At 67.6% G+C, this 44380-nt stretch carries 38 protein-coding genes and 1 tRNA gene; 23 read left to right on the top strand and 16 right to left on the bottom strand.

The features are described from left to right. Window positions 1–59: 59 nt before the first annotated feature. Window positions 60–2006, bottom strand: a complete 1947-nt coding sequence (gene acs, locus QH195_RS04520; RefSeq protein ID WP_280434417.1) for an acetate--CoA ligase — start codon at window positions 2004–2006, stop codon at window positions 60–62. A gap of 387 nt (window positions 2007–2393) precedes the next feature. Between acs and QH195_RS04515 the strand changes: the two genes are divergently transcribed. The 5 genes from QH195_RS04515 to QH195_RS04495 all read left to right on the top strand — a co-directional run bounded on the left by QH195_RS04515 (window position 2394) and on the right by QH195_RS04495 (window position 8441). After that, window positions 2394–3968: a peptide ABC transporter substrate-binding protein gene (locus QH195_RS04515; protein WP_432278437.1), complete on the top strand. Its 1575-nt coding sequence runs from the start codon at window positions 2394–2396 to the stop codon at window positions 3966–3968. 31 nt (window positions 3969–3999) lie between these two features. Continuing rightward, window positions 4000–4926, top strand: coding sequence for an ABC transporter permease (locus QH195_RS04510; protein ID WP_280420720.1), 927 nt, complete (start codon window positions 4000–4002; stop codon window positions 4924–4926). Between the two features lie 14 nt (window positions 4927–4940). Continuing rightward, a complete protein-coding gene (locus QH195_RS04505; protein WP_280434416.1) occupies window positions 4941–5894 on the top strand; it encodes an ABC transporter permease in 954 nt (317 codons plus the stop codon). Between the two features lie 79 nt (window positions 5895–5973). Next, complete coding sequence (locus QH195_RS04500; RefSeq protein ID WP_280434415.1) at window positions 5974–7635, top strand: ABC transporter ATP-binding protein; 1662 nt, start codon at window positions 5974–5976, stop codon at window positions 7633–7635. Window positions 7636–7694: 59 nt separating this feature from the next. Then, window positions 7695–8441, top strand: coding sequence for an oxidoreductase (locus QH195_RS04495; RefSeq protein ID WP_280434414.1), 747 nt, complete (start codon window positions 7695–7697; stop codon window positions 8439–8441). Between the two features lie 477 nt (window positions 8442–8918). Here the strand turns inward: QH195_RS04495 and QH195_RS04490 are convergent, their stop codons facing one another. After that, window positions 8919–9749: an HAD family hydrolase gene (locus tag QH195_RS04490; protein ID WP_280434413.1), complete on the bottom strand. Its 831-nt coding sequence runs from the start codon at window positions 9747–9749 to the stop codon at window positions 8919–8921. 364 nt (window positions 9750–10113) lie between these two features. Between QH195_RS04490 and ssd the strand changes: the two genes are divergently transcribed. From ssd to QH195_RS04455, 7 genes are all read left to right on the top strand, one after another. Then, on the top strand, window positions 10114–11220 hold the full coding sequence (gene ssd / locus QH195_RS04485) for a septum site-determining protein Ssd (protein ID WP_280434412.1): 1107 nt from the start codon (window positions 10114–10116) through the stop codon (window positions 11218–11220). Then, window positions 11217–12416 carry a TadA family conjugal transfer-associated ATPase gene (locus QH195_RS04480; RefSeq protein ID WP_280434411.1) on the top strand — a complete coding sequence of 400 codons (1200 nt, stop codon included), beginning with the start codon at window positions 11217–11219 and terminating at the stop codon, window positions 12414–12416. The genes ssd and QH195_RS04480 overlap by 4 nt, the downstream gene beginning before the upstream one ends. Window positions 12417–12574: 158 nt before the next feature. Then, on the top strand, window positions 12575–13231 hold the full coding sequence (locus QH195_RS04475; RefSeq protein WP_280490149.1) for a hypothetical protein: 657 nt from the start codon (window positions 12575–12577) through the stop codon (window positions 13229–13231). 103 nt (window positions 13232–13334) lie between these two features. Then, window positions 13335–13934, top strand: a complete 600-nt coding sequence (locus tag QH195_RS04470) for a type II secretion system F family protein (protein ID WP_280434409.1) — start codon at window positions 13335–13337, stop codon at window positions 13932–13934. 71 nt (window positions 13935–14005) lie between these two features. Then, complete coding sequence (locus QH195_RS04465) at window positions 14006–14245, top strand: DUF4244 domain-containing protein (protein ID WP_280434408.1); 240 nt, start codon at window positions 14006–14008, stop codon at window positions 14243–14245. A 100-nt stretch (window positions 14246–14345) separates the two neighbouring features. Next, window positions 14346–14660 carry a TadE family type IV pilus minor pilin gene (locus QH195_RS04460; protein WP_280434407.1) on the top strand — a complete coding sequence of 105 codons (315 nt, stop codon included), beginning with the start codon at window positions 14346–14348 and terminating at the stop codon, window positions 14658–14660. Then, complete coding sequence (locus QH195_RS04455; protein WP_348536855.1) at window positions 14657–15124, top strand: Rv3654c family TadE-like protein; 468 nt, start codon at window positions 14657–14659, stop codon at window positions 15122–15124. The genes QH195_RS04460 and QH195_RS04455 overlap by 4 nt, the downstream gene beginning before the upstream one ends. A 243-nt stretch (window positions 15125–15367) precedes the next feature. Here QH195_RS04455 and QH195_RS04450 read toward each other — a convergent pair whose 3' ends face one another. Beyond that, complete coding sequence (locus QH195_RS04450; protein ID WP_280434406.1) at window positions 15368–17731, bottom strand: DEAD/DEAH box helicase; 2364 nt, start codon at window positions 17729–17731, stop codon at window positions 15368–15370. A gap of 432 nt (window positions 17732–18163) precedes the next feature. Between QH195_RS04450 and QH195_RS04445 the strand changes: the two genes are divergently transcribed. From QH195_RS04445 to QH195_RS04425, 5 genes are all read left to right on the top strand, one after another. Then, the gene (locus QH195_RS04445) at window positions 18164–18370 is read left to right on the top strand and encodes a cold-shock protein (RefSeq protein ID WP_011206895.1); all 207 of its coding nucleotides are present in this window, start codon (window positions 18164–18166) and stop codon (window positions 18368–18370) included. A gap of 553 nt (window positions 18371–18923) precedes the next feature. Further along, entirely contained in the window at window positions 18924–21830 is a 2907-nt protein-coding gene (topA, locus tag QH195_RS04440; protein WP_280434405.1) for a type I DNA topoisomerase, read from the top strand. A 55-nt stretch (window positions 21831–21885) separates the two neighbouring features. Then, window positions 21886–22392, top strand: a complete 507-nt coding sequence (locus tag QH195_RS04435) for a DUF664 domain-containing protein (RefSeq protein ID WP_195055716.1) — start codon at window positions 21886–21888, stop codon at window positions 22390–22392. A gap of 249 nt (window positions 22393–22641) precedes the next feature. Continuing rightward, complete coding sequence (locus tag QH195_RS04430) at window positions 22642–23832, top strand: DNA polymerase III subunit delta' (protein ID WP_195055715.1); 1191 nt, start codon at window positions 22642–22644, stop codon at window positions 23830–23832. 57 nt (window positions 23833–23889) lie between these two features. Beyond that, a tRNA-Thr gene (locus QH195_RS04425) sits at window positions 23890–23965 on the top strand. A 35-nt stretch (window positions 23966–24000) separates the two neighbouring features. Here QH195_RS04425 and QH195_RS04420 read toward each other — a convergent pair. Then, the gene (locus QH195_RS04420) at window positions 24001–25200 is read right to left on the bottom strand and encodes an MFS transporter (RefSeq protein WP_280434404.1); all 1200 of its coding nucleotides are present in this window, start codon (window positions 25198–25200) and stop codon (window positions 24001–24003) included. 49 nt (window positions 25201–25249) lie between these two features. Here QH195_RS04420 and QH195_RS04415 point away from each other — a divergent pair, with 49 nt between their 5' ends. Further along, the gene (locus QH195_RS04415) at window positions 25250–25762 is read left to right on the top strand and encodes a nuclear transport factor 2 family protein (protein ID WP_280434403.1); all 513 of its coding nucleotides are present in this window, start codon (window positions 25250–25252) and stop codon (window positions 25760–25762) included. A gap of 43 nt (window positions 25763–25805) precedes the next feature. Here the strand turns inward: QH195_RS04415 and QH195_RS04410 are convergent, their stop codons facing one another. From QH195_RS04410 to QH195_RS04395, 4 genes are all read right to left on the bottom strand, one after another. Then, the gene (locus QH195_RS04410; protein ID WP_280434402.1) at window positions 25806–25958 is read right to left on the bottom strand and encodes a hypothetical protein; all 153 of its coding nucleotides are present in this window, start codon (window positions 25956–25958) and stop codon (window positions 25806–25808) included. An 80-nt stretch (window positions 25959–26038) separates the two neighbouring features. Further along, entirely contained in the window at window positions 26039–26872 is an 834-nt protein-coding gene (locus QH195_RS04405) for a hypothetical protein (protein WP_195055713.1), read from the bottom strand. 209 nt (window positions 26873–27081) lie between these two features. Next, a complete protein-coding gene (locus QH195_RS04400; protein WP_280434401.1) occupies window positions 27082–28374 on the bottom strand; it encodes a lipase family protein in 1293 nt (430 codons plus the stop codon). Window positions 28375–28771: 397 nt separating this feature from the next. Continuing rightward, window positions 28772–29398 (bottom strand): TetR/AcrR family transcriptional regulator, encoded by a 627-nt coding sequence (locus tag QH195_RS04395; RefSeq protein WP_280420703.1) that lies wholly within the window; start codon window positions 29396–29398, stop codon window positions 28772–28774. A gap of 65 nt (window positions 29399–29463) precedes the next feature. Here QH195_RS04395 and QH195_RS04390 point away from each other — a divergent pair, with 65 nt between their 5' ends. Continuing rightward, window positions 29464–29898: a DUF4267 domain-containing protein gene (locus tag QH195_RS04390; RefSeq protein ID WP_228812651.1), complete on the top strand. Its 435-nt coding sequence runs from the start codon at window positions 29464–29466 to the stop codon at window positions 29896–29898. A gap of 41 nt (window positions 29899–29939) precedes the next feature. Further along, window positions 29940–30413 (top strand): DUF1772 domain-containing protein, encoded by a 474-nt coding sequence (locus QH195_RS04385; protein ID WP_195055711.1) that lies wholly within the window; start codon window positions 29940–29942, stop codon window positions 30411–30413. A gap of 60 nt (window positions 30414–30473) precedes the next feature. Here the strand turns inward: QH195_RS04385 and QH195_RS04380 are convergent, their stop codons facing one another. The 4 genes from QH195_RS04380 to QH195_RS04365 all read right to left on the bottom strand — a co-directional run bounded on the left by QH195_RS04380 (window position 30474) and on the right by QH195_RS04365 (window position 35144). Further along, window positions 30474–31529, bottom strand: coding sequence for an NAD(P)H-dependent amine dehydrogenase family protein (locus tag QH195_RS04380; RefSeq protein ID WP_195055710.1), 1056 nt, complete (start codon window positions 31527–31529; stop codon window positions 30474–30476). Window positions 31530–31630: 101 nt separating this feature from the next. Next, the gene (locus tag QH195_RS04375; RefSeq protein WP_195055709.1) at window positions 31631–32878 is read right to left on the bottom strand and encodes an alpha/beta hydrolase family protein; all 1248 of its coding nucleotides are present in this window, start codon (window positions 32876–32878) and stop codon (window positions 31631–31633) included. Window positions 32879–32961: 83 nt separating this feature from the next. Next, on the bottom strand, window positions 32962–33882 hold the full coding sequence (locus tag QH195_RS04370; protein ID WP_195055708.1) for an NADP-dependent oxidoreductase: 921 nt from the start codon (window positions 33880–33882) through the stop codon (window positions 32962–32964). A gap of 209 nt (window positions 33883–34091) precedes the next feature. Beyond that, window positions 34092–35144: an alpha/beta fold hydrolase gene (locus QH195_RS04365; protein WP_280420697.1), complete on the bottom strand. Its 1053-nt coding sequence runs from the start codon at window positions 35142–35144 to the stop codon at window positions 34092–34094. Between the two features lie 242 nt (window positions 35145–35386). Between QH195_RS04365 and QH195_RS04360 the strand changes: the two genes are divergently transcribed. Continuing rightward, complete coding sequence (locus tag QH195_RS04360; RefSeq protein WP_348536856.1) at window positions 35387–35872, top strand: DUF2752 domain-containing protein; 486 nt, start codon at window positions 35387–35389, stop codon at window positions 35870–35872. A gap of 91 nt (window positions 35873–35963) precedes the next feature. Beyond that, window positions 35964–36152 carry a hypothetical protein gene (locus tag QH195_RS04355; protein ID WP_195055705.1) on the top strand — a complete coding sequence of 63 codons (189 nt, stop codon included), beginning with the start codon at window positions 35964–35966 and terminating at the stop codon, window positions 36150–36152. Here QH195_RS04355 and QH195_RS04350 read toward each other — a convergent pair. From QH195_RS04350 to QH195_RS04335, 4 genes are all read right to left on the bottom strand, one after another. After that, on the bottom strand, window positions 36137–37480 hold the full coding sequence (locus tag QH195_RS04350) for a M1 family metallopeptidase (RefSeq protein ID WP_195055704.1): 1344 nt from the start codon (window positions 37478–37480) through the stop codon (window positions 36137–36139). The genes QH195_RS04355 and QH195_RS04350 overlap by 16 nt on opposite strands. After that, window positions 37480–41397 carry a Pls/PosA family non-ribosomal peptide synthetase gene (locus tag QH195_RS04345; protein WP_280434400.1) on the bottom strand — a complete coding sequence of 1306 codons (3918 nt, stop codon included), beginning with the start codon at window positions 41395–41397 and terminating at the stop codon, window positions 37480–37482. The genes QH195_RS04350 and QH195_RS04345 overlap by 1 nt, the downstream gene beginning before the upstream one ends. Window positions 41398–42006: 609 nt before the next feature. Next, window positions 42007–42567, bottom strand: a complete 561-nt coding sequence (locus tag QH195_RS04340) for a flavin reductase family protein (RefSeq protein ID WP_432278436.1) — start codon at window positions 42565–42567, stop codon at window positions 42007–42009. Window positions 42568–42636: 69 nt separating this feature from the next. Beyond that, a complete protein-coding gene (locus QH195_RS04335; RefSeq protein ID WP_280434399.1) occupies window positions 42637–43110 on the bottom strand; it encodes a YbaK/EbsC family protein in 474 nt (157 codons plus the stop codon). 124 nt (window positions 43111–43234) lie between these two features. Between QH195_RS04335 and QH195_RS04330 the strand changes: the two genes are divergently transcribed. Further along, window positions 43235–44056 (top strand): crotonase/enoyl-CoA hydratase family protein, encoded by an 822-nt coding sequence (locus QH195_RS04330; protein ID WP_280434398.1) that lies wholly within the window; start codon window positions 43235–43237, stop codon window positions 44054–44056. Window positions 44057–44380: the final 324 nt, after the last annotated feature.

Genomic DNA, 44380 nt, shown 5'->3' with positions numbered 1-44380 from the left:
AGCAACGGGTGGGGGGGGGGGGCCGGGTATGCTTCCGCTGCCCCGGGCCCGAAGCCGACCTACTCGGAACGTCCCGCGCGAATGTTCTCGAACACCTGCGGGTCGACCAGGGTCGAGGTATCGCCGAGTTCGCGGCCCTCGGCCACATCGCGCAGCAACCGGCGCATGATCTTGCCGCTGCGGGTCTTGGGCAGCTCCGGCACCACGTGGATTTCCCGGGGGCGGGCGATCGGGCTGATCTCGCGCGCTACCTCGGCCTTGAGTTCGTCCACCATGGCAGCGCCGGTATCGGTGGCGTCGGCGGACAGGATCACGAAGGCCACGATGCCTTGACCGGTGGTTTCGTCGGTGGCGCCGACCACCGCCGCCTCCGCCACTCCGGAATGGCCGACGAGGGCGGATTCGACCTCGGCGGTGGAGATGCGGTGCCCGGACACGTTCATCACGTCGTCGACCCGGCCGAGCACCCAGAGATCACCGTTGACGTCGAGTTTCGCTCCGTCACCGGCGAAGTACCAGCCCTGTTCGGCAAATCGCTCCCAGTAGGTGGCGCGGTAGCGTTCCATATCGCCCCAGATACCGCGCAGCATGGCCGGCCACGGCTGATCCAGGACCAGATAGCCGTTGGCTTCGGTTTCGCCGCGGCGCACCGTATTGCCTTCCTCGTCCACCACGGTGGCCGAGATACCGGGTAGCGGGGTCATCGCCGCGCCCGGTTTGGTGGCGGTGATACCGGGCAACGGGGAGATCATGATGGCGCCGGTTTCGGTCTGCCACCAGGTGTCGACGATCGGCGCGGCACCGCCGCCGATCACATCGCGGTACCAGCGCCAGGCCTCCGGGTTGATCGGTTCGCCGACCGAGCCCAGCACGCGGATCGAGGACAGATCGTGGGCGTCCGGGATCTGCCGCCCCCACTTCATGAAGGTACGGACCAGGGTGGGCGCGGTGTAGTAGATCGTCACCCCGTACTTCTCGATGATCTGCCAGTGCCGGTGCTCGTCGGGGAAGTTCGGGGTGCCCTCGTAGAGCACCTGGGTGGCGCCGTTGGCGAGCGGACCGTAGACGATGTAGCTGTGCCCGGTCACCCAGCCGACATCGGCGGTGCACCAGTAGATATCGGTTTCCGGTTTGTGGTCGAACACCACGCGGTGGGTGTAGCTGGTCTGGGTCAGGTACCCGCCGCTGGTGTGCAGGATGCCCTTGGGCTTACCCGTGGTTCCCGAGGTGTACAGGATGAACAGCGGATGCTCGGAATCGAAGGCCTCGGCTTCGTGCGCCGGCTCCGCCCCGGCGACGGTCTCGTGCCACCACAGGTCGCGTCCCTCGGTCCAGGCGACCTCGATGCCGACCCGGCGCACCACCAGTACATGTTCCACGCTGGAGGGAACGTCACCGTGCGCGAACAGCGCTTCGTCGACCGCCTCTTTCAGCGGCGCCGGATTACCCCGGCGCCATTGGCCGTCGGTGGTGATGACCAGGCGTGCCTCGGCATCGTCGATCCGCTGCCGGAGCGCGGTCGGGGAGAACCCGGCGAAAACCAGGGAATGCGTCAGACCCAGGCGGGCGCAGGCCAGCATCGCCACGATGGTCTCGGGGATCATCGGCATGTAGATGGCGACCCGGTCGCCCGCCGTCAGACCGAGCGAGGTCAGGTAATTGGCCGCCCGGCCGACCTCGGCGAGCAGATCCGCGTAGGTGATCGTGCGGGAATCGCCGGGTTCGCCCTCCCAGTGCAGCGCGACCTTGTCGCCGCGCCCTTCGAGAACGTGGCGGTCCACGCAGTTGTAGGCGACGTTCAGGCGCCCGCCGACGAACCATTTCGCCACCGGGGCCCCGCTCCAGTCGAGCACCTGGTTCCAGCGCTGATGCCAGTGGAGGTGGTCGGCCTGCTCTGCCCAGAACCCCTCGCGATCCTGCGCGGCGCGCTCGTAGATACCCGCATCCACATTCGCCGCGGCAGCGAACTCCGCGCTCGGCGGGTAGGCGTCCGGCGTTTCGGTCATCTGAGTCACTTCCTTCGCGTTACCTGCACCATGAGGGCTATCTGTGACCCTAAACTCTCCCGGGTCCGGCCGCGCGTATCCCTGGACGAAAGGCCGTCGACATGGGATGAACGGCTGCCGGGAGCGGATGAGCGGTCGTCCGCGATCCGGCGTGAAGTTCGCGAAGCCGCGCGTGACGGAGCATGTGCCGATATCCTCAGACAACTCTGCGAGGTATCGGTCGTGGCTGTGTCCCGTCTTTCGGCGCCCGAGCCGGATACGCCGCGGCGTGGTGGCGAATGCGCAGCGGCCTCGATCTCGCGGCGCGGTGGATACCGAGCGGAGCAGACGAACGAGCGGGGAGTTTGGGTGCGGGGAGCGTCGTGGTCGTGGCGAGCGATCGGCCTGGTGTTGGTAGTGGCCGCTGTGGCGGTCCTGCCCGCTTGCACGGTGACGCCGGCGCTGGGTGATTCCATCGCCGTCAACGGCTCGGAGCCACAGAATCCGCTGGTGCCGTCGAATACGAACGAGAACGGCGGGGGACGGATCGTCGATCGACTGTTCGCGGGACTACGCCGGATCGCCGCCGACGGCAGCTTGCACGACGAGGTCGCCGAATCCATCGAGACCACCGATCAGCAGCACTACCGGATTCGCCTGGAACCCGGATGGACCTTCAGCGACGGCTCACCGGTAACCGCGCACTCTTTCGTGGACGCCTGGAACTACGGCGCCCTGGTCACCAACGCACAGTTGCAGAGCTATACCTATGAGCCGATCCTCGGCTTCGAGGATGTGCAGGCCGATCCGCCACGGGCGCGGACCATGTCGGGTCTGCGGGTGCTCGACGATCTCACTTTCACCGTCGATCTGAAGGCACCGACGATCGATTTCCGGACGAGGCTGGCCTATGCCCCTTACTACCCGCTGCCCGACGCGGCCTTCGCGGATATGGAGGCCTTCGGGCAACGTCCGTTCGGCAACGGACCCTACCGTTTCGCGGGTCCGGATGCCTGGCAGCACGATGTGAAACTCGAGCTGGTGCCGAACGAGTCGTACCGGGGCGGACGACCGGCCCGGAACCAGGGCCTGACCTTCGTTTTCTACTCCGATATCGATGCCGCCTACGCCGATCTGCTGGCCGGCAATCTGGATGTGCTCGATTCGGTCCCCACCAGCGCGCTGACCGTCGTCCACGCCGACCTGGGGGAGCGCGCCGTCGCCGCGGCGACCGCCAAGAACCAGTGGATCGGTACCCAACCGGGCCTTCCGCATTTCGCCGGTGCGGAGGGCCGGCTGCGCCGCCACGCGATATCACGGGCGATCGACCGGCAGGCCATCGGCGACAAGATCTTCCGCGGTACCCGCGCACCCGCGCGGGATTACACCTCCAGCGTGCTACCGGGTTTCGACGGCGACCTGCCGGGGTCGGAGGTTCTCGAATTCGATCCGGACGAGGCGCGCCGGCTGTGGGCGCGGGCGAACGAGATCTCGCCGTGGAGCGGCCGTTTCGAAATCGCCTACAACGCTGACGGCGACCACCAGTCCTGGGTCGACGCGGTCGCGAACAGTATCAAGAACACCCTCGGTATCGAGGCGGTCGGGGCCGCATACCCGACGTTCAAACAGCTACGCGACCAGATCACCACACGGACCGTCGGCAAGGCTTTCCGCTCGGGCTGGCAGGGTGACTATCCGACCATGCTCCAGTTCCTCGAGCCGTCGTTCCTGAGCCACTCCGAAACCAACGATTTCGACTACCACAACCCCGAATTCGACGCCCTGATCGCGGCGGCCGAAGCTGCGGCGACCGAGCCCGAATCGTGGGCGCTGGTCGCCCGGGCCCAGACGGTTCTCCTGCACGACCTGCCCAGCATCCCGATCTTCGACTACGTGAACTCGTCCGGGTACTCCGACCGGGTCCGCGGGGTCACCTTCGGGTGGAACGGGATGGCGGATTTCGAGAACCTCGAGTTGATATGACGCCCGGACCCGAGCGGCGTGAGGAGTGCGTATGGCCTGGTACGTAGTACGGCGCCTGCTGCAGATGGTTCCGGTGTTCTTCGGCGCCACCCTGCTCGTCTACTTCCTGATCTACAAGATCTCCGGAGGTTCGGTGGCGGCGCTGGCCGGCGACCGCACCCTCACGCCCGCCCTGGAAGAGCAACTGCGCGCGCGGTACCACCTGGATCGCTCCTTCTTCGTGCAGTACTTCTATTACCTGAAAGGCATCTTCACCTTCGATCTCGGCACCTCGTTCTCCGGGCGCTCGGTGAAAGACGAACTGGCGCGAGCCTTTCCGATCACCTTCCGGCTCGCATTCCTGGCGTTGGTGTTCGAAGCAGTACTCGGGGTGCTGTTCGGTGTCCTGGCCGGGTTACGCAAAGGCAAGGTGTTCGATTCGGCCATGCTGGTGGTGAGCCTGGTGGTCATCGCGATACCCGTTTTCGTCCTCGGTTTCCTCGCGCAGTTCCTGCTGGGCGTGAAATGGGGGATCGCGCCGGTCACGGTCGGCGCGGATACGAGCTGGGGTCGCCTGGTGGTGCCGGCGCTGGTACTCGGGTCGCTGTCGTTCGCCTACGTCCTGCGCTTGACCCGCAACGCGGTCGCCGACAACCGTGACGCCGACTATGTGCGAACGGCGACTGCCAAGGGACTGCCCCGCCGCCGTGTCGTACCAGTGCACATCCTCCGGAACTCCCTCATCCCGGTGGTCACCTTCCTGGGTGCCGACCTCGGTGCCCTCATGGGCGGCGCGATCGTCACCGAGGGCATCTTCAACATCCCCGGCGTCGGCGGCACTCTCTATCAGGCGGTGGTGCGCGGTGAAGCGCCGACCGTGGTCTCGTTCGTCACCGTGCTGATCGTGGTGTTCCTGCTCGCCAACCTCCTGGTGGACTTGCTCTACGCGGTACTCGACCCCCGGATCCGTTATGCGTGAACAGGAGCGCAACAATGTCGGATGAGTTGGCCGGCCGGTCCGACCGGCAACGCTGGGTCGCCGAACCGGACGTGGTGACCGTGGAGACCGCCGATCAGGTCCGGGTCGTGGGCGCACCACGCGGGTTCTGGGGTCAGGCCTGGCAGAATCTACGCCGGAATCCGCTGTTCTGGATCGCGGTGGCGCTCATCCTGCTCGTGGTGGTCGTGGCGGCGTTCCCCGGACTGTTCACCGACCAGGATCCGCGTTACTGCCTGGTGGACAACAGTCTGCTGCCGCCGAGTTCGGCGCACTGGTTCGGATTCGACCTGCAGGGTTGTGATATCTACGCGCGCACCGTCTACGGGGCTCGCGCATCCATTCTCACCGGAGTCGGGGCGGCAACGTTGTTCGTCCTGATCGGAGCCACGCTGGGGGCGTTGGCCGGCTATTACGGCGGCGTGCTCGATTCGATCATCTCCAGGATTTCGGAGATCGTCTACGCCATCCCGCTCATGCTCGCCGCCATCGTTCTCATGCAGCTGTCCACCGAGCGCACCATCTGGCTGGTGATCGTCACCTTGGCGGGCTTCACCTGGCCACAGGCGGCGCGTATCGCCCGCGGTTCGGTGATCGCGGCGAAGAACAGCGAATACGTCCTGGCCGCGCGGGCTCTGGGCGTATCCCGGCTGGGTATCCTCGTCCGCCATGTCCTGCCCAATTCGGTGGGTCCGGTCATCGTGGTGACCGCGATCTGGCTGGGTGTTTTCATCGTCACCGAAGCGACACTGTCGTTCCTGGGCGTCGGCCTGCCACCGACCGAGGTCTCCTGGGGCGCCGATATCGCGACCGGCCAGCAGCAGCTGCGCGGCGGTTCGCTGATTCTGTTCTACCCCGCCACCGCCTTGGCGCTGACGGTGCTCAGCTTCATCATGCTCGGTGACGCTCTCGGCGATGCCATCGATCCGAAAACACGGCGGGCACGGTGAACGGCGGGGACCAGCGAAATCGGCCGGCCGGAGCCAGGCGCGGCGCATCGCGTACCCGGACCCGAGACAGGATGCGATCATGACCGGTGCCACCGACGACCGCCCGCTGCTGGAGGTCCGGGATCTGCACATATCCTTCGGGGCAGGCGACGACCGTGTCGAGGCGGTGCGCGGGGTCGATCTCAGCGTCTACCCCGGTGAAACCGTGGCGATCGTAGGGGAGAGCGGATCCGGTAAATCGACCACCGCGCACGCGGTTCTCGGTCTGCTGCCGCCCGGCGGCCGTGTCACCGGCGGCAGTATCCGCTTCGCCGGTGCGGAGCTGGCCGGCGCGGCAGAATCCCGGCTGGTGGCCCTGCGCGGTACCGAGATCGGTTTCGTACCGCAGGATCCGATGTCGAATCTCGACCCGGTGTACACGATCGGCTTCCAGATCCGGGAGACCCTGGCCGCCAACGGAGTGGCCCGCGGCCGGGCCGCCCGAGAACGAACAGTCGAATTGCTGCGCGCCGCCGGCATACCCGACCCGGAGCACCGCGCCGGCCAGTATCCGCACGAACTGTCCGGTGGGCTGCGGCAGCGCGCGCTCATCGCGATGGCGCTGTCCGCGCGACCGGCGCTGTTGATAGCCGACGAACCCACCTCGGCACTGGACGTCACCGTGCAGCGCCGGATTCTCGACCATATCGGCAGTCTCACCGGCGAATTCGGCACTGCCATGCTGCTCATCACCCATGATCTGGGATTGGCTGCCGAACGGGCGGAGCACCTGGTCGTGCTGTACCGAGGTCGCGTCGTCGAATCCGGTCCCGCGCTCGACCTACTCCGCGATCCGCGCCATGACTACACCCGGAAACTGGTCGATTCGGCCCCCTCGCTGGCCGCCGGGCGGCGGGTCGAACGTATCCGCCTCGCCGAGCCCGAACAGGATCGCGCGGGCAGCAAAGACCCGATTCTGATCACGAACGGGCTGACCAAACGGTACCGGGTGCGCGGCACGGCCCCATGGCGTTCCCGGGAGAGCACGGCAGTGGAAAACGTCTCGTTCCGCCTGGACCGCGAAACCACCACCGCGCTGGTCGGGGAATCCGGTTCCGGAAAATCCACGGTCGCCCAGCTCGTCCTCGGGCTGCTCGAACCCAGCTCGGGTTCGGTGGTTTTCGACGGTACCGATATCGCCGCGCTGCCCCGCCGCGAACAGACCCGGTTCCGCCGCCGGGTGCAGCCGATCTTCCAGAATCCCTACGCTTCGCTCGACCCGATGTACTCGATTCACCGGTGTATCGCCGAACCGCTGTGGACCCACAACCTAGGTACACGCGCCGAACGCGATGCCCGAGTCCGCGAACTGCTGGACCAGGTCGCCCTCCCGGCCGGTATGGCGTCCCGCTATCCGAACGAACTGTCCGGCGGGCAGCGCCAACGTGTGGCCATCGCCCGAGCGCTGGCCCTCGAACCGGAGCTGCTGGTCTGCGACGAGGCAGTCTCGGCACTCGATGTGCTGGTCCAGGCCAATATCCTGGACCTTCTCGACCGATTGCAGCGCGAACTGGGCCTCACCTATCTGTTCATCACCCACGATCTGGCGGTGGTCCGCCAGATCGCGGACGATGTTCTGGTGATGCACCAGGGACGGATCGTCGAGGCGGCGCGCACCGAGCAGATCTTCGAATCGCCCGCCGAGGACTACACCCGCAGCCTGCTCGCGGCCATCCCGGGTCGCGACCTGCCCGTGAGGTAACCGGGAACCACGCGGGCCTCGCGCCCGTCCTGCCCCTGCGCCGCGTAGCCTGCTACCCCGTGACCGATCCGCTCGCGCCCCTCATCGAACTGCCCGGCGTCCGGGCCGCCGCCGACAAGGCCCGCGACGCATTGGCCGAGGTACACCGGCACAAAACCAATCGCCGGGGCTGGCCGACCACCGCGGCCGAGGCCGCGGTGCGCGCCGCACGATCCTCGGCGGCACTCGACGGCGGCAGTACCGAACTCCCCGCCGACGGCGCGGTGGCCGATCCGATCCTGGCCGGCGCGCTGCGTATCGGCCAGGCACTGGAAGGCGACGCGCTGCGCAACCTGGTGGGAATCTGGGAGCGAGCGCCATTGCAAGCGTTGGCCCGGCTGCACCTGCTGGCCGCTGCCGACCTGGTCGACGACGAGGGCGAGCTGGGTCGGCCACGCGGCCACGGAGGCGTGGCCGAACGGTTGGACGTCCTGGCGCAGACTTTGCTGGCCACTGCGGCGCCTGCTCCGGTGACGGCGGCGGTGGTGCACGGTGAGCTGTTGACCTTGAAACCGTTCGGAACCGCGGACGGCCTGGTCGCCCGGGCGGCATCGCGGCTGGTCACCGTGTCCAGTGGACTGGATCCGCACGCGCTGGGTATTCCGGAGGTTTTCTTGTTGCGGCGCCGGCAGGCCTACCTGGACGCGGCGGCGGGTTTCGGTGCCGGTACCGCCACCGGAGTCGGCGGCTGGGTGGTCTTCTGTTGCGGGGCACTCGAAGACGGCGCCCGGGAAGCGATGTCGATCGCTGAGGCGGCAGCCGGCTGAGTGCCGGTTTTCGCGGATTGTCTCGCCGTAGGCCCGGGACGCGGCGGCTTACCTGCACATTAAAGCGGGCGGCGTGGTCCTTGGACCTCACCGCCCGCGAGCACGGACTACCCGGTTACCATGCGTGCTGAAATGGGTTGTGTTCTCCGGCCTCGGCGTTCCTCCGGGCTCCGCAGCAGCTCATCCCCGCAGCTATGCGAGGCCATCGCCGGCAACGAACCGGATTTCGCAGGCCCACAACACTCCTGCCCTTGTCGCGGCGAGCTCCGCGTGGGTGCCTGGTGTCCGTGCTGGGAAGGGTGGTCGGGAGGCGGAGCCTTCTCTTCCGGCTACGCCTTGGCCTTCCGTCCTTCCGTGCCTCCATTTCTACACTGTGAGCGCACTCACAGCAAGGCTTCGCGAAACATCACCGAACATTCGCCGAACGGTCACGCGAAATTGGAGTCATATGCTATAAGGCCAGGTAGAGGCCAATCTTCAGCGGCGACGTAGAAGTCGATAGGTGAGTGCGCCGGCCGCCAGCGCGCTGAGCCCGACCGCGATTCCGGTTGTCGTTTTCGATGGGGCGCGAAACCGCGACCACAGTGAAACCGGATTGGAGAACGTGAGGATCGGCCACCCCCGGGCCGTCGCCTCTCGGCGCAGATTCCGGTCGGGATTCACTGCGGTCGGATGGCCGACCGCGGAAAGCATCGGCAGATCGGTGATCGAATCGGAATACGCATAACACCGAGTCAGGTCGTATCCCTCTGTTGCGGAGAGCTTTTCCATCGCGGTGACCTTGCCCTCCCCGTAGCAGTAGAAATCGACGGCACCGGTGTACTTGCCGTCGACGGCCTCCATCCGAGTGGCGGCCGTATGCGTTGCGCCGAGCGCCTCGGCGATCGGCGCCACCACTTCCTCCCCGGAAGCGGAGACGATCACCACATCGTGGCCGCGAATCCGGTGATCGGCGATCAGATCGACCGCCTCCGCGTAGATCAGCGGATCCACCAGCTCGTGCAAGGTCTCGGCCACGATCGACTGGATCTGGGCGACATCCCAACCGGCGACCATATTCGTCAGGTTGGCGCGCATCCGCTCCATCTGATCGTGGTCGGCGCCCGAGAGCAGGAAAATGAAATGGGCATAGCTGCTCTCCAGTACCGCACGCCGGTTGATCAGCCCCTCGGCGAAGAAAGGTTTGCTGAACACGTAGGTGCTGGAGCGGGCTATCACAGTCTTGTCCAGGTCGAAGAACGCGGCGATACGGCCGTTCGTGCCGTGGCGATCGCCGGTAAGCGGTGTCGAATCAGCGGAGTCCGTCACGGGTTCAGGATAGGCATCCGTCTCTGGCGTGTCGGCGCCGCCGGGCGGTTCCGGCGGCCCTGACCTGTGGTTTCTCCCGGTGCCCGATAGCGGGTGTGAAGCGGCGAACTTCTTTGTCGCGGGGCTTGCGTTCCCGTCGGGGATTGGGTGTAGTATGGCTGTCACCTGGACATGTTCCAGGCGCGTTCAGCCCGACCCCCCGGGGCTGAACCCCGACGGCCCCAGCCTCCTCCCCCCCCGGCTGGGGCCGTCCTCTATTTCGGGGACGGCCGCGATCTCGCAGAGTTGTCCACAGCTCGCGAGTTGTCCACAATCGCCGCCACGGCCCGGTTCCGGCGGTGTTCCCTGAGCCACGCTTGCTTGTATGAACCACGACACGACCACCGCGGAGAGCGCCGAACCCGCTGTGCTGGTGGTCATCCGGGATCACCGGCTCCGCGAGGAAGCCCGCCGGGTCGCCGCGGCGGCGGGTCGGCTCATCGAGGAAGCCGACCCACCGGTAGCCAGGCATGCCTGGTCGGTGGCGCCACTCGTCGTGCTGGACACCCGGGCGGCGATGGAATGCGCCGCGGTTGCGCCGCCGCGGCGCAACGGAGTGGTCACAGTCACCGATGGCGAACCCGAACTGGGTGATTGGCAGGCGGCGGCGGTGATCGGCGCCGAGCGTGTGGTCGCGCTGCCCACCGCGGCGGTCGGACTCATCGAGAAGTTCGCCGAATACGCCGAACACCGTGCCGAGGGAGGAGCCGTCATCGCCCTGGCCGGCGCGGGTGGCGGCGCCGGTGCCTCCACCCTGGCCGCGGCGGTCGCATTGCGATCGGCCACCTCCCGGTTCCGGCCGCATACCGTGCTCGTCGACGGCGTGCCACACGGCGGTGGCCTGGATCTGCTGCTCGGTATCGAGGGTGCACCCGGTCTGCGCTGGCCCGATCTGGTCATCGACGACGGCCGGGTGGCCGCCGCCGAGTTGCACAGCGCCCTACCCGTCGCCGGTGCCGGCCTGTCGGTGCTGTCCTGCGGCCGCGGTGCCGGCCGGGTAAATCCCATCGGCGCCGCCGCCGTACACGCGGTGCTCGAAGCAGCTCGTGGAGCAGGCGATCTCGTCGTCTGCGATATCTCCAGCGAACGAGGTCCGCACGTAGACCGGATACTGGACGCCGCGGATCTGGTGGTGCTCGTCGTACCCGCCCGGTTACGAGCGGTGGCAGCGGCCGAAGCCGTCGCGCGGTGGATCGCCGACCGGAATCCGAATCAAGGACTGGTGGTCCGTGGGCCGGCCCCGGGCAATCTCCGCGGTCACGAGATCGCCGGCGTCCTCGAGCTGCCCCTCCTGGCAGCGGTGCGTGCACAGCCCGGCCTCGGTGCCCGCCTCGAACGGGGCGGCCTGCGGTTACCGCGAGGCCCACTGCGCACGGCCTGCGATGCGGTTCTGGCGGTACTGAGTCCCCCGCACGAACGGAGACGGGAATGAACACCGGCACCGAAGACACCGTCGTCACGGCCGAACTTCTGGACCGGGTGCGTCGGCGCCTGGCCGGCGAATCCGCCGAACCCGAACCAGCGCGGGTCGCCGCGGCCATCCGGGCGGAAGCGGGCGGCATGCTGGGGGATACCGATCTCCTGCGCGCCTTGCGGCTGCTGCAAACCGAACTCACCGGCGCCGGCGTACTCGAACCACTGCTGCACGATCCGGCGGTCGCCGATGTGCTGGTAACGGCGCCCGACGCGGTGTGGGTCGATCGTGGGCACGGGGTCGAGAAGACCTCGATAACCTTCCCCGACGAGGCCGCGGTGCGGCGCCTGGCTCAGCGGCTGGCCCTCTCGGCGGGCCGCCGCCTGGACGACGCGCAGCCCTGGGTGGACGGTCGGCTATCCGGCCGGGAACTCGTGCTGGGCAACAATTTCGGTGTCCGCCTGCACGCCGTGCTGTCTCCCGTCGCGCTCGGTGGCACCTGCCTATCGCTGCGGGTCCTGCGTCCGGCCACCCAGGGCCTGGACGCCCTGTCCCGGGCCGGGACCGTTTCGGCCGAAGCGAAAACCCTGCTGCGCGAGATCATCCGGGCCAGGCTCGCATTTCTGGTAGTGGGTGGTACGGGTGCCGGGAAGACCACGCTGCTGTCGGCGCTGCTCGCCGAGGTGGACGCGGGGGAGCGAATCGTCTGTGTGGAGGACGCCGCCGAACTCGCGCCGCCGCATCCGCACGTGGTCCGGCTGGTGGCCCGCCCGGCGAATATCGAAGGCGCCGGCGAGATCACCCTCCGTGATCTGGTGCGCCAGGCGCTTCGGATGCGGCCCGACCGCATCGTGGTCGGGGAGGTGCGCGGAGTGGAGGTCGTGGACCTGCTCACCGCCCTCAACACCGGACACGACGGCGGTGCGGGAACCGTTCATGCCAACTCGCCATATGAGGTTCCGGCCCGGCTCGAGGCGCTCGCCGGTTCGGGCGGTATGGATCGCCCTGCCCTGCACAGTCAGCTGGCCGCCGCGGTCCAGGTCGTCCTGCACGTACAGCGGCGCACCGACGGTTCGCGCATACTCCGGGAAATCGGCGTGGTGCGGCGGGACAGCCACGGTTGGGTCGAGATCTGCCCGGCCTGGCGCCTCGGCGGGCCGGGTCCCGGAGCGGAGTCGCTGGCCAGGCTGCTCGCAGAACGGCTGGGCGGATGATCCCCGCAGAACCGGGTGCCTCGGTAATCGCGGCACTCGGTTGTCTCGGGCTGGCCGTACTCATCCTTCCGGCACCGGCCACCCGGCGACGGTACACGCTCGTGTTCGCACCACGACCGCGTCACCGAATATCCTCGGCCCGAACTCTGCACTCCATCGTGGGTCTGAGCTGCGTGGTGGCGCTGGTCCTGGGCAGTGGGGCACTCGTCACCGCAGTCCTCGTCGGGGCCACCGTTACGGTGCGGATGCGCCGAGCACGCCGGTCCGGGCGGCATCGCACCGAATGCGGGTTCCTGCTCGACGGTCTGGCGGCCGTGATCGCGGAACTACATGTGGGCGCACATCCCAGCGCTGCCGCCGCCGTCGCTGCCCGCGAGACCTCCGGTGTCGCGGCAGCGGCGTTCGCGGTGGGCGCGGCACGCAGCCGGCTGGGTGGATCCGGCGCCGATGGATTGCTCTGTCCCGGAACGGTGATCGCGACCGAACTGACCAGGGTCGCAGATGCTTGGCGGGTGGCCGAACGCCACGGCCTGGCCTTGGCCGAACTGCTGGCGGCGGCCCGCGCCGATCTGGCGGCCCGTGCCAAATTCCGCAGCCGGACGGAGGCGGCGCTTGCCGGCGCCCGGGCCACGGCCGCCATTCTGGCGATACTTCCGGTACTCGGCATCGGTTTGGGCCAGCTGATGGGGGCCGATCCGGTCCGCGTTCTCCTGTTCTCGGGAATCGGCACCTATCTTCTGCCGATCGGCGCGGGTCTGGCGTGTGCCGGATTGCTGTGGGCCGATGAGATCACCCACCGGGTGGCATCGCGATGAGCCCATCCGAATGCCGTGATTGCCGCCCGAATCGGAGGTTGTGGTGTCGATCGGAGCCCGACCGGTGTCCGGGTAGTCGGCTCTTCCTACGCGGGGGCCACCGATGACTACGGGCCCGGAATGGTCCTGCCTGTTGCTGGCCGTGTCTTTTCTACTGGTTCCGGCCCGGGCACCGGTGATCGCGCGGCTGTGTGGCGGTCCGATAGCGGGACGGACGCCGCTACCCGATGCGCGGGGTCCGGCCGATCCGGTGGCGACCGCGACCCTCTTCGATCTGCTGGCGGCCTGTTTACGTGCCGGCTTGCCGACCGATGCCGCGGTCCGCGCGGTGGTGCCAACGTGCCCTGTCCGGCTGGCGGCACCGCTACAGCATGCCGCCGACCTGCTCGCCATGGGTGCCGACCCGGCCACTGCATGGGCACCGGTCGTGCCGGAAGCCGCGGCGGCACCGGAATTCGAAGCCCTGGCCAGGTTGGCGCGGCGGTCTGCTCGATCCGGGTCTTCGCTGGCGGCAGCAGTGAGCGAACTGGCCGAGGAGCACAGGGCACTCGTCGAAGAAGCTGCGACCGCGCGCGCCGAGCGAGCCGGTGTGCTGATCGGCGGCCCGCTGGGCCTGTGCTTCCTGCCGGCGTTCGTCTGCCTGGGCATCGTTCCGGTGATCGTGGGCCTGGCAGGTCGGGTGCTGGGCGGTGCGTTGCTGTGATCGCGCCCGAAGGATACCGAGATGTACCTGCGTACGGACCGGCCGTACGGGGTCGAGAGAAGGGGATACAGATGTGGACAGTGATCGGATCCGGGGTGGTGGTGCGTCGGTTGCGGGCGGCCGGTGCGGAGTTCAATACCCGTCTCCTGCAGGCCGCGGTCGCCGATGACGGGATGAGCACCGTGGAATATGCGATCGGCACGATCGCCGCGGCGGCGTTCGGTGCCGTGCTGTACACGGTGGTTACCGGCGAGAGCATCCCCGACGCTCTTACCGGGATCATCGAAAAGGCCTTGAACACCAGTGTCTAGCGCGCGGACCGAATCTCACCGGCGTCGCCCCCGGCGGCCAGGCCCCAGGGCTACCGGCAGTGCTCGGGCACCGGCGGCGCTGCGCGACGACGCCGGTTCGGTGACTGTCGAGGCGGCGATCGCACTCGGGGCACTTGCCGCCGCGGTGGCACTGTGCGTGGGTGCGGTTTTCGCCGCGGTCACCCAGGTGCGCTGTGTCGACGCCGCCCGGGAGGCTGCACGGCTCGCCGCCCGGGGCGATCGGGCGGCTGCCGAGTCCACCGCACGGCAGGTCGCTCCGGACGGTGCGGATATCTCGGTGCGCTACGAGGCCGATCGCGTGGTCGCGGTGGTGACCGCGGACGTCCCGCTGCTACCCGCACTCGAACTGCATGCCGAGTCGGTGGCCGCATGGGAGCCGGGGGAAGGCATATGAGATCTGAACCCATGGCTGTGCCGATCCTGTTCGGCTGGTGCTCGCGCCCGGCCGATGCGAAGGACCGGGGTGCCGTTGCGTGCGTGTCCGAGCGCCCGAACTCCGTGCGGCTTCACCAGGACGACGGGTCGGCAACGGTGACAGCATGCCTCGCCCTCGCCGCGTTGCTCGTGCTCACTGTGCTCGTCATGCATGTGGGCGGGGTGATCGCGACCCGGCACCGGGCGCAGGCCGCGGCCGATCTCGCGGCACTGGCCGCCGCCGCGGAACTACCGGAAGGAGCCGATGCGGGATGCGCCACGGCCGAAGAGTTCGGCAGGCGCATGACGGCCGGACTCATCCGATGTGAGGTCGCCGGATGGGACGTACAGATCGAGGTCATAGAAAAGGTACCGGTGGGTCCGTTCGGGTCGCAGAGTATACGAGCGATTGCCCGGGCGGGACCGGTCGAAGAAGGTGGGTGATCGGCATTCGGTGACATTTGTTAACGACGAATACCGCATTCGCTTAGGTAGGGCAATTAATGGCCCGCTACCGGAAATAGGAGTTTGTTATTGAATTGATTCGAATGCATTGTCGACAGCTACCGAACGGTTACAGGGCAACAATCCAGTTAACATGATCAACTTCCTCTTAAATCCGATGGGCAAGTGGACAGGTTGCTGGGGGCGCCGTGCAGAGCGAACGTGCTGACCAGTGTGTACGGGTCATGCAAAACTGGACGCGCGTCCGGACTCGGCCGACTCGGTCAGAATCGCCGTCAACAACCTGATTGCTCCGGCCTTGTCGAGCGGGTCGTTCCCGTTTCCGCATTTGGGTGACTGCACACACGATGGGCATCCGGAGCGGCAGGAACACGATTCGACGGCGGCCAGTGTTGCGCCCAGCCACTGGCGCAGCAGGGCGTAGCCGCGTTCGGCGAAACCGGCGCCACCGGCCTGCCCGTCGTAGACGAAGACCGTGGGGAGGCCGGTATCGGCATGCTGGGCGGTGGACACACCGCCGATATCCCACCGGTCACACGTCGCGACCAGCGGCAACAGTCCGATAGCCGCGTGTTCGGCAGCGTGTAATGAGCCGGGCACATCGGCGGGTGCGATACCGGCGCGTGCCAGCAGGTCCGGGGTCAACGTGTAGAGCACCGCGGTCGTGGGCAACTGCTGCGGTGGCAGGTCGAGTTCGACCAGGTCGAGCACCTCGCCGGTGACCGCGGTGCGCAGGTAGCCGATCACCTGGCTGTGTACCGTAACCGTCGCCAATGCTGCTGTGACCTGCCCGAATGTACGGCTCTCCCGGATCGAATCAATGGTGAGGGAGGTGATCTGCCGGGCGCTGGTGGTCCAGCCCGGGGTCTCTTCGCGCACGAACGCGATGCCCCCGTCGAGGTCGAGTTCGTCGACCACGTAGGTCTCACCCTGGTGTAGATGTACTGCTCCCCGGTGCAGGGTGGCCGGCGCACGCGCCACGTCCGCGGTGCCGAGGAACCGCCCGGTCTCGCCGACCACGATCGCGACCTGGGAGCCGATACCGCCACGGACATCGACCGAATCGTGCGGTGGTTCGGCGGCGGTGTAGAACCAGCGGTGACCGCCGTTGGATCGCCGTCGGCGAATCAGCCCCTTACCTGCGAGTTCGGCCACTATGCGGTGGTCGGCGAGGCGCTGTACCTCGGCATCGTCGAGTGGCAGTTCCATGGCCGCGCACAGCAGCTGCGGGCCGAGCACATAGGGGTTGGCGGGATCGATGATCGTGGCCTCCACCGGACGGTCCAGCAGGGCTTCCGGGTGGTGGACGAGGTAGGTGTCCAGCGGATCGTCGCGGGCCACCAGTACCGCCAGCGCCCCCTGGGTCCGCCGTCCGGCCCGGCCGATCTGCTGTCGGAACGAGGCCACCGTGCCGGGGAAACCCGCGAGGACCACTGCGTCCAGGCCCGCGATATCCACGCCGAGTTCCAGGGCATTGGTGGTCGCGGCGGCCAGCAGCGATCCGTCGGCGAGACCGGCCTCGAGGGCCCGGCGGTCTTCGGGCAGGTATCCGCCACGGTAGGCGGCGATACGTTCGGCCAGTTCAGGGGCGATTTCCGCCAGTCGCTGCCGGGTGTGCAGGGCGATCAGCTCGGCGGACCGCCGAGACCGGGCGAAGGTCAGCGTGCGAGCCCCTTCGAGTACCAGGTCGGCGGTGATCCGGGCCGCCTCGGTGGTTGCGCCCAGTCGTACGGGTGCGCCGTTCTCGCCCTGTATCGAGGTGAGCAATGGCGGCTCCCAGAAGGCGACGGTGCGCGGTCCCCGTGGCGACCCGTCCTCGGTCACCGCGGCGCAGTCCGCGCCGATCAAGCGCGTTGCGGCGGCGCCGGGATCGGCAGCGGTCGCGGAGCAGAGCACGAAGACCGGATCCGCCCCGTAATGGGCAGCCAACCGGCGTAGCCGCCGCAGTACCAGGGCCACGTGGGAACCGAAGACCCCCCGGTAGGCGTGGCATTCGTCGACGATCACGTAGCGCAGCCGGCGGAACAGCCGGGCCCAGCGCGGATGGGAACGCAGTAGTCCGAGGTGCAGCATGTCGGGGTTGGTGAACACCCATCTCGCCTCCGCCCGCACCAGCTGCCGGATCTCCGTCGGCGTATCGCCGTCGTAGGCGGCCACCGGGATATGTCGCAAGGCTTTGTGCCGCGTGAGTTCGCCGACCATTCGCAACTGATCGGCCCCCAGAGCTTTGGTCGGCGCGATATACAGCGCCGTGGCACGCGGGTCGTCGTGTAACGCGGTGAGCACCGGAAGTTGGTAGCCCAGCGATTTACCGGAGGCGGTCCCGGTGGATACGACCACATTCTGCCCGCTGTGGGCGAGTTCGGCGGTGGCGGTCTGATGGCTCCACGGCGCCGCGATACCTTCCTCGCGTAGCGCGTCGACCACTGCAGGCGCCGCCCAGATCGGCCATTCGGCGGTCCGGGCGGTGCGGCCGGGGACCTCCGCGATATGAGTCAGCCGCGAATCGGTATCCCCGCCTCCACCCAGGACACGATTCAGCAACGATCGCCCGTAGCTCGCCTCGGATCGGACCTCGTGGGTCATGGCGACATACCTTCTGCGCGCCCGGGCGATGTGAAACATCGCCGTCCGCCCCTCGCTGCCTGCGGATTCGATACCCAATAGCGATCTGGGTCACAGCCGGGTACGCGGTCCGTTCGCTGGTTATCGGTAGGCAAACATACCGGAGGTTCAGATTCCGCCGGGCTATCCCTTATCGCCGCATTCGCGAGATCATTTTTTTTGCAAATTGTCGGTAACTCCGCTGTTGAATTTCCCAAAGACATGGTTCACTGGGTCTCGGTCGCAAGCTTCTGTGTTCGAGGGAACGGATGCAAAGTCCAAACCTTGGCAGGATCGATGTTGCGAACCGCTTACGAAGGCCCCGCGGGAGTCCAGAGTACAGGGGTTCGGAACAGGCCCGGTGGACGAAACTCAGTTGTCCGCCGTTCCGAGTAAGAAAAGAGAAGGAACAGAATGGCACAGGGAACTGTGAAGTGGTTCAACGCGGAGAAGGGCTTCGGCTTCATCGCGCCCGAAGACGGCTCTGCGGACGTCTTCGTCCACTACTCCGAAATCCAGGGTTCGGGGTTCCGTACCCTCGAGGAAAATCAGAAGGTCGAGTTCGAGGTTGGTCAGGGCACCAAGGGCCCGCAGGCCACCGGAGTTCGTGCGCTCAGCTGAGCGAGTACATCTCCCAGTTCGTCCCTCGATCCCGTAACGGGAGCGAGGGACGAACTATATGTGCAGTATGTGTACTCCCGCGGTTGTGAGCCCCGCGCGTCTCGACGCGCCCGCCCGAGTCGCGCACTCCACGCGCCTCCGGGTTGTCCTCCCGGCCGTGCGGCAACCGGACGCCTCGGTAACCACCGTGCACTTTCCGGTCATCCGCGATCGCGCTCCGGCGAACGGTGTCGCGTCCTACTTCTTGCGAGCCGCCGGCTCGTCTCGGCCGAATTGCGCCACGCGCGGACGGGCGGTCGATTACCGCCTCCGCGCACCGCTCACCTCGACAAGGCACGGCCTCGTGACCTACCGTGCGTGCTGTGGTGGCCCCGCGCCCTGCATACTGAACGGCATCGACGCGCCATCGCCCGATGGTCGCAACCGCTCGACCACGCGCAGCGTCAAGGTATAAACGTGTCTGGTGGTGATGTTCGCCGTCACCATCTGTTCATCCAGCCGCGTCCTGCGCCCCAGCAGCGTCCAGCGGGTCGAGAAGGAAAGGGATTCGCCGGTGGCAACACGAGACCGTAGCGCAGCCGAGGCGGGTCGTCCCGTGCGTCGTCTCGTGATCGTCGAGTCCCCGACAAAGGCTCGGAAAATCGCGCCCTACCTGGGCCGGAACTATACGGTCGAGGCCTCGGTGGGACATATCCGCGATCTGCCACGCGGCGCCGCCGACGTGCCGGCCAAATACAAGGGGCAGGACTGGGCCCGGCTCGGGGTGGACGTCAACAACGACTTCGAACCCATCTATGTGGTGAGCCCTGACAAGAAGGGTAAGGTCACCGAACTCAAGGGCCTGCTGGCCGACGCCGACGAGCTGTATCTCGCCACCGACCCCGACCGTGAGGGCGAGGCGATCGCCTGGCATCTGCTGGAGACGCTGAAGCCGAAGGTCCCGGTCCGGCGGATGGTGTTCCACGAGATCACCGAACCGGCCATCCGGGCCGCCGCCGCCGATACCCGGGACCTGGACAACGACCTGGTCGACGCGCAGGAAACCCGGCGCATCCTGGACCGGCTGTACGGCTACGAGGTCAGCCCGGTGCTGTGGAAGAAGGTCATGCCGCGGCTGTCGGCGGGCCGGGTGCAGTCCGTCGCGACCCGGGTGATCGTGCAGCGGGAACGCGAGCGGATGGCGTTCCGGTCCGCCGAGTACTGGGATATCGCGGCGAAGCTGGACGCGGGCGGGGAATCCGATACCGCCAACCCTCGGGTTTTCTCCGCGCGGCTGGTCGACGTCGACGGCGCCCGCGTCGCCACCGGCCGGGATTTCGGCTCCGACGGGCAGCTCAAGGCCGATTCCCGTGCGCTGGTGCTCGACGAGGCACGGGCACGGCGGCTGGCCGAGGCCCTGCACGGCACCGATCTGGTGGTGACCTCGGCCGAATCCAAGCCGTACACCCGCAAACCGTATGCGCCGTTCATGACCTCGACCCTGCAGCAGGAAGCCGGCCGCAAACTGCGTTTCACATCGGAACGCACCATGCGCACCGCACAGCGGCTGTACGAGAACGGCTACATCACCTATATGCGTACCGACTCGACGACACTGTCGGAGTCGGCGATCAATGCCGCCCGCACCCAGGCGACCCAGCTCTACGGCGCGGAGTTCGTGCACCCGACCGCGCGGCAGTACACCCGCAAGGTCAAGAACGCGCAGGAAGCACACGAGGCGATCCGCCCCGCGGGTGATACCTTCGCCACACCCGGCCAGTTGCATGCCCGGCTGGACAATGACGAGTTCCGGCTCTACGAGCTGATCTGGCAGCGCACCGTCGCCTCGCAGATGGCCGATGCCAAGGGCACCACCCTCACCCTGCGGATCACCGGCACGGCCGGCACCGGCGAGGAATGTGTGTTCTCCGCTTCGGGGCGCACCATTACCTTCCCCGGATTCCTGAAGGCTTATGTGGAGAGTGTCGACGAAGAGGCCGGTGGCCAATCCGACGACGCGGAAACCCGGCTGCCGCAGCTGGCGGAGGGCGAGGGCGTAACGGCGGTCGAGTTGAACCCCGACGGGCACAGCACCAATCCGCCCGCGCGATACACCGAGGCATCGCTGATCAAAACTCTCGAGGAACTGGGTATCGGGCGCCCGTCCACCTACTCCTCGATCATCAAGACCATTCTCGACCGCGGCTATATCTACAAGCGCGGCAGCGCACTGGTGCCGTCCTGGGTGGCGTTCTCGGTGACGGGACTGCTGGAGTCGCATTTCGGCCGGCTGGTCGACTTCGATTTCACTGCCGCCATGGAAGACGATCTCGACGCGATCGCCACCGGCCGGGCCCAGCGCGGAAACTGGTTGTCCAGCTTCTACTTCGGTGGGGACGACGGCGCCGAGGGGTCGGTCGCGCGGGCCGGCGGGCTCAAGAAGATGGTCGGGGAACGGCTCGACGATATCGATGCCCGCGAGATCAATTCGATCAAACTCTTCACCGACGACGCGGGCCGCGATGTGGTGGTGCGGGTCGGCCGGTACGGGCCGTACCTGGAGCGTATGGTCACCGACCCCGACAAGCCCGATGCGGAACCGACCTCGCAACGTGCCAACCTGCCCGACGATCTACCGCCGGACGAGCTGACCCCCGACGTCGCGGAGAAACTGTTCGCGACCCCACAGGAGGGGCGTGCACTCGGTGTCGATCCGGTTAACGGGCACGAAATCGTCGTGAAGGAAGGACGTTTCGGTCCCTACGTGACCGAGATCCTGCCCGAACCTCCGGAGGACGAGGCAGCCAAGAAGACCACGAAGAAGAACAACGGGCCGAAACCGCGCACCGGGTCGCTGCTGAAATCCATGGACCCGGCGACGGTTACCCTCGACGACGCTCTCAAGCTGCTCTCGCTGCCACGAGTGGTCGGTACGGATCCGGCATCCGGTGAGGAGATCACCGCGCAGAACGGGCGATACGGCCCGTACCTCAAGAAGGGGACCGATTCGCGGTCTCTGGCCACCGAGGACCAGATCTTCACGGTAACCCTGGACGACGCCCTCAAGTTATATGCCGAACCCAAACGCCGAGGTAGACAGGCTGCGGCCGCTGCGCCGCTGCGGGAACTCGGCAACGATTCGGCCACTGGTAAACCCATGGTGATCAAGGACGGGCGGTTCGGACCCTACGTCACCGACGGGGAGACCAACGCCAGCCTGCGTAAGGGCGACGAGGTGGAATCGATCACCGACGAACGGGCCTCGGAACTGCTGGCCGACCGCCGCGCGCGGGGTCCGGTGAAGAAGACCGCCAAGAAGACCGCGAAGAAGGCTCCGGCAAAGAAAGCCGCGGCGAAGAAGACCACCACCGCGGCGAAGAAGTCGACCACCGCGAAGAAGACGCCGGCGAAGAAGTCGACGGCCAAGAAGGCGCCCGCAAAGCAGGCCGCGAGCCGCGCCACAGCCGAGAGCGACAAATAGAACTGTCGTACCCGAGCCGTAATCTGACGCGCGACCCCGATCCGAAGGAGCGCCGATGGCCGGCCGCCGAGAGCACGACGACCTCATCCAACTGCTCGATGAACAGCGCGAGATGTTTCGCATCACCCTGCGGGGGATCAGCGAAGAGCAAGCGAGGCAGCGCACCACCGCCAGCGAACTCACCCTGGGCGGGCTGCTGCATCACCTGGTCAGTTGTGAACGGCTGTGGACAAAAGTGCTCGTGGACCGCGACGAGAACGCGGAACAGAAACTGGAAGACTTCGAAGGCCAATACAGCATCGGCGACGAGGAGACAGTCGCCGGTTTGCTCGCGGAGTGGGAGATCGTCGCGGCGAACACCGCGGAACTCATTCGTTCGGCAGGCGACCTCGACGCCTCCATTCCCACCCCGACCAACCCCTGGGTGCCCGGTCGGGTGTGGTGGTCGGCGCGCTTTCTGATCCTGCATATCCTGCGTGAGATCGCCCACCACAGCGGGCACGCCGATATCATCCGCGAACAGTTGGACGGTGCGAACACGACCGCTCAGCGTGCTGGGTAGGCCGGTCCCTTCTCTGCTCCGGCCGCGCGTTTCGCAGTCGGCTCGGCCTCGCAACTGGGGGTGGGCATGTCGGAGTACCGCTGCCTGCGACACCGGCCGAGTGCCCGGCGACAAGTCGATCAGGGCGCGATCGGGGCAAGTTCCCGTGCCCGCATCGATCGGCGTACGTGTTGTTCGCGACCGGATGTGCATGGATTGTTCGAGGCCATCCGATGAGCAAGGCCCGGCGATTCCATTAGGGTGTCGGACGTGACGGGCGTCTTCGATCGGCTGGTGGGGCAGGAGACGGTGGCGGCCGAACTGACCGCCGCTGCGGTGGCGGGCCGCTCCGGCACCGCGGATTCGGCGATGACACATTCGTGGCTGTTCACGGGCCCGCCGGGTTCGGGACGATCCGTGGCTGCGTTGTGCTTCGCCGCGGCACTGCAATGTACCGACCCCGATCGGCCCGGTTGTGGCCATTGCCACGCCTGCACCACCACGATGGCCGGAACGCACGGTGATGTGCGGCGGGTGATCCCCGAGGGCTTGAGCATCTCCACCAAGGAGATGCGCGGAATCGTGCAGATCGCCGCCCGCCGGCCCAGCACCGGCCGCTGGCAGGTGGTGGTGATCGAAGACGCCGACCGTCTCACCGAAGCCGCGGGCAACGTCCTGCTCAAGGTGGTCGAGGAACCGCCCGAGCGGACTGTCTTCCTACTGTGTGCCCCCTCGGTGGACCCCGAAGACATCTCGGTGACGCTGCGCTCTCGCTGTCGGCATATCCACCTGGTCACTCCGTCGGCTCCTGCCATCGCCCAGGTGCTGCGCGACCACGACGGCCTGGACGCGAAAACCGCCGAATGGGCGGCCGCGGTGAGTGGCGGCCACATCGGCCGCGCCCGCCGCCTCGCCACCGACGACGAAGCCCGCGCCCGCCGCCGCCGCGCGCTCGACCTGGTCGCCGCGGTCTTTCGTGGCAACGCCTACCTCGCGGCCGATGAATTGGTGAAGGCCGCCGACGACGAGGCGAAGGAGCTCAGTGCCGATCGCGACGAACGCGAACGCGACGAACTCGCCACCGCCCTGGGCGCCGGTGGCACCGGTAAAGGCGCGGCCGGCGCCACCCGTGGTTCCGCGGGCGTCCTGAAGGACCTGGAGAAGCGCCAGAAATCCCGCGCCACCCGCACCGGCCGCGACGCCCTCGACCGCGCCCTCCTCGATATAGCCGGCCTCTACCGCGACGCCCTGGCCGTGAGCTTCGGCGATGCCACCGGCCTCACCATGACCCACCCCGATATGGCCGACCGCGCCCGCGACCTCGCCACCCGCATCCGCCCCGAGGGCCTGCTCCGCTCGATCGACGCCGTCCTGGCCTGCCGCGAAGCCCTGGACGTCAACGTCAAACCCCGTTTCGCTCTCGCCGCAATGGCCGCCACTCTCCTCGCCCAAACGTCCTGACCACGCGTTTTCGCGTTCCCCGGCCGGAGACGATAGACTCGCGACGCCGAACGGCACGCCGCCTTAGCTCAGTCGGTAGAGCGCTTCACTCGTAATGAAAAGGTCGGGGGTTCGATTCCCCCAGGCGGCTCCACACTTTTCCGTAGGTACAGGGTCAGTTCGTACCGCTCAACGGTGCTGATGCCGGTTGCCGAAGCCGGTGATCATCGCGGCGGCTCCGATCGCTGCCGCGGCGATCGACGCGGTGGCCGGCCACCCGAACCACTCGACTGCCGCGGCACCGAAGGCCGTGCCGAGGCTGCCACCGACGAAGTAGACCAGCATGTACGCACTGTTGAAACGGGCCGGGGCCGAGGGATCGATTGCCAGGACTGTGCTTTGGTTGGCCACTTGGGCGGCGAACAGTCCGGCGTCGAACACGGCCAGGCAGACCAGCGTCACGACCGTATTCGCGAGGCCGAAGCCCACGCCGACCGCGGCTATCCCGGCCAAGGCAAGGCCGACGAGGATCACCCGGCGAGCACCATCACGGTCGGTCCGCGCGCCCGCGATCTGGGTGGCCAGGAGCCCTGAAAGACCCGCGAGTGCGTACAGGCCGATCCGTTCGGCAGAGTAGGAGTACGGGGGCTCGGAGAGCGCCACGGCGAGACCGGCCCACACCGCGCAGAACGCGAAGAACCACAGGGCGCCGCGGAGCGCAGCAACGCGCAGGGTCGCGTGGTGGACGAACAAGCCGGGCAGGGAACACAACGTAGCGAGGTAGCCGCGTTCGGAGTTGCCGGGTGCCGAGGGGAGCGCCACCAGGCAACACGTGGCAACGAGACCGCACGCGGCGGCGAACACCAGCAGCATCCCGCGCCAGCCGAGCTCGTCGGCGAGCCAGCCGCCCACGATCCGGCCTGCGAGGATGCCGACCGAGATGCCGGCGGTCACCATCCCCAAGACTGTTGCCCGCCGATGCGGAAGGGCCAATCGGCCCGCGACGGAGCTGAGGCCCGCTCCGACCGCCGAACAGGCTCCGATCAGGCCGACTATCGGACCCAGCAATCCGACGGTGCCGACAGCGGCACCGACCGCAAGGGCACACGCCAGAACCGCGAACTGTGCGGCGAGGATGCGTCCGGGGGCAAACCGGTCGACCAACGGCACAAGTAGGCCGAGGCCGATCATGTAGCCGACGGGCCCGCAGGCGAGCGCGATCCCGACGGCAGTGATCTGCGTTCCCAGCGTGTCCGCCACGTCCGCAATTGCGGGCTGCAGCGGGTAGATGGTCGAGGTGCCGAGAGCAGCCGCAACTGCCATGAACAGGATGACGGGACCGCGTAGCTGGGCAGTATCAGAAGCCCTGGGCTCAGTATCAATATGCACTCGACCGACCGTAAGGACGCACCAACCGCGCTACCGGCGGAAATACGACGTGACCGTCCGTCGTCGGGCGATTGTGCCGTCCGATTACCGCCAGCTTGTCATGGACCTGCAGTCCGATACTGATCTCATGACCGTCACTTCGCCCAGGCTCATATTGGAACGCATGTACCGAGCGGAGGTCGAATACCTCGCTGCCGGTGGCCCCGGCAAGGCTTCGTTCGCCACCCTTGCGCCGTTCTTCGCTCCCGATGTAGTGCTGTGGCAAGCGGATACGCTTCCTTACGGAGGTATCTGGCGCGGTCACGGCGGTATGGAACAGTTTTTCCTTGCCATGAGCGCGACATGGGACCGCTTCGAAATGACCGAACAGGTGTTTCTATCCGAAATGAGCCCGCTGATTGTTCTGACTCATGTGAACGCCTGCTCCCGCGACAGCGGTCGAGAGTTGAATTTCCCTATACTGCAAACGATCACGGTGACCGAGGGGCTGATCAGCGAAGTGCGCCCGTTCTACTGGGACACCGCGGCTATCGTCGACGCCTGTTCGGTGAGCGACGAATGACGCCCGCCTCGAGCGGTGATGCCTATCCGATACTCGGACCGAATCAGCGTGCGTTGCTCGTGCAGACGACCTCGATGATCTTTGCGCCGCTCAGGTCGGCGGAGCCGAAATTGGCGAGCACCGCCGTCGGCGTGAATTCCGTGAGCCGCTGATACGCGGCGCGCTCGGCCTCGGCCCGGTTCTGGCCGGAGGCCACTGCCACACCATGGTGCCCGTAGTCGGGCCGCTGCAATGATTACCGCTGCCGGCTGTTTCGTCCAATAGCTGGGCCGGCGGCTAGGGTCGCCGGACCCAGCCCTGAGCTACATCGGTGAGGTTCCACCAGGACACGAACCGCTCATCGGCACTCTCCAGTGACCAGGCTGCCGACAGCCGATCGAAGAACGCATCGTCACCGGTCTTGCCGCCCTTGGGCTCACCGATGAACACCAGTCGGCTGCCACCGCGCGACTCGAACAGCTTCAGCGCCTCGGACGCCATCGTGTTGCCCCAGCCGGGCGGCCAGCACAGGAACAACACCGAGTCCGCATCGAGTTCGGTGGCGAACTCCTCGGGACCGCCCACCGGAAACCACACAGCAGGCTGCCCCGGAGTGTCCGGAAAGGAGAGATTCGCGGAGGTGTCCGGCGGTTCGGAATCGAACGCCTCGACCGTCATGCCATAGTCCGACAGCTGTCGTGCCCAGTACCCACGACCGGCACCCAGCTCGACCACTGTGCGGCCCTGGCTGAACCTCTTCACCCACTCCAGGGTCTCGGGAGAGGGGATCGCATAGGCATATGCGGCCTGGAGGATTGTCTGCACGAACCCGAGTCGAACGCTGCCGTCGGCGCTTCCGCCGTTGATCACCCTGCGCTCGCCATCGGTTCCGACGGCCGGGCCGACGATCTCCCAATACGGATTGCCGAATTCTGCGGTACCACCGGTCATGAAGTGCACGAACCGCAGATCGAACGCGCCATCGGCCTCCGGGTCCCCGGTACCCGACAGCATCGGCGCGGTATCCAGATACTCGGCGACCTTCGGATACTCCGCCGTCAACCGTGGCCCATCGTCGAGCAACGCGGCCAGTTCGGTTCGACGTTCGGGCGTAAGCGCGAGACCGGTCATGCCGTCTATTCTCTCGGCGCGCAGAACGGTGCGCGAGTGGTCGGCGCAGCCGATCCGCGGCCGGTGGTCTTCTCGGTGCGGGTGTGCGCCGCGGAGACTCCATTCGAGGAGTGCCGCGGGCAGTGAACGGGGCAGCGCGTGCGAGTGGCACTCGGGGAACGGTTTCGGGAACTGCTCGGAGATGCTGGGCGCCGAGGTGGGGCGGCCGATCACCCGGCCGGGATGGGGACGGGGGCGAGAGAGTTGCCCGGGCCGATGGATGCGCAGTTGGTTGTGGGTGGGATACCGGCGAAACGGTCGGCGAGGAACTGTGCGGCCTCGGCTTGGAAGCGGGCGAAGGCGGCGATGTGGTCGTGGTGCGGGTATCGGGCGTATGTCACCGAGACGCCGCGGCGGCAGTGCTGGTGGGCCAGGGCTTCGATATCGCGGGCGACCATTACCGAGTCGCCGATGGGATCGCTCTGGCCCACGGCGAGCAGCAGGGGAACGGCGGGGGTGCCGGCGGTGCCCATGATGTTGTCGTTGACGGCGGCCGCGGACGCGGGGACATCGAGCAGCGAATGGTAGGGGGCGCGGACCATTTCGGCGTCGGTGAGGCCGGGATAGCGCTTGGCGAACTGCCCGAGGCAGAGGTTTTCCACGGCGGCGGTGAGCTGGGCTCCGCGTTCGGAGAGGAATGCGGTGGTGTCGAGTTCGTAGGTGCGCCGATAGGTGACGACCATGGCCGGGATGACGCCCGCCCAGTTGGTGCTGCCACTCACATAGGGGAGGTTGTGTGCGAGGTGGACGGGTAGCCCGCCGGCGGCGGCGCTGACCAGGGCGAGTTCGGGAGCGTAGTGCGGAGCGATCTCGGCGGCCCATTCGGTGGGCACCGAACCGCCCGAGTACCCGGACATCGCGACGGGAGTCGAAGCAGGCAGTCCCAGGATCTGTTCGGCGGCCCGGATTCCGTCGAGGGCGGCGTAGCCGGATTGCCGGCCGACGGTCCACTCCAGGTCAAAGCCTTCGTAATCGGGTACCACGACGGTGTATCCGGCGGCGAGATAACCGGCGATAACAGCCTGCTCCATGACGGCACCGGGGCTATCTGTCCGGCCGGTGAGCGTGTACGAGGGGTTGCATTGGGATCCGAGCGCGTCGTAGGCCATGTGGTACGACAACAGCCGCGCGGGGCCGGGGACGAGTGGGCGCAGCACGGTGGTGACCGCCGCGGTGGGCTCGTTCTGCTGAGTGGTGGTCCGGTAGAGCACCTGGGTGCTGGTGATGGGTGTGGATAACTTCGGGAAGGCGAACGGCGCGGGCCGGGAGCGCAGGACAGTGCCCGGAGTGGTGGCGGTCATCGGTTGGTCGTAGGTGTAGAAGGGATCTTCGGACGGGGATGGTGGCACGGTTTGCGCGGCTGCCGGGATTGCCGCTGTGCCGCCCGAGAGCAGCAGTACCGTGGTGACCAGGGCGCGGACCATCCGGGACCGTGCCCCGGAACCGAATGCGACCGTCCTCATCGTCGACTCCATTCCCCGGCAACCGGCGGGCGCTACCGCGCGAAGGCCCCCGGAACAGCCGGGTACCGGCGCGGTCTGACGGGCTGTGCACAAGCCTGAGCAGCGAAAACGTCTTTCGGACGCCGGAGCATTGAAACGCACCCGCAAACGCGGGTCAACGAACAGGCCGCGCGGGTCGCGAGCGAAGCCGCGCGGCCACGCTGTGATCCCGGGGCCGCGCGCCGACGATGACGGTCGAGGGCACGGCGCGGGTCGGAAAGCGGCGGCCCGTTCTCGAGGGGCCGATCGCCCGGGCTGTCGATGCCGTACAGAAGGCGTCCGCCCCGGACTGCGGCCGCCACTCGCTGACAGCGTGGGCGCTGATTCGAGTCGTTGCCGAGGCGTGCGTCGATAACGATCATTTTTCGAGGTCAGGAGCAGGTAGCTGCGGCCAGGAGGTACGTTGTCGCGCTGCCGTTGTGGCCAGCCAGTTCTGCAGAATGGCGAGGCGTTGTGCCCGGCGACCTGGGCGGAGGCGGTTGTTGCGTTCCAGCGTGGCCAGGCCGTGGAGGGTGCTCCAGATGGTTTCGGTGAGGGTTTCCACGTCGGTTTTCGCGGCGAAGGGGGCGAAGGTTGTGACCAGTTCGGTGAAGGCGTTGCGGAGGGGTTCGGGGGCGCCGTCACCGAAAGTAAGGTCGGTGGGTAACACGAACATGGCGTCGTAAAGGGCGGGGTTTTCGGCGGCGAAATCCGTGTAGGCACGGGCTACGGCGGCGAGGGCTGCGGGTTCGTCGGGGGCAGTGGTACGGGCGCGGTGGAGGGATTCGGCCAGTTCGGTGATGCCGTCGAGGGCGACCGCGGTGACAATGGCGCGTTTACCGGCGAAGTGGCTGTAGAGGACCGGCTGGCTGTATTCGATGCGGTCCGCGAGTTTGCGGACGGTGACGGAATCCCAGCCTTCGGTTTCCGCCAGCTCGCGGGCCGTGCGGACGATGAGCCGGTGTCGTTCGGATCGTTCCCGTTCGCGCCTGTTCTGGATTCCCATGCCCTGAATCTAGCAGCGCTAGACAAATTAGCGCTAGCAAGATAGTGTCGCTATTCGATATAGCAATGCTAGATATGGAGTTGACCATGATCACCGTTCGCCGCGTCGCAACCCTGTTGTCCCTGAGCCTGGCGGCATTCGTCCTGTACTTCGGGACCGGTTACCTGATCGCACCCGAGTGGATCGCCACCGGATTCGGACTGCCGGTATGGCCTACCGGCGAAGCGGCAGCGTTCTCGAACCTCAAGGGGGTTCGCGACGTGGTCACCGCAATCGTCCTGCTGGTGCTACTCGCGCTGGGACAGCGGTTCGCACTGGGAGTCGTGCTGCTCGGATTCGCGCTGATCCCGGTGGGGGACATGCTCACCGTTCTGCTGCACAACGGTTCGGCAGCTGCCGCTTTCGGGATCCACGGGCTGACCGCCGTACTCGTTGCGCTGACGGGACTGTTGTTGATCCGCGAGCGCGCCGGCGTCGATACGGCTGCCCAGGCCGCGTAGCTCATTCGAGCCAGCCGAAACGAAACCGTCAGGAGTCCGCTATGGCCACATTCATCCAACTTCTCGCTGCACTCGCCGTCGTCACCAATGCCGTCGTCTACGGCGCGGACGCCGTCGCCGCACTCGTCACGCGCTCGGTCAATGCCCGGCTCGACGACACCACCATGACCCTGAGTGCCGGGTGGGGGCACTATTTCGCCGACTCGCGGATGCCGCCGGTCGGCATCACCGGATTGCTGAGTGCGCTCGCCGCCGCCGTGCTGGCGGGGCTCGGCGGTTACCCGGTGTCGGCGGCAGCGGCGGCGGTGGCCGTGGTCACGCTGGTCGTCTGGCTCGTCCTGTACGCGCGAATCGCCAAGCCGGTCAATACAGCCCAGAAGGCGGCCGCGCTTTCCGGGGTGATCCCGGACAATGCTCGTGCGCTGCAACAGCGCTGGGAAAGCATCATCTTCCTGCGCGTGGGACTGCAGGCGACAGCGCTGGTCGCTTTGACGGTCGCGATCGCCGCCGCCTGATCGGCTACCCGAACGAACCGGACGAGTGCCGGTTCGTTCGCGTCTGCCTGAAAGGTGTTGTCATCCGGCGAGATCGGGATGTGCGCGACCGGTGACCACAGGCATATCCACGAACGTGAGAATCCCGGGTGGCGCCGCGCAGACAGTGGGGATCGAATTGACGCAATGCGCGGCGGTGACCACGATTCCGGGGTTGCGGAGCAGCCCCGCCGTGACACTGGCCGGATGCCAGCCGTGGATGACCACCGAACAGTCGGGGTCGCCCTTCACCTCGATCTCGAAGCGTTCACCACCGGGCCCGAATTCCCAGGCGGGTTCGAGGTTTTCCGCACCCATCAACCAGTTGACCGCCACCCGTACGACCTTCGTCTCGCCGATGAACGCTTCCCAGGCGAAACGCTGCGCGGCGACGCGGCCGGGTTCGATCACGCCGGCCGGTGAATCGATCGGTGCGGTGGCGACCGCGATATCGTGGCTGCTGCGGATCTCGGCCTCCGCGAAACCGAGTGTGTCCAGACACATGCGCACCGACTGTTCGAAGCCGCGCGCCAGCAGGCCGAGCATCGGGCCCGCTTTTGCTTCCTCGGGGGTTCCGCCGAACCCCATGATGTGCCGCACTACATCGGGGGCGTTATAGGTGCGGATATCGGAGAACTCCTCGCCGCGGACGAAGGTGATGGCCGAGGACAGTCCGCTGAAGAAGAGGGGCTGCTGTTCGGTGGCGCCGCCGGGATCGATACCGGTGCCGTGCAAGGTCGCGTTGCCTGCCAGGGCCGCGGGTTCCATCTTCGACCGTTCTTTGTCGGTCGGCCAGAACCAGCCCAGGGGAGTGACGACATTCTTGCCGGAGCGCAGGATCGCCTGCACTTGACCGGCGTCCGGCAGTAGCGGCGCGTACAGGACGCAATCGGCGTCCAGCGCGAGGATTTCCTCCACACTGTGGGTCGCGATCACACCGGTCTTCTCCGATCCGACGATATCGCCTACATCCTTACCGGACTTCTCCGGCGAATGTACCCAGCACCCGACCAGTTCGAGGTCGGGATGCCGCAGGATATGTCCGATCGCGGCCTGTCCGACACCCCCGGTCGCCCACTGAACTACGCGCAAAGCCATCGTACGAACCTACCTTCCGGAACAGCGGCCGGATCCTGGATCGGCGTACGGCCGAGCCCGCTGGGTGGCCGGTCCCATTCAGTGGCCGCCTGCGCCGACCGTCATCGGAGATGCAGCGTTTCGTCGAGCCAGTCGAACATGCGTTGTTCGGTGAGGGCGCGGGCCAGCGGCTGGCAGTGGTAGTTCGCGCCCTCGGCCGCGGTGAACCGGCAGCGGTGCACCGGCCCCGAGACCATCTCGGCGAGACGCCGGGACTGGCCCGGCCAGAATTGTTCGTCCTCGGGGTCGGCGATGAACAGGGGGGTGGTGATCCGGGCGGCATCGGCCGCGCCGAGTGTGTACTCGCGAACCGCGGTGAGGGTGTCGAAATAGCTGTCACACCCATACGGGCGAGCCCGGAAGTTCCAGGTGTGGGCACTTTTTCCGGAGAGTTTCAGGCCGACACCCAGTTCGGTGTCGAACTGTTTCCTCTTACCCGCATGGAACAGTCTCAGCAGGGATTTCGGGATATTCGCAGACCAGGAGGCCGCGACATCGACCACGCCAGGGTCGGCGACAGCGGCCGCGAAACGATGTTCGAACACCAGCGCCCGGGCGATCCAGTATCCGCCCTGGCTGATCCCGTACAGCGCGACCCGCTCGGGGTCGACGCCGCTCCGGTCGAGCAGATGGTCGAGAACCGGGGTGAGTACCGCTTCCCAATCCGGACGGAACGCCGTTTTCCGCTCGAACAACATCGACTGCTGGCCGGGGCCGTCGAACATCAGCACGTTGTAGCCGCGGGCCAGCGCGCCGGATGCTCCCGAACTCCAGAGAGCACACAGCGCGCCGTCGCTGCCGTTGACCATCACGAAGGTGGGCCGCGGAGTGCTGTCCGGCGCGGGGGTGAAGAAATAGCCGGGCAGGGTGCTGTTCTCGTACGGGATGGCGACACGTTCGACCTGATGCATGGTGGTGTCGACGAAACGGTCCCAGCCGTAGCGGTGGCTGCGGAAAGTCGGAAGAAGCCGGTCGTCGGCGCCGGAACCGCTGAGCGCGTTCACGGCGGCCGCGAAATAGGTGGCGGACCGGAGATACGCCCAGGAAGCGCTCAGCTGGTGGCCGCCGGAGGCGGCGGTATCGGCGAGGGTGCGCGCACGTTCACCGGCTGCTTCCCAGGTGCGGAACCAGTTCTCGTGGTCATCGGGTTCGGCGGCATCGATCGCCCACAGAACCTCGCCGATATCGGCCGCTCCGGAAGCGGTCGCGCCGAGGACGCAGCGCACCGCATGATCGGCGTCGGCATCCGGGTAGAAACCGGCGCTGAACACCTGGTGCGGGAGAGCCGGCCGGAACGGGAACGTGGGCACGAGATCTCCTTCGGAAGCCGGGGAGGTCGGACGCCGCGATACGTGGCCGGGACGCGCTGCTCGAGGTCCGCGCTGCCGGGAGGTCAGAGGACGATGACGTTCTTCCCGCGCGTGTGTCCGGTACGGCTCGCCGCGAACGCGTCGGGAACCTCGTCGAGGGAGAAGGTGCGGGCGATGGGGACCGTCAAGTTGCCTTTGGCGGCGAGGTCGGCCAGGCGCTGGGTCTGCCGGCCGTCGGGGCGGACCCAGACGATATGCCCGCCGTGTTCGGCCACGCTGTTGTCGGCGACCGAGGCGTGCCGGCCGCCCGGAGCGAGTACCGCGAGGGTCGTGTCGAGCTGACCGCCGACGAAATCGGCCACCGCGTGCACGCCGTCGGGGGCGAGTTCGCGGATTCGTTCGACCAGGCCGTCGCCGTAGTCGACCGGTTCGGCGCCGAGGTCGCGCAGGTAGTCGTGGTTCTGCTGGGATGCGGTGCCCAGGACCCGGGCGCCGCGGGCCGTGGCGATCTGGACGCCGAGGCTGCCGACACCGCCGGCCGCGGCGTGGACCAGCACGGTGTCGTCGGCGGTCACCTCGAGCAGGTCGAGGGTGCGCAGTGCCGTGCCGCCGGCCAAGGGGAGCGCGCCGGCCTGCTCCCACGGTAGTTCGGCCGGCTTGCGGGCGACATGCGCGGCCGGCACCGCGACCAGTTCGGCGAAGGTCCCGCCCTGCAGAACGTCCTTTCGGGCGTAGGCGAGCACCTCGTCACCGACCGAGAATTCCGGAGTGTCCAGTCCGGTATCGACCACGGTGCCGGCGACATCCCAGCCGGGAATCACCGGGAACACCGCATCGATCAGGCCGTCGAGCGCACCCGACATCAGCTTCCAGTCGACCGGGTTCACTCCGGCCGCGCGAACCTCGATCAGGACCGATCCTGGGAACAGTTTTGGTGTGGGCAGGTCACGGACTCGTACATCGTTGTCGTCGGCGGTGTAGCGGTCGTAGGTCGCTGCGCGCATAGTCCATTCCTATCGCCAGGGAGCTGTCGCTGGGTGCAACGACGCGCCATCGCCGATATTCCTGTTCACATGGCGCCGGCCGTTCCCGGCACGGGGAGCGTCTCCGGTACCGGGACAAGACGGCTCTTCCTGCCGCCGACTTCTCGGGGTGCCCCCGTGATGAAGTCCACCGAGCCGGGCATCGTCGACCGAACTCGGGGAACCTCCGCTCAGCCCGCGGCCACCGACCGCGAACCGGTGCGATTCAGGATGGAGACGAGTTCGGTGTTGAAGCGGTCGGCGGCCTCGATATTGCCCAGGTGGCCGGTGGGCCAGACCTGGTAATCGGGGCGGTGGCCGGCCTCCTCCATGGTGTCGGCGATGATGCGCGACATCCGTTCGGGCAGCAGCCGGTCGTGTTGTCCGGCGATGATCGTGGTGGGGACCGTCAAGTTGGCGGCCGCCGCGCCGAGTTGCAGGTCGGCCAGGATGGCGGCGTGCCTGCCGCGGGCCAGGGGGCGACAGGAACGCACGATACTCAGGGCGAAATCCGCCTGTTCGTTCGTGGCGCCACGGGCCATGATGCGCTGTTTGAGCAGTTCCCGGGCCGCCCAGCCGCCCGGCAGGGGCAGCGGGGTGGTGAGGATCGATTCGGCGACGATCATCGGGAGCCGGATGGGCGAGCCGAGCAGGGTGAGCGGCTGATTCCCTACGCTGAGCGGCTTGTTCAGCAGGGGGAGCAGATCGGTGTCGTAGCGGATATTGCCCGAGGTGGTGTTGGCGAGCACCACCGCGCGGGCCCGCCGGGCGACCTGCTGCGGATGGCGGGCGGCCCATGCCTGCAGGGTGATACCGCCCATGCTGTGGCCGACCAGCAGTGCGGTGCGTCCGGGGCGCAGGGTGGCATCGAGGACGGCGGCGAGATCGTCGGCGAGGGTGCGGTCGCCGAGCGGGGCGCGGCCCAGAGTGCTCTCACCGTGGCCGCGCTGATCGTAGGAGATCACCCGGTACCGGTCGGCGAAGGCGTTGATCTGCGGATTCCAGTATTCGATACAGCAGCTCCAGCCGTGGACGAACACGATCGGCTCGGCATCGGCGGGACCGTAGGAATGCACGCGCAGGCGGGCGCCGTCGACGGTGGTGACGGTCGATATCTCGGGCGCATCGGCGGGGGCGTTGAAGGCAGCGTTCCGGAAACGACGTGCGCGTAACGCGGCTCGGTACGGGGCGGTCAGCGCGCCGTGGTGCGCCTGCGATAGCGCTGTCAACGATTTCACCAGCATCAGAACACTCCTTTGTGCCTGCCTGACACGGTAACCTGCAAGCTGGGTGCTTACAAGAGCAAGCGCCGCACCGAGATCCCTTGCCCGGAATGTGGTTCTCAACCCGGATGTCGGTTCCGCGGGCGGTGCTGTTAACCCAGAATTCCCATTCGATCCCGTTTCTATGCTTCTCGGCGCGAACCGGAGCTAGCACCTCCGATGGTTGTGGCATCAACCCCGCCGCCGGGGCTACGGTGAGAACCGTGAACGACTCCGACGCGGCCCCGCCACCACCGGCGCCATCCGGTGTTCCGGCCGCGGAAACGGAGCCTGTGCGAGGCAGGCTCGCTCGGCTGAGCGCGGTCGCGCTGCCGGCCGCAGTGGCGAGCGCGGGCGCGGCCGCCGTACTGCTGTTGCATTTCCGGGATCCGCACGTTCCGGGGTCGTACGGGCTGTGTCCTTCGTATGCGCTTTTCGGGGTGTACTGCCCCGGATGCGGGGGTATGCGGGCAGTGCACAACCTCACCGAGGGGAACATCATCGATTCCCTGCACAGCAACCTGCTGGCGTTGCCGGTGCTGGTGCTGTTCGCGCTGTGGGTGGGCGATTGGGCCGTCCGTGCCTGGCGCGGTGAAGGACCGCGGCTGCCCGGGATCGGAACCGGCACGATGTGGGTGCTGCTCGGCTCGCTCGCCGCGTACGCCGTGCTGCGCAACACGCCATGGGGCACCTGGTTGACGCCGGTCTGACATGATCGGGTCGAGCGCGGAGGAGGTAGCGCAGCGTAACCACGCAGTGCTTCCGATCATGTCGGAACGAGACCGACCAGACGAGGTGGATATGCGCGACTCATTGAAGGACCGGGTACGGGACAAGATGCTGCGGCAACTGGCCGAGGACGGCCCGGCGGGTCCCGAGTCGGAGGATCCGCGCCTCATCTCGCTGGTGGCCGATCTGGATGCCCTGGACAGTGTCGGCGAGGACGACCCGCTGGTCGAACAGCTGGCGGGCCGCTACCTGGTTTTCTGACCGGCGGGCGGCAACTGCGGCAGCGGTTCGGAATACAGCCAGTCCTGCCACAGCGGATGCAATGGCACCATGCTGTAGTGGCCGACGAGATCGGTGAACTCCTCGGTGGAGACCGACGCATGACGGTGCCGGGCGGTCCAATCGCGGATCAGCCGGAAGAACGCGGTATCGCCGAGTTCCACCCGCAGCGCGTGCAGGGTGAGCGCGCCTCGTTTGTAGACGCGGTCGTCGAACATCAGAGTGGGACCCGGATCGCCGACCACGATGTTCTGCGGCTCCCGGCGCAGGGTATGCCAGGCCGCCCGGGCCAGCTGGTCCGCGCTCGCGCCGCCGGCCGCTTCCGACCAGATCCATTCCGCGTAGCAGGCGAAACCCTCGTGCAGCCAGATATCGCACCAGTGCTGGATGGTCAGGCTGTTGCCGAACCACTGGTGTGCGAGTTCGTGCGCGACCAGGCGTTCCGCGCCGCGGCGGCCGTCGCAGTGGTTGGCGCCGAAAATGGAGATGCCCTGGGCTTCGATGGGGATCTCCAGCTCGTCCTCGGTGACCACCACCGAGTAGCTCTGGAAGGGGTACGGCCCGAACAGGTCGCTGAACACCGACATCATCGCCGGCTGACGGGCGAAATCGTGATCGAAGGCGGCGCGCAGTGTGGCCGGAACGGCCGCGTACATCGGCACCGGGGCGTTGTGGTCGCTGAGCCGGTGCCTGCGGTAACGGCCGATCTGCACGGTCGCCAGATAGCTGGCCATCGGTTCGGCCTGTTCGTAGACCCAGGTGGTCTGCCCTGCCTTGGTCTGCTTGCCGACGAGGTTGCCGTTGGCGAGGGTGTAGTACGGGGTATCGGTGGTGATCGAGAACCGGTAGCTGGCCTTGGAGCTCGGATGATCGTCGCAGGGGAACCAGGAGGCGGCGCCGTTGGGTTGACTGGCGACCAGCGCACCTTCGGTGAGCTCCTCCCAGCCGACCTCGCCCCAGGGTCCGCGCACCGGTTTCGGCGCGCCGGCGTACTGGACGACGAGCTGCAGGATCCCGCCCGCCGGGATCCGCTCGCGGGGGGTGACGGTGAGTTTGCCGCGCTGATGGTTGTACTTGACGGACTTGTTGCCGTTGACCAGCACTTTCGATACCGCCAGGGCCTGGGACAGGTCGAGCGAATACCGGGGGCGTTCGGCCGTGGTCACCGCGGTGATCACGGCGCGCCCCGCGAGGCGGTTGCTGGCGACCTTGTAGTTCAGCTCCAGCTCGTACCGCGAAACGCGATAGCCCCGGTTGCCGTTCTGCGGGAGATAGTCGTCGATGGGGGCGTCGTAGAACCTGCTCCCCATCAGCGGTCGGTCTCCTCGTCCGCCGAATCGCTGTCCGGTGCGCGCGCCGGGCCGGTCCAGGGGGCGATGGGGTTACCCCACCATCTCGTGGACGGCGGCACGGTATCGCCGCGCATCACCAACGACGCCGGACCCACGGTGGCGCCCGCACCGACAGTGGCGGCCGGCAGGGCGACGCAATGCGGTCCGAGGGTGGCTCCCGGTTCCAGGGTGACGGTGTCCATGGCCATGATGCGGTCGTGGAAAAGGTGCGTTTGCACCACACAGCCGCGTTCCACGGTTGCCCCGTCGCCGAGCGTCACCAGGTCTGCCTCCGGAAGCCAGTAGGACTCGCACCATACCCCGCGGCCGATCTTCGCGCCGAGTGCGCGCAACCAGAGATTCAGCACGGGCGTACCGGTTGCCGCGCGGGCGAACCACGGCGCCGCAACGGTTTCCACGAAGGCGTCCGAGACTTCGTTGCGCCAGACGAACGAACTCCACAGCGGATGTTCCTCGGCCCGGATCCGGCCCACCAGAACCCATTTCGCCGTAACCGCACTCGCGCAGGCCACCGCGCCGGCGACCATGAGTACCACCCCGGACAGCAACCCGGCCGCCAGGAAACCGAAACTGCCGGCCACTCGTGCGAGGGCGAACAGTACCCCGAGTCCGATGGCGAAGGTCACCACCACCGCGGCCAGCCGGCAGGTTTCGAAGGCGCCGCGGAAGATTCGCAACCGCAGCGGTGGTTCGAAGGTGCGGTCGGTATCGGCATTGCCGGCCGCCCGGCGCAACCGGACCGGCGGGCTGCCCAGCCACGACGATCCGGCCTTGGCCTTACTCGGTGCCGCGGACAACACGGCCACCAGGCCGTTCTTCGGCACCCGGCGGCCGGGTGCGGTCATCCCGGAATTGCCGAGGAAGGCACGTTTACCGACCTTCGCCTCACCGATGTGCAGCCAGCCGCCACCGAGTTCATAACTGGCGATCATGGTGTCGTCGGCCAGGAACGCTCCGTCGGCGACAGTGGTGAACTTGGGTAGCAGCAGCACGGTGGAGGCCTCGACCCGTTTGCCGACTTTCGCGCCGAGCAGCCGTAACCAGATGGGGGTCAGCAGGGAGGCGTAGAGCGGGAACAGGAACGTGCGGGCCGAGTCCAGCAGGCGTTCGGTCGCCCACACCTGCCACCCGACCCGGCTACGCACCGGATGGTAGCCCTCGGTCAGGCCGATACTGAGCAGCCGGACCGCGACCACGGTCGTCACCGCGTAAACGACCAGGCTGAACAGTGTCGCCACAGGCAGCCAGAGGAATGCCGGTAACAGGGCTCCGGCGAAACTCACCGAATCCCGGACACCCCACGCGATCACCGCGAGACCCGCCGCCAGCCCGGCGAGCGGCAGCGCGCCGAGCGCGAGTGAGGCGATTCCGTACGCCACCACCCAGTGCGCGGCACGCTCCGGTGTCTGCGCGGGCCAGCGATGCCGGGCCCGGCCGACCTTCACCGCCGGGGAACCGGCCCATTCCTGGCCGGCCTTCACCTTCCCGGACACCGCCGAACCGGCCGCTATCTCGGCATCTCGGCCGATCTTCGTCCCGGGCAACAGCACCGAGCGAGCGCCGACGACCGCGCCCTTGCCCACCTGGATCGAACCGATGTGCACGGTATCGCCGTCGATCCAGTAGCCGGACAGGTCGACCTCGGGTTCCACACTGCACCCGTCGCGCAGTTCGAGCATGCCTGTCACCGGGGGCAGAGTATGCAGGTCCACGCCCTTGCCGACGGTGGCCCCCAGCGCCCGCGCGAACGGCACCATCCACGGTGCGCCGGAAAGGTTCTCCGCCCCGCTGGCCTCGGCCAGCCGAACGGCGGCCCACAATCGCACATGTACCGAACCCCCGCGTGGATAACTGCCGGGCTCCACTCCCGCGAGCAGGACGCGGGCCCCGGCGACACAGATCGCCATCCGGCCCAGCGGGGTGATGAACACCGCGAACAACAGCGCGGTCCACCACCACGACAGGCGCGGCAGCCACGGCATTACGTCGAACCAGCCCGCGATCCCGGCGGCGACCGCGAGCCAGGTCACCCATTGCAGCCCGGTGAGAGTGGTGAGGGCGACCGTCGCGAGAATCTGGATCAGCTGCGCCGCGGGCGGCGTCGGCTCGACCCGGCGGGTTTCGGCGGTGGCGCCCGGACCGGTGTCGTCCAGGAGTTCGGCCAGGGCGCCGAGCCGCGGGTGGTCGTAGATATCGGCGACGGTGACCTGCGGGTACCGCGTGCGCAGTGCCGACACCAGCTGTGCCGCCGACAGCGATCCGCCGCCGAGTTCGAAGAAATCGGCCTCGGCGCCGGTGATCTCGGCACCGAGGACATCGGTCCAGATCTGCGCCACCCAAGCAGGTGTACCGGTGAGTCCGTGTTCGGTACCGGAATCGGCACCCGCCAGCGGCCAGGGCAGAGCGTTCCGGTCGACCTTCCCCGACGTGCGGGTGGGTAATTCGGGGACGATCACGAGCCGCGGGATCATCGGGGCCGGGAGCTGCCCGGACAGCTGTGTCCGGGCGGCGGTCACGTCGTAATCGGCGGGGACACCGGTGAGGTAGCCGATCAGAACGGGGGAGCCCGTGGCGGTGGTGCGTACCGCTGCGGCGGCACCGCTCACCCCGGGCAGATGCTGGAGGGCATTGTCGATCTCGCCGAGTTCGATCCGGCGGCCGCCGATCTTCACCTGATCGTCCGCGCGGCCCAGGAAGATCAAACCGGCGCTGTCGTTGCGGACCAGGTCGCCGCTGCGGTAGGCGCGGTCCCAGCCGAGTGTCGCCAGCGGTGCGTATTTCTCGGCGTCCTTGGCCGGGTCGAGATAACGGGCCAGACCCACGCCGCCGATCACCAGTTCACCGGATTCACCCTCGCCCACCGGGATACCGTCCCCGTCGACCACCGCCAGATCCCAGCCGTCCAGCGGCAGCCCGATCCGCACCGGACCGGTGCCGTCGAGCAGGGCCGCGCACGCGACCACGGTGGCCTCGGTGGGGCCGTAGGTGTTCCAGACCTCACGGTCGTCGTCGGCCAGGCGTTCGGCCAGGTCCGGTGGTACCGCCTCCCCACCGAAGATCAACAGCCGCACCGATTCCAGCGCCTCGGCGGGCCAGGTCGCGGCCAGCGTGGGGACGGTGGACACCACGGTGATGCCCTGCCGGACCAGCCACGGGCCCAGATCGGCGCCAGTCCGAACCAGCGCTCGGGGAGCCGGGACCAGGCAGGCGCCGTGCCGCCAGGCCAGCCACATCTCCTCACAGGAGGCGTCGAAGGCAACCGAGAGCCCGGCCAGGACGCGATCGCCGGGGCCGAGCGGGTTGTCGCGCAGAAACAGGCGGGCCTCCGCGTCGACGAATGCCGCCGCATTGCGATGGGTCACGGCGACACCCTTCGGCATGCCGGTGGAACCGGAGGTGAAGATGATCCAGGCGTCGTCGTCCACGGTGGGCGCGACCGGGGATTGCCCGTCGATTGCCGGGCCGGTTTCGCGGTCGCCGACCGGTTCGATACCCGCCGCGGTGGCGATGGCGGTGACCTGCGCTTCACCGAAAACCAGCCGCGCCCGCTCCTCGGGGTCGTCGGCATCGACGGGAACATAGGCGGCGCCGGCGTGCAAGACCGCCAGAATGGTCAGATACAGGTCCCAGGTGCCCGACGGCATCCGCACACCCACCCGGTCACCCCGCCGGACCCCGGCCGCCCGCAGATCGGCAACCGAGCGGTCGATCTCCACCAGCAGTTCGGCATAGGACAGGGTGCGGTCGGCGGTCGCGACAGCGGGAGCATCCGGGTGACGCGCTGCCGTTTCGGCGAGAACGTCGACCAGGGTGCGGGACCGCGGCGCCGCCTCGGCGCGCCGGAGCCCGCTCACCGCTTGCAGTTGCGCCTGCATTTACCCGGCCCACCTTCCATCGCCCAGCCGACGGACTCGTTCTCCCACACGAGGGTTACCGCCCGGCAAACAGCGGTCGAATGAGTTTATTGGCGCGCCGGTGGACGCGGGGTTCCGCCCCCTGTGTCCTGCGGCGCAGCGGAGTGCCTGCTTCCGTGTGGACGGGCCATGACCGCGCGGGGTGTCGTATGACTCGGCGGCGCGGCCGGTCACGTCGGGTTCCGCGCGGGACACCCATCGAGTGCCCCGCTGAACTGGGGCGTACCGGTCGGGCGCGGCCGGGACGTGGCGGGCCGGCCGTCTCAGGGCCGACTGCTCAGTCGTGCTGGACACCACCGTTTCCGGGAGGAGCGATGCTGTCGCTGCACGCCATCGCATGCCGCTGAAATGCGCCGCCGGCGGATCCACCGGCCGTCGCGGACGCCGGGCGTGATCGGTCGCGGTTCTGCGAATACCGCGTGGGACGCCCACCGTTCCTGGACCCAGGCTCTCGGAGGACTGCGCACAGCTCGCTGTGGTCGCCGTTCTATGGCAGGTGGCATCCTTCGAACGCGCCGGGGCCCGGGTCCCGGTTGGGGCCGAGCCCGCCGAAGTGGCGGTACCGTCCGCTCAGTCGACGTCGTCGGCGAGCGGGGTGGGGCGGTAGTAGCGGCCCTGGTAATAGAGCAGGGGGACGGTCGGGGGTTCTTCTTCGGTGTCGTCGTGAACCTTCACCACTCGGCCCACCACGAGGGTGTGATCACCGATCGGTATGAGCTGCTCGATGGTGGTGCGCAACCACAGCGGAGTGCCGTGCAGGACCGGCTCGCCGGTATCCAGGGCCGACCACAGGGCGGGATCGCTGAATCGGTGCGCCGCGGTCCGGGCGAACCGCTGGGCGAGGTGGCGCTGATGTTCGCCCAGGAAATGGATGACGACCGATTGCGCGGCGGTGAGGGCGGTGAGGCTGGAAGAGGTATCGGCGATATTGAAGGAGATCAGCGGTGGATCCAGGGACAGCGAGGCGAACGAGGTCGCGGTGAAACCGACCGGACCGGTGGCCGAGTTCAACGTCACGACGGTGACGCCGGACGGGTAGTGCCGCATCGAGGCGCGGTATTGCTCGGCGGTGATCCCGCTGAGATCGTCGGGAATCCGGATTCCGGTCTCGGGCCGTGGTACTTCGGTCACCCAGCCGACGCTACGCCCGGATCGGGCCGATCGCGCGGGGCGGGCCCGCTGGGTGGGAGGTCCTTCCGGTCACTCCACATCCAGGGAGAGGCCTGCGGTGATCCGGAGGAGTTCGGGGTAGGAGGTACGGAAAACGGCGCCCGGACAGCCGCCGGCCGCCACCAGATCACCGAACCGGGACAGTGCGCTGTCCACCCAGGTGGGCAGGTTCGCGGGATGACCGACCGGCGCGATACTGCCCGGCAGCTGTCCGGTGTACTTGACGGCGAGGTGCGGCGGCGCGGGAACGAGCTGCCCGTCGAGCCGTGCCCCGGTACGGGCGGCGTCCACCTGATGCGCCGCCGAAACCAGCAGCAGAATCGGGTCGTCACCCAGCAGGAAGACCTGTGCCTGCACCAATGCCCCCGGGACCACCTCCATCGCGTGCGCGGTTTCCGCGGGGCCGGCCGCGGAATCCGGCACGGTGACGATCAGGCCGTGGTGTCCGCGCGCTATCAAAGTGTCCGAGACCCGGCAGGTTATCGGTGGAAGCGACCTGCGCATGGCCACAGGGTAAGACGAACCGGGCCCCTGCGCCGCCGTTTGTCCGATGACCGCACCGGTCCGTCCCGGCGAGTGGACAGTCCGGCGATCGGAGCCGGTGCGGGGTGGGCATTAGTCTGGACCGATGACAGATTGGCAGGCTTTCACCGTCGAAACCAACGATCGCGTCGCCCGGGTGACGCTCACCGGCCCGGGTAAAGGAAACGCCATGGGCCCGGATTTCTGGCGGGAACTGCCGGAGATCTTCCGCGGTCTCGACGCCGATCCGGAGGTCCGGGCGGTGGTACTCACCGGGTCGGGTAAGCATTTCTCCTACGGTCTCGACCTGCCCGCGATGAGCGGCACCTTCGGCCCGCTGATGGCCGACCGCGCCCTGGCCGCGCCGCGCACCGATTTCCTCGGCGAGATCCGGCGCCTGCAGGCCGCGATCACCGCGGTGGCCGAATGTCGTAAACCGGTTGTCGCCGCCGTCTCCGGCTGGTGCATCGGCGGCGGCCTCGATCTGATCTCCGCCGCGGATATCCGTTATGCCAGCGCCGACGCGAAATTCAGCCTCCGCGAGGCCAAGGTCGCGATCGTGGCCGATGTGGGTTCGCTGCAGCGGTTGCCCGGCATCATCGGCGAAGGTCACCTACGGGAACTCGCGTACACGGCCAAGGATATCGATGCCGCCCGCGCGGAGAAGATCGGCCTCGTCAACGATGTCTACCCGGATCAAGACGCGGTACTGGAAGCCGCCCATGCGACCGCACAGGAAATCGCCGCCAACCCACCGCTGGTGGTCCAAGGTGTGAAAGACGTTCTGGGCCAGCGTAACTCCGCCTCGGTCACCGAGGGTCTGCGCTACGTCTCCGCCTGGAACGCGGCCTTCCTGCCCTCCGAGGACCTCACCGAGGCCATCCAAGCGGTCTTCGAGAAGCGCACCCCGGACTACAAGGGCCGATAACAGAGGACACCGGCGCCACGGTCGCGCGCCGGAGACCGGTGGAACCGCCGAACTCAGCGAGGAACAGGCAGACAGCGGCGAACCTGTACCACGCCGGCAACCAGATCGTCCGCGAGTAACACGCCCGCCCCTGCCCCGAACGCAACCAGCGGCGTCGCCGAGTCCTACGAGCCCTGAGAGGTTCGGCCCGTCCCTGCTTTACGCCCCGGAGTTATTGCGGGGCGGGAAGCAGGGTCGGGGCGAAACTCTCAGGGCTCGTAGGGATCGGCGACGCCGCTGGTTGCGTTCGGGGGAGGGGCGGGGGTGTTTATAGCGGAAGATCAG

Source organism: Nocardia carnea (assembly GCF_029868855.1).
Lineage (GTDB): Bacteria > Actinomycetota > Actinomycetes > Mycobacteriales > Mycobacteriaceae > Nocardia > Nocardia carnea_A.
This window is presented reverse-complemented; position numbering and strand designations above follow the sequence as displayed.

Bases quoted from the DNA above. Each gene is read 5' to 3' on its own strand.
- QH195_RS04335 (WP_280434399.1), bottom strand. From the start codon at position 43,110: ATGCGCAGGTCGCTTCCACCGATAACCTGCCGGGTCTCGGACACTTTG.
- QH195_RS04370 (WP_195055708.1), bottom strand. From the start codon at position 33,882: ATGCGCGCAGCGACCTACGACCGCTACACCGCCGACGACAACGATGTA.
- QH195_RS04470 (WP_280434409.1), top strand. From the start codon at position 13,335: ATGACTACGGGCCCGGAATGGTCCTGCCTGTTGCTGGCCGTGTCTTTT.
- QH195_RS04405 (WP_195055713.1), bottom strand. From the start codon at position 26,872: ATGACCGGTCTCGCGCTTACGCCCGAACGTCGAACCGAACTGGCCGCG.
- QH195_RS04395 (WP_280420703.1), bottom strand. From the start codon at position 29,398: ATGGGAATCCAGAACAGGCGCGAACGGGAACGATCCGAACGACACCGG.
- ssd (WP_280434412.1), top strand. From the start codon at position 10,114: ATGAACCACGACACGACCACCGCGGAGAGCGCCGAACCCGCTGTGCTG.
- QH195_RS04380 (WP_195055710.1), bottom strand. From the start codon at position 31,529: ATGGCTTTGCGCGTAGTTCAGTGGGCGACCGGGGGTGTCGGACAGGCC.
- QH195_RS04500 (WP_280434415.1), top strand. From the start codon at position 5,974: ATGACCGGTGCCACCGACGACCGCCCGCTGCTGGAGGTCCGGGATCTG.
- QH195_RS04365 (WP_280420697.1), bottom strand. From the start codon at position 35,144: ATGCTGGTGAAATCGTTGACAGCGCTATCGCAGGCGCACCACGGCGCG.
- QH195_RS04345 (WP_280434400.1), bottom strand. From the start codon at position 41,397: ATGCAGGCGCAACTGCAAGCGGTGAGCGGGCTCCGGCGCGCCGAGGCG.
- QH195_RS04435 (WP_195055716.1), top strand. From the start codon at position 21,886: ATGGCCGGCCGCCGAGAGCACGACGACCTCATCCAACTGCTCGATGAA.
- QH195_RS04465 (WP_280434408.1), top strand. From the start codon at position 14,006: ATGTGGACAGTGATCGGATCCGGGGTGGTGGTGCGTCGGTTGCGGGCG.
- QH195_RS04390 (WP_228812651.1), top strand. From the start codon at position 29,464: ATGCTAGATATGGAGTTGACCATGATCACCGTTCGCCGCGTCGCAACC.
- QH195_RS04480 (WP_280434411.1), top strand. From the start codon at position 11,217: ATGAACACCGGCACCGAAGACACCGTCGTCACGGCCGAACTTCTGGAC.
- QH195_RS04355 (WP_195055705.1), top strand. From the start codon at position 35,964: ATGCGCGACTCATTGAAGGACCGGGTACGGGACAAGATGCTGCGGCAA.
- acs (WP_280434417.1), bottom strand. From the start codon at position 2,006: ATGACCGAAACGCCGGACGCCTACCCGCCGAGCGCGGAGTTCGCTGCC.
- QH195_RS04505 (WP_280434416.1), top strand. From the start codon at position 4,941: ATGTCGGATGAGTTGGCCGGCCGGTCCGACCGGCAACGCTGGGTCGCC.
- QH195_RS04330 (WP_280434398.1), top strand. From the start codon at position 43,235: ATGACAGATTGGCAGGCTTTCACCGTCGAAACCAACGATCGCGTCGCC.
- QH195_RS04445 (WP_011206895.1), top strand. From the start codon at position 18,164: ATGGCACAGGGAACTGTGAAGTGGTTCAACGCGGAGAAGGGCTTCGGC.
- QH195_RS04450 (WP_280434406.1), bottom strand. From the start codon at position 17,731: ATGACCCACGAGGTCCGATCCGAGGCGAGCTACGGGCGATCGTTGCTG.
- QH195_RS04455 (WP_348536855.1), top strand. From the start codon at position 14,657: ATGAGATCTGAACCCATGGCTGTGCCGATCCTGTTCGGCTGGTGCTCG.
- QH195_RS04350 (WP_195055704.1), bottom strand. From the start codon at position 37,480: ATGGGGAGCAGGTTCTACGACGCCCCCATCGACGACTATCTCCCGCAG.
- QH195_RS04385 (WP_195055711.1), top strand. From the start codon at position 29,940: ATGGCCACATTCATCCAACTTCTCGCTGCACTCGCCGTCGTCACCAAT.
- QH195_RS04510 (WP_280420720.1), top strand. From the start codon at position 4,000: ATGGCCTGGTACGTAGTACGGCGCCTGCTGCAGATGGTTCCGGTGTTC.
- QH195_RS04400 (WP_280434401.1), bottom strand. From the start codon at position 28,374: ATGAGGACGGTCGCATTCGGTTCCGGGGCACGGTCCCGGATGGTCCGC.